58 protein-coding genes, 1 tRNA gene and 2 pseudogenes (1 of these 61 running past the window's edge) are annotated in these 55,685 nt (G+C 66.6%); 34 read left to right on the top strand and 27 right to left on the bottom strand.

What is annotated here, in order from left to right; all coding sequences use genetic code 11:
- Window positions 1–475 (top strand): annotated as a pseudogene (locus A5782_RS19075) (hypothetical protein); the annotation flags it as partial.
- Complete coding sequence (locus tag A5782_RS19080; RefSeq protein WP_066989009.1) at window positions 475–966, top strand: mammalian cell entry protein; 492 nt, start codon at window positions 475–477, stop codon at window positions 964–966. The pseudogene A5782_RS19075 and the gene A5782_RS19080, both read left to right, overlap by 1 nt.
- A 22-nt stretch (window positions 967–988) precedes the next feature.
- Here the strand turns inward: A5782_RS19080 and A5782_RS19085 are convergent, their stop codons facing one another.
- The 3 genes from A5782_RS19085 to A5782_RS26275 form a co-directional block, all read right to left on the bottom strand.
- Window positions 989–1,567 carry a hypothetical protein gene (locus A5782_RS19085; RefSeq protein WP_067103506.1) on the bottom strand — a complete coding sequence of 193 codons (579 nt, stop codon included), beginning with the start codon at window positions 1,565–1,567 and terminating at the stop codon, window positions 989–991.
- 84 nt (window positions 1,568–1,651) lie between these two features.
- Entirely contained in the window at window positions 1,652–3,133 is a 1,482-nt protein-coding gene (locus tag A5782_RS19090) for a trehalose-6-phosphate synthase (protein WP_067103508.1), read from the bottom strand.
- A complete protein-coding gene (locus tag A5782_RS26275) occupies window positions 3,134–3,298 on the bottom strand; it encodes a hypothetical protein (protein ID WP_156624026.1) in 165 nt (54 codons plus the stop codon). It lies immediately after the preceding gene.
- Between the two features lie 80 nt (window positions 3,299–3,378).
- Here A5782_RS26275 and A5782_RS19095 point away from each other — a divergent pair, with 80 nt between their 5' ends.
- The 5 genes from A5782_RS19095 to A5782_RS19115 all read left to right on the top strand — a co-directional run bounded on the left by A5782_RS19095 (window position 3,379) and on the right by A5782_RS19115 (window position 7,736).
- Complete coding sequence (locus tag A5782_RS19095; RefSeq protein WP_231986732.1) at window positions 3,379–4,146, top strand: phosphate ABC transporter ATP-binding protein; 768 nt, start codon at window positions 3,379–3,381, stop codon at window positions 4,144–4,146.
- Window positions 4,143–4,931, top strand: coding sequence for an iron export ABC transporter permease subunit FetB (gene fetB / locus A5782_RS19100; protein WP_067103834.1), 789 nt, complete (start codon window positions 4,143–4,145; stop codon window positions 4,929–4,931). The genes A5782_RS19095 and fetB overlap by 4 nt, the downstream gene beginning before the upstream one ends.
- A gap of 105 nt (window positions 4,932–5,036) precedes the next feature.
- Window positions 5,037–5,972, top strand: coding sequence for an enoyl-CoA hydratase (locus tag A5782_RS19105; RefSeq protein WP_067103510.1), 936 nt, complete (start codon window positions 5,037–5,039; stop codon window positions 5,970–5,972).
- A gap of 100 nt (window positions 5,973–6,072) precedes the next feature.
- Window positions 6,073–6,912, top strand: a complete 840-nt coding sequence (locus A5782_RS19110) for an SDR family oxidoreductase (protein ID WP_067103512.1) — start codon at window positions 6,073–6,075, stop codon at window positions 6,910–6,912.
- A 32-nt stretch (window positions 6,913–6,944) separates the two neighbouring features.
- On the top strand, window positions 6,945–7,736 hold the full coding sequence (locus tag A5782_RS19115) for an SDR family NAD(P)-dependent oxidoreductase (protein WP_067103514.1): 792 nt from the start codon (window positions 6,945–6,947) through the stop codon (window positions 7,734–7,736).
- Between the two features lie 33 nt (window positions 7,737–7,769).
- On the opposite strand, the gene A5782_RS19120 is transcribed toward A5782_RS19115, so the two are convergent.
- Together A5782_RS19120 and A5782_RS19125 are read right to left on the bottom strand one after the other, a co-directional pair.
- Window positions 7,770–9,332: an LCP family protein gene (locus A5782_RS19120; RefSeq protein ID WP_156624027.1), complete on the bottom strand. Its 1,563-nt coding sequence runs from the start codon at window positions 9,330–9,332 to the stop codon at window positions 7,770–7,772.
- A gap of 346 nt (window positions 9,333–9,678) precedes the next feature.
- Complete coding sequence (locus A5782_RS19125; protein ID WP_067103835.1) at window positions 9,679–9,906, bottom strand: hypothetical protein; 228 nt, start codon at window positions 9,904–9,906, stop codon at window positions 9,679–9,681.
- A gap of 105 nt (window positions 9,907–10,011) precedes the next feature.
- Here A5782_RS19125 and A5782_RS19130 point away from each other — a divergent pair, with 105 nt between their 5' ends.
- On the top strand, window positions 10,012–11,163 hold the full coding sequence (locus tag A5782_RS19130; protein ID WP_067103517.1) for a TDT family transporter: 1,152 nt from the start codon (window positions 10,012–10,014) through the stop codon (window positions 11,161–11,163).
- 301 nt (window positions 11,164–11,464) lie between these two features.
- Window positions 11,465–11,650 carry a hypothetical protein gene (locus A5782_RS19135; protein WP_067103520.1) on the top strand — a complete coding sequence of 62 codons (186 nt, stop codon included), beginning with the start codon at window positions 11,465–11,467 and terminating at the stop codon, window positions 11,648–11,650.
- A 14-nt stretch (window positions 11,651–11,664) separates the two neighbouring features.
- Here A5782_RS19135 and A5782_RS19140 read toward each other — a convergent pair whose 3' ends face one another.
- Window positions 11,665–13,161: an amidase gene (locus A5782_RS19140; protein WP_067103522.1), complete on the bottom strand. Its 1,497-nt coding sequence runs from the start codon at window positions 13,159–13,161 to the stop codon at window positions 11,665–11,667.
- Window positions 13,162–13,292: 131 nt separating this feature from the next.
- Here A5782_RS19140 and A5782_RS19145 point away from each other — a divergent pair, with 131 nt between their 5' ends.
- From A5782_RS19145 to A5782_RS19165, 5 genes are all read left to right on the top strand, one after another.
- Window positions 13,293–14,168: an alpha/beta fold hydrolase gene (locus A5782_RS19145; protein ID WP_197694281.1), complete on the top strand. Its 876-nt coding sequence runs from the start codon at window positions 13,293–13,295 to the stop codon at window positions 14,166–14,168.
- Window positions 14,169–14,256: 88 nt separating this feature from the next.
- Entirely contained in the window at window positions 14,257–14,925 is a 669-nt protein-coding gene (locus A5782_RS19150; RefSeq protein ID WP_067103526.1) for a S1 family peptidase, read from the top strand.
- Between the two features lie 180 nt (window positions 14,926–15,105).
- Window positions 15,106–15,582, top strand: a complete 477-nt coding sequence (locus A5782_RS19155; RefSeq protein ID WP_067103528.1) for a lipoprotein LpqH — start codon at window positions 15,106–15,108, stop codon at window positions 15,580–15,582.
- Between the two features lie 40 nt (window positions 15,583–15,622).
- Window positions 15,623–16,603 carry an MAP_0585 family protein gene (locus A5782_RS26540; protein ID WP_067103530.1) on the top strand — a complete coding sequence of 327 codons (981 nt, stop codon included), beginning with the start codon at window positions 15,623–15,625 and terminating at the stop codon, window positions 16,601–16,603.
- A gap of 119 nt (window positions 16,604–16,722) precedes the next feature.
- Window positions 16,723–16,962, top strand: coding sequence for a hypothetical protein (locus A5782_RS19165; protein ID WP_067103532.1), 240 nt, complete (start codon window positions 16,723–16,725; stop codon window positions 16,960–16,962).
- 17 nt (window positions 16,963–16,979) lie between these two features.
- Here the strand turns inward: A5782_RS19165 and A5782_RS19170 are convergent, their stop codons facing one another.
- The gene (locus A5782_RS19170; RefSeq protein ID WP_067103534.1) at window positions 16,980–17,924 is read right to left on the bottom strand and encodes a lytic transglycosylase domain-containing protein; all 945 of its coding nucleotides are present in this window, start codon (window positions 17,922–17,924) and stop codon (window positions 16,980–16,982) included.
- Window positions 17,925–18,060: 136 nt separating this feature from the next.
- Here A5782_RS19170 and A5782_RS19175 point away from each other — a divergent pair, with 136 nt between their 5' ends.
- The 3 genes from A5782_RS19175 to A5782_RS19185 all read left to right on the top strand — a co-directional run bounded on the left by A5782_RS19175 (window position 18,061) and on the right by A5782_RS19185 (window position 19,739).
- Window positions 18,061–18,849 (top strand): DUF732 domain-containing protein, encoded by a 789-nt coding sequence (locus A5782_RS19175; protein ID WP_067103537.1) that lies wholly within the window; start codon window positions 18,061–18,063, stop codon window positions 18,847–18,849.
- A 44-nt stretch (window positions 18,850–18,893) separates the two neighbouring features.
- On the top strand, window positions 18,894–19,157 hold the full coding sequence (locus tag A5782_RS19180) for a hypothetical protein (protein ID WP_067103539.1): 264 nt from the start codon (window positions 18,894–18,896) through the stop codon (window positions 19,155–19,157).
- Window positions 19,158–19,241: 84 nt separating this feature from the next.
- The gene (locus tag A5782_RS19185) at window positions 19,242–19,739 is read left to right on the top strand and encodes a DUF309 domain-containing protein (protein ID WP_067103542.1); all 498 of its coding nucleotides are present in this window, start codon (window positions 19,242–19,244) and stop codon (window positions 19,737–19,739) included.
- Window positions 19,740–19,784: 45 nt separating this feature from the next.
- On the opposite strand, the gene A5782_RS19190 is transcribed toward A5782_RS19185, so the two are convergent.
- Both A5782_RS19190 and A5782_RS19195 read right to left on the bottom strand, forming a co-directional pair.
- Window positions 19,785–19,856, bottom strand: a tRNA-Thr gene (locus A5782_RS19190).
- 28 nt (window positions 19,857–19,884) lie between these two features.
- Window positions 19,885–20,601: a hypothetical protein gene (locus A5782_RS19195; protein WP_067103544.1), complete on the bottom strand. Its 717-nt coding sequence runs from the start codon at window positions 20,599–20,601 to the stop codon at window positions 19,885–19,887.
- A gap of 157 nt (window positions 20,602–20,758) precedes the next feature.
- Between A5782_RS19195 and phoP the strand changes: the two genes are divergently transcribed.
- Window positions 20,759–21,478, top strand: coding sequence for a two-component system response regulator PhoP (phoP, locus tag A5782_RS19200; RefSeq protein WP_066864000.1), 720 nt, complete (start codon window positions 20,759–20,761; stop codon window positions 21,476–21,478).
- Window positions 21,479–21,518: 40 nt separating this feature from the next.
- Window positions 21,519–22,977: pseudogene (locus A5782_RS19205) on the top strand (sensor histidine kinase).
- Here A5782_RS19205 and A5782_RS19210 read toward each other — a convergent pair.
- The 10 genes from A5782_RS19210 to A5782_RS19255 form a co-directional block, all read right to left on the bottom strand.
- Window positions 22,949–23,353: an HIT family protein gene (locus tag A5782_RS19210; protein WP_067103837.1), complete on the bottom strand. Its 405-nt coding sequence runs from the start codon at window positions 23,351–23,353 to the stop codon at window positions 22,949–22,951. The pseudogene A5782_RS19205 and the gene A5782_RS19210 sit on opposite strands and share 29 nt — an antisense overlap.
- A 38-nt stretch (window positions 23,354–23,391) precedes the next feature.
- A complete protein-coding gene (locus A5782_RS19215; protein ID WP_067103548.1) occupies window positions 23,392–23,829 on the bottom strand; it encodes a ketosteroid isomerase family protein in 438 nt (145 codons plus the stop codon).
- A 16-nt stretch (window positions 23,830–23,845) separates the two neighbouring features.
- On the bottom strand, window positions 23,846–24,136 hold the full coding sequence (locus A5782_RS19220) for a hypothetical protein (protein ID WP_067103550.1): 291 nt from the start codon (window positions 24,134–24,136) through the stop codon (window positions 23,846–23,848).
- A 28-nt stretch (window positions 24,137–24,164) separates the two neighbouring features.
- On the bottom strand, window positions 24,165–25,292 hold the full coding sequence (locus tag A5782_RS19225; RefSeq protein ID WP_067103552.1) for an NDMA-dependent alcohol dehydrogenase: 1,128 nt from the start codon (window positions 25,290–25,292) through the stop codon (window positions 24,165–24,167).
- Window positions 25,293–25,446: 154 nt separating this feature from the next.
- Entirely contained in the window at window positions 25,447–26,001 is a 555-nt protein-coding gene (locus tag A5782_RS19230) for a hypothetical protein (protein ID WP_067103554.1), read from the bottom strand.
- Window positions 26,002–26,005: 4 nt separating this feature from the next.
- On the bottom strand, window positions 26,006–26,215 hold the full coding sequence (locus tag A5782_RS19235) for a ferredoxin (protein ID WP_067103556.1): 210 nt from the start codon (window positions 26,213–26,215) through the stop codon (window positions 26,006–26,008).
- Window positions 26,216–26,227: 12 nt separating this feature from the next.
- Entirely contained in the window at window positions 26,228–27,580 is a 1,353-nt protein-coding gene (locus A5782_RS19240; RefSeq protein ID WP_067103838.1) for a cytochrome P450, read from the bottom strand.
- Between the two features lie 55 nt (window positions 27,581–27,635).
- On the bottom strand, window positions 27,636–28,460 hold the full coding sequence (locus tag A5782_RS19245; RefSeq protein WP_067103558.1) for an SDR family oxidoreductase: 825 nt from the start codon (window positions 28,458–28,460) through the stop codon (window positions 27,636–27,638).
- Window positions 28,461–29,678 carry a cytochrome P450 gene (locus A5782_RS19250; RefSeq protein WP_067103560.1) on the bottom strand — a complete coding sequence of 406 codons (1,218 nt, stop codon included), beginning with the start codon at window positions 29,676–29,678 and terminating at the stop codon, window positions 28,461–28,463.
- Window positions 29,679–30,314 (bottom strand): TetR/AcrR family transcriptional regulator, encoded by a 636-nt coding sequence (locus A5782_RS19255; protein WP_067103562.1) that lies wholly within the window; start codon window positions 30,312–30,314, stop codon window positions 29,679–29,681.
- Between the two features lie 212 nt (window positions 30,315–30,526).
- Between A5782_RS19255 and A5782_RS19260 the strand changes: the two genes are divergently transcribed.
- The 5 genes from A5782_RS19260 to purD all read left to right on the top strand — a co-directional run bounded on the left by A5782_RS19260 (window position 30,527) and on the right by purD (window position 35,912).
- Entirely contained in the window at window positions 30,527–31,996 is a 1,470-nt protein-coding gene (locus tag A5782_RS19260) for an aldehyde dehydrogenase (RefSeq protein WP_067103564.1), read from the top strand.
- 29 nt (window positions 31,997–32,025) lie between these two features.
- Window positions 32,026–32,775, top strand: coding sequence for an SDR family oxidoreductase (locus tag A5782_RS19265; protein ID WP_067103566.1), 750 nt, complete (start codon window positions 32,026–32,028; stop codon window positions 32,773–32,775).
- A gap of 16 nt (window positions 32,776–32,791) precedes the next feature.
- The gene (locus tag A5782_RS19270) at window positions 32,792–33,649 is read left to right on the top strand and encodes an NAD(P)-dependent oxidoreductase (RefSeq protein ID WP_067103568.1); all 858 of its coding nucleotides are present in this window, start codon (window positions 32,792–32,794) and stop codon (window positions 33,647–33,649) included.
- Window positions 33,649–34,077, top strand: coding sequence for a carboxymuconolactone decarboxylase family protein (locus tag A5782_RS19275; RefSeq protein WP_067103570.1), 429 nt, complete (start codon window positions 33,649–33,651; stop codon window positions 34,075–34,077). Before A5782_RS19270 ends, A5782_RS19275 begins: the two co-directional genes overlap by 1 nt.
- 566 nt (window positions 34,078–34,643) lie before the next feature.
- Entirely contained in the window at window positions 34,644–35,912 is a 1,269-nt protein-coding gene (gene purD / locus A5782_RS19285; RefSeq protein ID WP_067103572.1) for a phosphoribosylamine--glycine ligase, read from the top strand.
- Here the strand turns inward: purD and A5782_RS19290 are convergent.
- Entirely contained in the window at window positions 35,909–37,492 is a 1,584-nt protein-coding gene (locus A5782_RS19290; protein ID WP_067103574.1) for a gamma-glutamyltransferase family protein, read from the bottom strand. The two genes, purD and A5782_RS19290, sit on opposite strands and share 4 nt — an antisense overlap.
- Window positions 37,493–37,587: 95 nt before the next feature.
- Entirely contained in the window at window positions 37,588–38,517 is a 930-nt protein-coding gene (locus A5782_RS19295; RefSeq protein ID WP_067103839.1) for an alpha/beta hydrolase-fold protein, read from the bottom strand.
- Between the two features lie 61 nt (window positions 38,518–38,578).
- Here A5782_RS19295 and A5782_RS19300 point away from each other — a divergent pair, with 61 nt between their 5' ends.
- Window positions 38,579–39,196, top strand: a complete 618-nt coding sequence (locus tag A5782_RS19300) for a TetR/AcrR family transcriptional regulator (RefSeq protein WP_067103576.1) — start codon at window positions 38,579–38,581, stop codon at window positions 39,194–39,196.
- Here A5782_RS19300 and A5782_RS19305 read toward each other — a convergent pair.
- Window positions 39,150–39,950 (bottom strand): DUF429 domain-containing protein, encoded by an 801-nt coding sequence (locus A5782_RS19305; protein WP_067103579.1) that lies wholly within the window; start codon window positions 39,948–39,950, stop codon window positions 39,150–39,152. The two genes, A5782_RS19300 and A5782_RS19305, sit on opposite strands and share 47 nt — an antisense overlap.
- Before the next feature lie 50 nt (window positions 39,951–40,000).
- Between A5782_RS19305 and purB the strand changes: the two genes are divergently transcribed.
- Complete coding sequence (gene purB / locus A5782_RS19310; protein ID WP_067103840.1) at window positions 40,001–41,419, top strand: adenylosuccinate lyase; 1,419 nt, start codon at window positions 40,001–40,003, stop codon at window positions 41,417–41,419.
- Entirely contained in the window at window positions 41,416–42,672 is a 1,257-nt protein-coding gene (locus A5782_RS19315) for a cytochrome P450 (protein WP_067103581.1), read from the top strand. The genes purB and A5782_RS19315 overlap by 4 nt, the downstream gene beginning before the upstream one ends.
- Before the next feature lie 28 nt (window positions 42,673–42,700).
- Here the strand turns inward: A5782_RS19315 and A5782_RS19320 are convergent, their stop codons facing one another.
- A complete protein-coding gene (locus tag A5782_RS19320; RefSeq protein ID WP_067103583.1) occupies window positions 42,701–43,321 on the bottom strand; it encodes a hypothetical protein in 621 nt (206 codons plus the stop codon).
- A 51-nt stretch (window positions 43,322–43,372) separates the two neighbouring features.
- On the opposite strand from A5782_RS19320, the gene A5782_RS19325 reads away from it, so the two are divergent.
- Together A5782_RS19325 and A5782_RS19330 are read left to right on the top strand one after the other, a co-directional pair.
- Window positions 43,373–44,263: a phosphoribosylaminoimidazolesuccinocarboxamide synthase gene (locus tag A5782_RS19325; protein ID WP_067103585.1), complete on the top strand. Its 891-nt coding sequence runs from the start codon at window positions 43,373–43,375 to the stop codon at window positions 44,261–44,263.
- The gene (locus A5782_RS19330) at window positions 44,260–46,383 is read left to right on the top strand and encodes a S9 family peptidase (protein WP_067103587.1); all 2,124 of its coding nucleotides are present in this window, start codon (window positions 44,260–44,262) and stop codon (window positions 46,381–46,383) included. Before A5782_RS19325 ends, A5782_RS19330 begins: the two co-directional genes overlap by 4 nt.
- A gap of 53 nt (window positions 46,384–46,436) precedes the next feature.
- Here the strand turns inward: A5782_RS19330 and A5782_RS19335 are convergent, their stop codons facing one another.
- Entirely contained in the window at window positions 46,437–48,050 is a 1,614-nt protein-coding gene (locus A5782_RS19335) for a DHA2 family efflux MFS transporter permease subunit (RefSeq protein ID WP_067103589.1), read from the bottom strand.
- A 139-nt stretch (window positions 48,051–48,189) separates the two neighbouring features.
- Entirely contained in the window at window positions 48,190–49,809 is a 1,620-nt protein-coding gene (locus A5782_RS19340; RefSeq protein ID WP_067103592.1) for a DHA2 family efflux MFS transporter permease subunit, read from the bottom strand.
- A 158-nt stretch (window positions 49,810–49,967) separates the two neighbouring features.
- On the opposite strand from A5782_RS19340, the gene A5782_RS19345 reads away from it, so the two are divergent.
- Together A5782_RS19345 and A5782_RS19350 are read left to right on the top strand one after the other, a co-directional pair.
- A complete protein-coding gene (locus A5782_RS19345; protein WP_067103594.1) occupies window positions 49,968–50,672 on the top strand; it encodes a DUF2334 domain-containing protein in 705 nt (234 codons plus the stop codon).
- A 47-nt stretch (window positions 50,673–50,719) separates the two neighbouring features.
- Window positions 50,720–52,387 (top strand): FAD-binding dehydrogenase, encoded by a 1,668-nt coding sequence (locus A5782_RS19350; RefSeq protein WP_067103596.1) that lies wholly within the window; start codon window positions 50,720–50,722, stop codon window positions 52,385–52,387.
- 54 nt (window positions 52,388–52,441) lie between these two features.
- Here the strand turns inward: A5782_RS19350 and A5782_RS19355 are convergent, their stop codons facing one another.
- A complete protein-coding gene (locus tag A5782_RS19355; RefSeq protein WP_067103599.1) occupies window positions 52,442–53,080 on the bottom strand; it encodes an MBL fold metallo-hydrolase in 639 nt (212 codons plus the stop codon).
- Between A5782_RS19355 and A5782_RS19360 the strand changes: the two genes are divergently transcribed.
- The 3 genes from A5782_RS19360 (at window position 53,057) to purQ (ending at window position 54,763) form a co-directional block, all read left to right on the top strand.
- Complete coding sequence (locus A5782_RS19360; RefSeq protein WP_197694282.1) at window positions 53,057–53,791, top strand: ATPase; 735 nt, start codon at window positions 53,057–53,059, stop codon at window positions 53,789–53,791. The genes A5782_RS19355 and A5782_RS19360 overlap by 24 nt on opposite strands.
- Window positions 53,792–53,852: 61 nt before the next feature.
- Entirely contained in the window at window positions 53,853–54,092 is a 240-nt protein-coding gene (purS, locus tag A5782_RS19365) for a phosphoribosylformylglycinamidine synthase subunit PurS (protein WP_064882339.1), read from the top strand.
- Entirely contained in the window at window positions 54,089–54,763 is a 675-nt protein-coding gene (gene purQ / locus A5782_RS19370; RefSeq protein ID WP_067103604.1) for a phosphoribosylformylglycinamidine synthase subunit PurQ, read from the top strand. The genes purS and purQ overlap by 4 nt, the downstream gene beginning before the upstream one ends.
- Here purQ and A5782_RS19375 read toward each other — a convergent pair.
- Window positions 54,730–55,685, bottom strand: partial view of a wax ester/triacylglycerol synthase family O-acyltransferase gene (locus A5782_RS19375; RefSeq protein ID WP_197694283.1) — the 3' portion only. It continues 460 nt past the right edge of the window; 956 of the gene's 1,416 nt are visible here — the last part of the coding sequence; its start codon lies off the right edge, out of view; the stop codon is at window positions 54,730–54,732. The genes purQ and A5782_RS19375 overlap by 34 nt on opposite strands.

Genomic DNA, 55,685 nt, shown 5'->3' on the forward strand with positions numbered 1-55,685 from the left:
TACGCGTCTCGTGGGCTCGGAGATGTGTATAAGAGACAGGCTGAACAAGCAGCGCCGCCACGCCACCGCGGCACAGACGCGCGATCAACGCTTCGTCGACACCGCGACGCAGACGGTGGTCAACATGTTCAGCTATAAGCAGGACAACATCGACGAGAGCGTCAACCGCTTCATCAACGGCACCAGCGGCCCGCTGCGCGGCATGCTCGGCGCCAACAACAACGCCGAGAATCTCAAGGCACTTTTCCGCTCCACCAACGCGACGTCGGAAGCCGTCGTCAACGGCGCTGCATTGGAAGGCGTTGACGCCGTTACCGATAACGCGTCTGTGCTGGTGTCGGTGCGTGTCACGGTCGCCGACATCGACGGCGTCAACAAGCCGTCGATGCCCTATCGCTTGCGCGTCATCGTGCACGAGGACGACGCGGGGAAGATGAGCGGCTACGACCTGAAATATCCCGACGGAGGTAATTGATGCGATGGCGGCGTTGGCTGCTGGTCGTCGCGGGTTACCTCTTGGCCGTGGCGTTCGTCGGGCTGTCCGCGGTGGCCGGCTGGATGTACTGGGACCGCGTGCAGACGCGCGGCGAGCAGGCCGCGCGGGCGGTGCTGCCCGGCCTGGCGGCCAAGGAGATTCCCGAGGTCTTCGCGTACGACTACCAAACGGTTGAACGGAGCCTGTCGGCGGCGTATCCGCTGTTGACCCCGGACTATCGCGCGGAGTTTCAGAAGAGCGCAAACAACCAGATCATCCCCGAGGCCAAGAAGCGCGAAGTGGTGGTCCAGGCCAATGTCGTTGGCGTGGGAGTGATGTCGGCCAAACGGGAATCGGCCTCGGTGATGGTCTTCATGAACCGCACCGTGACCGACAAGTCACGCCAGCCGCTGTATGACGGCAGCCGGTTGCGGGTGGACTTCAAGAAGATCGGCAAGCAGTGGCTGATCGCCTACATCACGCCGATCTAGCCCCACCGAAAATCGATCGACGTCAGTAGCACATGGCAATGCCGTTGCAGTACAACGGGTAACGCTGCACCGGACTGGGCGGCGGCCCGATCATCGCCAGCGAGAACGGTTGCTTCTTCATCTCCGGCTGCATGCCACACACGGGTCCGTGGATGGTGGTGTGGGTGCCGCTCATCGTCTCGTCGCTGAAAGCGAAGGTTTCGTTGGACGGCGCAGTGCCGCCGCCCGGGCAGGCCACACCATTGTCCTTCGTGACCTGGAAGGTCCACAGCATGCTGGACATTCGGGCCCGGCCGCTGAAGTTCTGCAGCTTGTCCGCAGCACTGATCCGCTCATCCGTAAAACTCACGACGTTCAGCGCGCAGTTCATCGCGAACACGATCGGATCGGAGTAGTCGTTCATATTCCGCGTGCCCGAGGGCTGATCGCATATCGCCGTAACGGTCCAGGTAACCCCGGACACGCCGGCCTCGTTGAAGGAGTAATTGCCATCCGCCGGTGGTCCGAGCGCTTTGGCCGGTTGACCGGATTGCAGCGCGATTCCCACCGCGACGGCAGTGAATATCGCGGCACCCGCGGCCATCCCGTGACGGAGCTTCATGTGATACTCCTCCCTCGCGTGCGACGCTGCACCTGAGTATCACAGCGTTTGGGCGCCAACACCATGGGTCCTTGCACCTGCGAACTACTCGGCGTCGCCGGGTCGTGCTTCGGCGAGCGCGTCAAGGAACGACCTCGCCCAGCGGTCGACGTCGTGCGCGAGGACCTGGCGGCGTAGTGACCGCATCCGGCGTCGTCCGTCTTCGACGGTCTGGTTGAGCGCGGCCTCGATCGTGTCCTTGACGCCTTCGAGGTCGTGCGGATTGACCAGATACGCGTGCCGGAGTTCGGCGGCGGCGCCGGTGAATTCGGACAGCACCAGCGCACCGCCGAGATCGCTGCGGCAGGCGACGTACTCCTTGGCGACCAGGTTCATCCCATCGCGCAGCGGGGTGACCAGCATGACGTCGGCGGCCACGAAGAACGCGATGAGTTCGTCGCGGGGGACCGGCCGGTGCAGGTAGTGCACCACCGGATGGCCGACTTCGGCGTACTCGCCGTTGATGTGGCCGACCTGACGTTCGATGTCGTTGCGCAGCTGCTGATAACTGTCCACCCGTTCGCGGCTCGGTGTCGCCAACTGGACCAGCACCGTGTCGTCGCGCTTGGCGCGGCCCTCCGCCAGCAGCTCCGAAAAGGCTTTCAGGCGAACGTCGATGCCCTTGGTGTAGTCGAGCCGGTCGACGCCGAGCAGCATCTTGCGGGGGTTGCCCAACTCGGCGCGCAGCTCCCGGGCGCGGCGCTTGATGTCGCGGTGACGGGCCGCCTGGTCCAGGGAGCTGGAGTCGATGGAGATGGGGAAGGCGCCCACCCGCACGACGCGGGACCCGAGCTCCACCTCGCCGTACCGTGACCGCACTCCCACCGCGCCGCGCGACGTGTTGGCACCGGTCAACCGCCGGGCAAGGAATAGGAAGTTTTGCGCGCCGCCGGCCAGATGGAATCCGACCAGGTCCGCGCCGAGCAGGCCCTCAACGATCTCGGTCCGCCACGGCATCTGCATGAACAGCTCGACCGGCGGGAAGGGGATGTGCAGGAAGAAGCCGATGATCAGGTCGGGCCGCAGTTCGCGCAGCATCGCCGGTACCAGCTGCAACTGGTAGTCCTGCACCCAGACCGTCGCGCCTTCTGCGGCGGCACGAGAGGTGGCTTCGGCGAAGCGGCGATTGACGTCGACGTAGCGCTCCCACCATTCGCGGTGGTAGCTCGGTTTGACGATGACGTCGTGATACAGCGGCCACAGCGTGGCGTTGGAGAAACCCTCGTAGTATTCGGCGACGTCGTCGGAGCTCAGTTTGACCGGCCGAAGCTCCAGGTCCTCCTGGACGATCGGCTCGCCCTCGTGGTCGGTGTCCTCGTCGACGACCCCAGCCCAGCCAACCCACGCCCCACGCCGGCGGCGCAGCAGCGGCTCGAGCGCCGTGACCAATCCGCCGGGGCTGCGTTTCCACGCCGTGGTGCCGTCGGGAAGCCGCTCTTGGTCCACCGGCAACCGGTTGGCGACTACGACGAAGTCGGAATTCCCGTAGTCGGCCGACTTCGAGCTTCGCCCTCCCCCTGGAGACATTTACACGTCGAGTTTCGAAGGCCCAATACCCAGCATGGACAGAAACACCCGGCACTCGTCGGCGTCGGTGGCGTACGCCGCGACGACCCGCCTGGCCTGGCTCGCAGTGCTGTCGGCCACCGGCTCGACGTCGTCGATTTCGCCAGGATCAGATTTCGTAGGCATGACTTAACTGTAGGCGACGCCGGTGACCGGTCGCAGCCCGTCTCGCCAGCTAACGGGTGCTAGCCGCATTTATGGCTGGTTTGCAGGTGTTCGCCGCGCCGCTCGCGAAGACGCGATCGGCGGTACCCGTCGTGATGCAGGATAAGCGGGTGGTTGACGAGGGCGCCGATAACGACATGGTGTTCGAGTTCCTCGATGTCGTCGTGGAACGGCAAGGGGTGCGTGCGCTGGACGGGCTGACCGCCTGCATCCCGGGTCACGGTGTGACGGCGGTGTTCGGCCCGTCGGGCTCGGGCAAATCGACCCTGCTTCGGCTGTGCAACCGGCTGGAGCTGCCGACGAGCGGGCGGGCGTCTTTCTATGGTTCGGACATCGCCGCGCTCGACCCGCTGTGGCTGCGACGCCGGGTGGGCATGTGCTTCCAGCGTCCGACGCCGTTTCCGGGCACCGTCGCCGACAACCTGCGGGCCGCCGCCCCGGACGCATCCGACGCGCGGATGCGAGACGTGCTGGCCCGGGTCGCGTTGACCGGATCGTGGTTGGACCGCGACGTGGCCGGGCTCTCGGGTGGCGAAGCGCAACGGGTGTGCCTGGCCCGCACCTTGATGGCGCAACCCCGGGTGCTGCTGCTGGATGAACCCACCTCCGCCGTCGACACCGAAGCGGCCGAAGTCATCGAGTGCGCGGTGCGTGATCTGGCCGCCGACGGCACCCCCGCCCTGTGGGTCACCCATAACTCGGCGCAGGTGAAGAGGGCCGCCGACCGGGTCCTGCGCCTGAAGTCCGGCCGCAGCCTGGGACTGGGCCCGGTCGCCTCCAGGCCCGGCGACGGATCGGTGGCGTGGTGAACGGTCAAGTCGGCTGGGTGGGCCTGGCGACGTCGCTGATCCTGGTGGCGTTCGCGGCCGGGATCTCAGTGTGGCGGCGGTTGGGTTTGGAGCGGCAACTGCTGTGGGCCGCGGCGCGCGCGCTGGTGCAGTTGCTGCTCGTGGGCGGTGCGCTGACGCTGCTGTTCGAGCCGGGCCGTTCGCTGTGGTGGTCGTGGGCGTGGGTCGCCGGGATGGTGGCCTACGCCGGAGATGTCGCCCGCCGCAGGGCACCGGAGGTGCCGCGGTTTGCGCCGCTGGCCGTTGCCGCGTTCGCCGGCGCTGCGGTGGTGACGCTGGGGGTGATCTTCGGTCTGCGAGTGTTCCCACTGCAGGGGCGCACCCTGGTGCCGGTCGCCGGGATGATGATCGGCAACTCGATGACCGCCATGGTGCTGGTGGCTCGGCGGTTGGTCGACGAGCTGCGCGACAAACGCGACGAGGTCGAAGCCCGCCTGGCACTGGGCCAGCCCTCCGGACAGGCCGCGTCCCCGTACCTGCGAATCGCCTTGCGCTCGGCGATATCTCCGCAGATCGAAACGACCAAAGCCACCGGCCTGGTATTCCTGCCGGGCGCCATGACCGGCCTCATCCTCGCCGGGGTGCCGCCGTTGCAGGCCGTGTTGGTACAGGCCGTGGTGATGTTCTTGATCCTGGGTTCGGTCGCGGCCACCACGGTGGTCGTCGCGATGGGCATCGTCCGGCTGGTGTTCACCCGCGACCATCGGCTGCTGCCGCTGGGCCGGCGGCCCGAGACCGCAGGGTGATGCGCGGCTGGTAGGGCCGGCGGCTGATCACCCCAGCGACGACCGGTTACACACTGGCCGTAATGTGTAAACGAGTCGGAGCTGACAACAAGCGAGGTGGGCGGAATGACTCTCTCCGAGCAAGCCGGCGCGCAGGCGGCCAATGCCGGCGCCGAGGAGCTGGTTACCTATGAAACTCTGGACGATGGTCTCATCGCCCGGATCTGGCTCAATCGGCCCGACGCTCACAACGCGCAGAGCCGCGGCCTGCTGGTTCAGCTCGACGAGGCGTTCCTGCGCGCCGAGGCCGACGACACCGTGCGGGTGGTGATTCTGGCCGCACGCGGCAAGAACTTCTCCGCCGGTCACGACCTCGGCTCGGAGTTGGCGCTCGCCGAGCGGGCGCCCGGAGCGGGGCAGCATCCGACGTTTCGGATCAACGGCGCCACCCGCGATCCGGTCGCAGAGAAGACCTATCTGCAGGAGTGGCATTACTTCTTCCAAAACACTTGCCGCTGGCGCGATCTGCGCAAGATCACCATCGCCCAGGTTCAAGGCAACGCCATCTCGGCCGGCCTGATGTTGATCTGGGCGTGCGATCTGATCGTCGCCGCCGACAATGCGAAGTTCAGCGACGTGGTCGGCGTCCGGATGGGCATGCCGGGCGTCGAATACTACGCTCACCCTTGGGAATTCGGCCCCCGCAAGGCCAAAGAGCTGCTGCTGACCGGTGATGCGCTGGACGCCGACGAGGCCTACCGCCTCGGCATGGTTTCCAAGGTCTTCCCTGCCGACGAATTAACGGACAAGACACTGGAATTCGCGCGCCGCATCGCTGAGCGGCCGACGATGGCCGCCATGCTGATCAAGGATTCGGTCAACGCGGCGGCTGATGCGATGGGCTTCACCGAGGCGTTGCGGCACGCGTTCCACATTCACGAATTGGGTCACGCGCACTGGGCGGCCCACAACGAGAACAGGTATCCGGTCGGCCTGCCGCCCGACGTCGAGGATTGGCGCAACGCCAAGCCGACCAAGCTTGCCCGTCGCGACATCCCGTAGCCGGGGCCCCCCTCTGGTCACATGTTCGGGGGAGTCGTCACCACCGGCAACGGCGCATGGTTCGATGACTAGAACCTGTTTCAGTTGAGAGGCGGCTTGCGTGCAGCTTTCTTTCGAAGACCGGACTTATCTGATCACCGGTGGCGGTAGCGGAATCGGCAAGGGCGTCGCCGCCGGGCTGGTCGCCGCCGGCGCCTCGGTCATGATCGTCGGCCGCAACGCCGACCGACTCGCCGGGGCCGTCAAGGAGATCGAAGCCCTGCCCGGTGGCGGCTCCATTCGCTACGAGCCCGCCGATGTCACGAGCGAGGACGAGGTGGTCCGTGCGGTCGACGCGGCCACGGCCTGGCACGGCCGGCTGCACGGCGCGGTGCATTGCGCGGGTGGCTCTCTGACCGTGGGACCGATCACCCATACCGACTCGGAGGCCTGGCGAAACACCGTAGACCTCAACGTCAACGGCACCATGTACGTGCTCAAGCATGTGGGGCGCGAGTTGGTGCGTGGTGGTGGCGGCTCGTTCATCGGGATCTCGTCGATCGCGGCCAGCAACACCCACCGCTGGTTCGGGCCCTACGGGGTCACCAAGTCGGCGATCGATCACATGATGATGCTGGCCGCCGACGAACTCGGCCCGTCATGGGTGCGGGTCAACAGCATCCGGCCCGGCCTGATCCGCACCGATCTGGTCGACGCGAGCGTGATCCAATCGCCGGAGATCAGCGGCGACTACGCCCTTTGCACTCCGCTGCCGCGAGTCGGCGAGGTTGAAGACGTCGCCAACCTGGCGATGTTCCTACTCAGCGACGCGGCCGCCTGGATCACCGGCCAGTGCATCAACGTCGACGGTGGACACATTTTGCGCCGCGGTCCGGATTACTCCTCGATGATGGTGCAGATGTACGGCGCCGACGCGCTGCGCGGAGTGGTGACACCCTGACCCGTCGCCACGCCTAGGGAACCGGAGATGCAATGAAGCGACTCGAGGGCAAGCGGATCCTGGTGACGGGCGCCGCGTCGGGTATCGGCCAGGCCACCGCGCTGCGCTTGCTGGAGGAGGGTGCCGCCGTCGTGGCCTCCGACGTCGCGGCCGACGGCTTGGACAACACCAGGGCGCGGGCAAAAGAGGCCGGCACCGCCGACCGGCTCACCACCGTGCCGATGGATGTCGGCAGCGAGGATTCGGTGAGCGACGGGGTATGCCTGGCCGTCGAGCAACTGGGCGGGCTTGACTCGCTGGTGAATGCCGCCGGCATCCTGCGGGCCGCGCACACCCACGAGACCAGCCTCGAACTCTGGAACCAGATCGTCGGCGTGAACCTGACCGGGACCTTCCTGGTGGTCCGGGAAGCGCTACCGTCCCTGCTGGCGAATTCGCGCAGCGCGATCGTGAACTTCAGTTCCACGTCGGCCTCGTTCGCCCATCCCTATATGGCCGCCTACGCCGCGAGCAAGGGCGGGATCCAGGCCTTCACGCACTCGCTGGCGCTCGAATACGCACGCGACGGCCTGCGCGCGGTGTGCGTGGCGCCGGGCAGCATCAAGTCCGGGATCACCGACGCCACCGGCGGGTACATTCCCAAAGACGCTGACTGGTCGCTGTTTTCGAGGCTGATGCCGGTGCTACCGACCACGGTCGAATCCAGCGGCACCGGGATGGCCGATCCCACCGCCGTCGCGGGTGTGATCGCCATGCTGGTATCAGACGACGGGGCGTTCATCACCGGCACCGAAATCCGCATCGACGGCGGCACGCATGCTTGACGGCGGCGACCCGCTGCGCCCGGCTTCGCCGCGCTAGTTAACGCACGGCACGCCGCCGCCATCGATCGGCTTTCCCTGATCGGGCGTCGGATAGGTCGTGGTCGTGCCGTTGTAGTAGTAGCTCTTCGCCTTGGTCGACGTCGTGCTCGAGCTGGTGCTCGTCGTGTCGTCCATCTGAGTCTCGTCGTTTGTGGGCATCGTGAAATTGGTATCCACGGTCACCCGGATGTGTCCGGACTGCACGCTGGGGCTGGGTTGCTTAGGCGCGTCCACGCCGAGCAGGTTGGCCAGATTTTGCGCATCGGTCTGCGCACCGGCGCCGTATTCCACCGTGGTGGTCGTCGGGTCGCCGGATTCGCGATCGCGGACCTGGCCCGGGGTGTAGCCCTTCTTTTTCAGCGCGCGCGATACCTCGGTGGCCAGACCGCTCATGCTGCCGGAGTTCACCACGTCGACGACGGTGGACGGATCTGGCTTCACGGCGGTGGTGGTCGTCGCGGTCGTCGGGATGTCGGCGCCAATCGCCGCCGCCACCTCGGCCTTGATCGCCGCTGGGTCGACGATGTTGACGTCTTGTCCGTCGATGTTGTCGTAGCGCACCACCGGCAGCGTCCGGAATTCGACGTTGCCGCCGGCCAGCCCGCCGAGCCGTTGGATCATGTCGTCGTTCCAGCCCGCCGAGAGCACCACGTCTTTGCGGGCCACCGCCATCAGGTTCTTGAGCTTGTCGATGTTGCTGAAGGTGCCCGCGGCCTGCAGCTCCTGCATGACCGACGAGATGAACGCCTGCTGCCGGTGCGTGCGGTCCAGATCCCCGTTCTCCAGGCCGTGACGCTGCCGGACAAACGACAGCGCCTCGGACGCGTCCAGCCGCTGCCGCCCGGCCGGGAAGTCGGCCCCGGAATACGAATCGTAGACGGGGTGATTCAGGCACACGTCAACGCCGCCGAGGGTCTGCGCCAGATCGAAGAACCCGGCCAGATTGACCTCGGCGAAGTAGTCGATGGGAACACCTGTCAGGCTTCGCACCGCGCGCAGCGTCGCCGCCCGGCCGGCTTCGCGCCCCTTGGTCTCGAGTTCTTTCTGAGTGGCGCTGCCCTGGTTGGCCAGCTTTTGGGCGACGTACTGTTTCGTCAGCCCGTATGCCTCTTTGATCTTGATGTGGTTGTATCCCGGGACCCCGGTGAAGGGCACCCAGTCGTCGCGCGGGATCGAGAAAGCGACGACTTTGTTGTCGGCGCTGACGTGCACCAGGATCATCGTGTTGGTGTTGTAGCCACCGTCGTCGGAATCGCCGGCGTGCAGATGCTTGAGGATCGAATTGGGCAGGTCGTTGCCGTCCTGATCTTTGCGCGAGTCCAGCCCGATCAGCAGGATGTTCATGTTGTCGCCGCTGGACCTGGGATCGTCGGGCTGCAGCGCGTTCGACACCGTGATGCCGCCCAGCGCACCGTGCGCCACGTAATATCCCGCCCCGGTCAGACCCACGGCCGCCACGGAGACTAGCGCGCCCAGGGTGCGGGTCAGCCCTTTGCGGAGACGTGAGGGTTGACGGACGGCTCGATGACGGCGATGGGCGCCGCCCGAGCGGGCCATCACAAACCTCTGCCCACGCCCAGCACATCACCGGGCACCGCAACGGTGCTTTGCGGCGATGTCGCTTCAAGCATGGTGACAAGTATGCGTTAGCTTGCTATGAAGCCCCCAATCGAGAGCACCCGTCACACGGTCGGCGGGAGCACGTTCGTCGGGACGGGCGGGCGCGATTCGTGCTTCCCATCCTCGCTCTACCAGCATGTTTTGCCCTGTTGTGGCCGCCATGGTCTCGGGCATGTCTCGAGCCGGCCACGTGGTCGCCCGGATCGAGCCGAAGATGTTACCGAGCGGATACCGCCCAGCGGGCGCGGTCGCATCGACATGGCCAGCAAACCGCCGCCACCCGCTAGCGGGCTTTGACCAGGTCCTCACCCGAGGAGTAAAAGAGTGTCAGGTTGGCGCCGGTGACGATTTCAGCGAGGTAGACGCCGACCGGTTCGACCTCGTAGTAGTAATGGATATTGCCGTCGGTATCCAGCGTCGACGCGCACGAAAAGCCCGGCGCACCGCATCGCTGCTTGATGGGCACCGCGAGGACGGCAAAGAGCACGACGACGGCAACACCGACGATCATCGGGATCCTGTTGACCGCCGACCCCGGTTGCGCCGGATTGACCACGGTTGGAGTGTATGCGGCTGATCCAGCGGTAGGCCCGCGCGGCCAGTAGGTTCTTCAGCTGTGGCCACCGCAGACCCGCACGACGCAGCCCCGGCGCACACCCGGGTCGAGGTACTCGGCAACATCGGACCCAACTGGTTCGCCTCGGTGATGGGCACCGGGATCGTCGCGATCGCCGGCGCCACCCTGCCCGTCCACGTCGCGGGGCTGCGGGCCTTCGCGCAAGTGGTCTGGGTGGTCGCGGCCGCGCTGCTGGTGGCGCTGATCGTGGTGGTCGGCGGCCACTGGTTCCGCCATCCGACCGTGGCGCGCACCCACGCGCGCAATCCGCAGATGGCCCACTTCTACGGCGCCGCCCCCATGGCGCTGATGACGGTCGGCGCGGGGGCCGTGCTGGTCGGCAGGGACCTGCTCGGGGAGCGCATCGCGGTCGATGTCGACTGGGTGCTGTGGATCGGCGGCACTCTCGGCGGGCTGTTCACCGCCGTCAGCATTCCGTTCCTCATGTTCACCCAGCACGCCGTCGAGCCCGACGCGGCGTTCGGTGGATGGTTGATGCCGGTCGTTCCCCCCATGGTGACCGCGGCGACGGGCGCGCTGCTGCTACCTCATATGGCGGCGGGCACGGGTCGAGCGACCATGCTGTACGGCTGCTACGCGATGTTCGGGTTGTCGTTGGTGGCTTCGCTGAACATCATCGCAATGATCTGGAGCCGCCTGACCCTATTCGGCACCTCGGGCTCCGCGCGGGTGCCGACGTTGTGGATCGTGTTGGGTCCGCTCGGCCAATCCATCACGGCCGCAGGGATTTTGGGGGCCAATGCGGCATTGGCCGTCGACGCGGAGCTGGCCGAGGACCTGAACGCCTTCGCGATCCTCTACGGCGTCCCGGTGTGGGGTTTCGCGGTGTTGTGGATCGCGCTGGCGACCGCGTTGACGGTTCGCACGCTGCGGCGGGGAATGCCATTCGCGTTGACGTGGTGGAGCCTGACCTTTCCGGTCGGAACCTTCGTCACGGGGACCTCTCAACTCGCCGGGCACACCCATCTGCCTGCGTTCAAAGTGGCGGCGGGTGTCGCCTACGCGGGTCTGCTGTTCACCTGGTTGCTGGTGACCGTTCGGACCGCGCGGGGCAGCCTGCGCGGCAACCTGCTCATGGTGGCGCCCAGCACCGCGCCGATCAAGGCTCACAAGGACCCGGCTCGTCGCTAGGGGCGTCGCCGAGGTCGGTCCGGTATCGCCGCGGGCGTTTGGGTGCCCCGGTACGGCGGGTACGCGGCCATGAGCCGAGCAAAGGACTGAGCATGATCGATACCCGCCTCAGGCCGTTTTCGGCGGAGCGGCCGGAAAATTCGGAGCCCCCGCAGGGTACTCCCGGCGAGACGCCGGAGCGGCTCACGCCGGCGGAGACGCCCGAACGGCTCACGCCGGCAGAACCGCCCGAGCGCTTGACGCCATCGGAATCACCCGAGCGTCAGGCGCCGGAATAACGAAACAGGATTGGAGAGCAGACATGCGCGCCGAGGAAGGCGACGAATCCGTCAAGGATTACGCGAGCGAGGGACGAGAAGCCTTGGGCCGTATCAAGGGTTCGCAGCACGCGGGCGGTCGCCTCGGCGACATCGCCCGACGCTTCGCCGGCTTGTGGCGGGGCCAGCGGGGCCAGCGGGGCCCCGAAGACGCGGGACCTGGCGCCTGAGACGCGTCGAAGGGCTAATCCGGTGCCGCGACTGGTGCCGGATGCCGGTGGGCCCACGGCCGCGCCTCTTCGAGTTGCGCGGCCAACTGCAGCAGATCGCCGTCTGAGCCGAGCTTCCCGACGAATTGCACACCCAGGGGAAGTCCGGCGTCCGTCCAATGCAGGGGCACACTGATCGCGGGGCGGCCGGTGAGATTGGCGAGTTGCGTATAGGGCACCCAGCCCAAACTCTCCTGAATGAGGTCGTCGAGAATTCCGCTGAGCCCCATGAGTTTTCCGGCCCGGACCTTGCTGACCAGCCGGGCCACTCGCTGCAGTACGGCCGACGTTGTCGTGGCGCCGACCGCAAGGGGAGGAGCGGCCAGGGTGGGGGTCAAAAAGAAGTCGTAGCTGTCGTGAAACGCCGCCAGGGATTGGATGTAATCGTTCCTGTTTTCCAGCGCGGACATGACCGGCAACACACCGCCGGACCGGCCGAGTTCGGCGATGGCCAAGGTATCGGCCTCAAAGTCGTTGTCGTGGGCACCAATTCGTTTCCTGATGTCGGCGACTTGCTGGTGCAGCTGGGCGAACCAGATGGTCAGAAAGTCACGCCCCAGCGCGGCGTCGTCGTAGGGCGGTGCGACCTCCTCGACCCGATGACCCAGCTCGTCAAGGAGTGCCGCGGCCGCTTCGACCGCGGCGACGGCCTCGCGGTCCGGCCGCGCGTTGATGGCCGAGCGTGCCGAGTATCCGATCTTCAGGGTTTGCGGCCGATGCTTGATTTGTTCACCAAAGAGATTGTCGGGCAACGCTACTCGGTAGGCGGCGCCAGGGTCAGGTCCGACGATCGCGTCGAGTAGCGCCGCGCTGTCGCGCACGGTGCGTGACACCACTCCCTGCGTCGCCATGCCCAACAACAGTTCACCGGTCTGCGGGCCGTAGGGCGCCAATCCCCGACTGGGTTTGAGCCCCACCAGCCCGTTGCAGGCGGCGGGGATGCGGATCGATCCACCGCCGTCGTTGGCGCCCGCGGCGGGAACGATGCCCGCCGCCACCGCCGCCCCGGACCCGCCCGACGAGCCGCCGGGCGTGTGCCCGGTGTTCCAGGGATTACGGGCCGGGCCCCAGTAATCGGGTTCGGTCACGCCTTTGGCCCCGAACTCCGGGGTATTGGTCTTGCCGAAGATCACCAGGCCCGCGTCGAGGAAACGCTGTGTGACCAGCGCGTGCCGGTCAGCCACGTCATGAGCGAGCGAGCGGGATCCGCACGAGGTCGCAAAGCCACGGTATTCCTGGCCGAGGTCTTTGAGCAGGAACGGCACACCGGCGAACGGCCCGCTCAGGGTTGGGTCGGCGGCTTGCCGGTCGGCGACGCCGTCGAGGCGGCAGACGATGGCGTTCAGTCGTGGATTCACCGCATCCGCTCGTTGCCGCGCCAACGCGAGAAGCTCCGCAGGGGTGACCTGCTTGCGCGCGACCAACTCGGCGAGGGCGGTCGCATCCAGCGACATGTACTCGTCAAGATGCATGCGTTCTCCTTCGCTCCGGTCCGGTTCCGCGCGGCGCCGGCAACGCTTGGCACCCTCCGAATTGACGCCGCCGCATGCCGTTGACGTTAAGCCAACGCGAGCTTTTCGTGGGTGCGCCTTAGTATCACCTGATGCCCACGGCAGCTGAACCGTTTACGATCCAGGGCCCCGGCGGGGTGCAGATCGTCGCTGACCGCCTCGGGGATCCGCACGCGCGCGCCGTGGTGTTCTTGCACGGCGGCGGACAGACCCGCCGGTCCTGGGGTAAGGCGGCCGCCGCTGTCGCCGCCCGTGGCTGGCAGGCCGTCACCGTCGACCTGCGCGGCCATGGCGAATCGGATTGGTCCGGCGACGGCGACTATCGCGTCGTCAGTTTCGCCGCCGACGTCCAAGAAGTGCTCCGCACGCTGCCCCCGCAGCCGGTTCTTGTCGGTGCCTCCCTGGGCGGTTTCACGTCGATGCTGCTCGCCGGAGAGCTGTCGCCGGGCATCGCCAGTGCGGTCGTGTTGGTGGACATCGTGCCCAACATGGACCAGTCCGGGGCGAACCGGATACATGCCTTCATGGCCGACCGGGTCGAGTCGGGTTTCAGCTCACTCGACGAAGTCGCCGATGCGATCGCCGAATACAACCCGCACCGGCCGCGGCCAACCGATCTGGAAGGACTGACCACCAACCTGCGTCGCCGCGGTGATCGCTGGTACTGGCATTGGGATCCGCAATTCATCAGCGGCACTGCGGCTTTCCCTCCTTTCGAGGTCACCGACCCCGATCGGATGCACGCCGCCGTCGAGGCGATCCTGCGCAGCGGGGTGCCCATCCTGCTGATCCGCGGCCAGATGAGCGACCTGGTCAGCCAGGAGCGCGCCGACGAATTCCTCGCACGTTTCCCACAGGTCGAATTCACCGACGTCCGCGGTGCGGGGCACATGGTGGCCGGCGACCGCAAGGACATCTTTGCCGGCGCTGTGCTGGACTTCCTTGCCCGGCATGTCGACGCCGAGTGAACCACGTGCACGGAACAGATTGGTCGCCACCTCATTTCGGGTGGGCAGCGCTGCTACTATCTGCCGGGCGCAAGCGGAGGGGGACGGCGTGACCATAGCGTGGTTGCGGGGATTGGGGCTCTTAGCGGCCGTGACGGTGGCCGCGACGACGGTGGCGAAAACCGCTGTGGCAGCGCCACCCCCGGCTCTGCCGTCGCCGCCGCCGGCGCCGGGCATTGGAGTCGATCACGAATCCGGCAGGTGCACAGCTGGATTCGCAGCGCAGGGTTCCGACGGCAGTTATTACCTGATGACCAGCGGGCACTGCGACGCGCACGACGGCACCGAGTGGACGTACGGCAACGATGCTCCCCTGGGCAGGATCTCCGCCAGCGAGCATGAGGGCGATAAGAGAGACGCCGCGATCATCCGTCTGGAGCCCAGTGTCGGCATGCCCGTGGGTGACGTCGGCGGCAGGTACCAGGTTCGGGATGTGTTGAGCCGCCAGCAGATTCAGGTCGGTATGCCGTTCTGCAAGGTCGGCGCGGTGACTGGTGAGACGTGTGGCGCCATCAAAGGCATCAATGGTGACGTCGTCGAAGCCAGTGTGTTCAGTCTGGACGGCGACAGCGGCAGTCCCGGTTTCGTGATGAACCCGGACGGCACCGTCAGCGCGGTCGGCCTGTTGATGTCATCGCCCGATGGTGACGACTACACGACCTACTTCATGCTCATCAATCCGCTGCTGGGCAAGTGGGGGCTTCGCGTTCTTCCGTGAGACGCGCACACGGGCTGGTGACCAGGCCCGCGGCACGTAACGTAGCGTTTGCAAACCTGGGGTACCGGGTACCAGGTGGACCGGCCGTAACGCGTCGGCCCGCAGGGGCAGGTAGTCCACCTGTGTTGACGCGGCCAACGTGAAGAGGCAGCGGAACCAGCGACACGAAGGGAAGCAGTAGTGAAGCGTGGGATCGTGGTCGGCGTAGCCGGCGTGGCCCTGGTGGTCGCCGCCAGCGCCGGATGTTCGAGCAACAAATCCAATACCGGGTCGTCCGGCTCGTCGTCCTCCGCGGCGCCAGCAGCAGCGGGCCCGGTGCTCATCGTCGACGGTCAGAACCAGAACATCAGCGGGCAGGTCACCTGCACCGCGGCGGGTGACAACACCAACATCGGCATCGGTGACCCGACCGCCGGACTCGGCGCCGTGGTCAGCAACGGCAACCCGCCGCTGGTGCACTCCGTCGGATTGGGCACCGTCAACGGCGTCGCGCTCGGTTTCTCCGACGCCGCGCCCAACCAGAGCGGCAGTGCCGGGGCCGCGGTGAAGGGCAAAGACTGGGCGATCAAGGGCACCGCCACCGGTACCGACATGAGCAACCCGCAGCAACCGCAGCAGGTCACCAAGCCATTCGAGTTGGACGTCACCTGCCCGTAGTGCAGGCCGATAACTCCCAAGAGGGGACACAGCTATGTCTATGAAACGTGTCGTCAGCGCTGCCGCGTTGGCTGCCGGCCTGAGTATCTCGGCGGCGACGCTGAACGCCGGGTCGGCCTACTCCGCTCCACTGGATCCGCCGCCCCCGTGCCCGAATTGCCACGGCGGTGGTGGCGGCGGCGGGGGCAACCCCGGCGGCCCGGGCGTACAGGCGGGCGGCGGCGTCCAGGTGGGCGGTGGCCAGAACCCGCAGAACCCCCCGCCGACCCACGACGCCCCGAGCACCCAGAGCCAGCCACCGGCCACCCAGAGCCAGCCGCCGGCCAGCCAGCCCCAGAGTCAGCCGCCGGCCAGCCAGCCCCAGAGTCAACCGCCGGCCAGCCAGACCCAGAGTCAACCGCCGGCCAGCCAGACCCAGAGTCAGCCGCCGGCCACCCAAAGCACACAGCCTCAGTGGTCACGGGGCAGCGAGCCGCAAACCACCCAGCCCGGGGTGCAAACGACGCCGCCGAGTGCGCAAACCACCGCGCCCGCGGGTGGACAGACCACCCAGCCGGGTGAGCACGGCCAAAACCCGCCGCCGAACGACAACCGGCAGCGGTATGCGGACATGCATCCGCCGGCCACGCAGCCGCCGCACCCGCCGTACATTCCGCGCCACGACGTGGTCACTGCCAACGCGCAGATCGGTGGTCCCGCCGGTCCGGATGTCCAATTCAGCATCCCCGGTCGCGGGGCGCCGCCGCCGCCGCGCGAGCACGGCTACGGCTGGAACGACGGCCGCGCTCCCGGCCACCCGCCGCCACACTGGGAGGGCCCGCCGCCTCGGGGCGGCTGGGACGGTCCGCCGCCCCCGGGAGGCTGGAACCGGCCGTGGGACGGACCGCCGCGTGACGTCGCGGTGGCACGGGCCGACTTCGGACCCTTCAACTACAACACCTTTACCGTCATCCCGGTCTTCAACTGGCAGTACGGCGGTTGGGGTTACTGGTTCTTCGGTGTCTGGGTGCCCCTGTACTGATCCAGTACTGGTCACCTGAACCGTCAGCGGGCGCAGCCGTAACTCGGTGTGCCCGCTGACGCGTCTTCCGGGCTTGTGTGGACCCGGCGGCAAGAGCTCCGGCATGGCAGGCTCCGGGAATGGACGTGAGAGAGAACGTTCGCCGGGCCATCGACGTCATGACGGCTTGGTCGTCCGACAGCGGGCCCGAATTCACCTGGAGCCGGCTTGTCGAGAACGTGGTCGACGAGCCGGACGGCGACATCATGCTGCTGATGGGCTTCGTCAATCTCGCCGGCGAGCTGGGGATCAGACTCGAGCGGGCCACCGGCCAGGATGTGCGCTCACACCTGCAGGACATTGCCCGCAAGTACGTCTGACCGCTAAGCGACCGCGCCTACTGCGGGTGGGCCGCCACGTAGTCGGCGGCCGGGATCGGTGAGGACGCGTCGTAGCCGATGGGCAGCAGCACGTCGCCGGCCGTTGTGAGGCAGTAGACGTCCCACCGGTAGTACGCGGCGAACGTCGCGGGATCGGCGGCGATCAGCGCCGCGTATTGGTCGACCGCGCGGACGTATTCGCTGGCGTGGTTGTACCCGTAGATGGCGTGATCACGATCGTTGGCGAAGCCATTGGCGGCCAGGTAGCGCCCCGCCGCCAAGATGCTGTCGTGGGGTGAGTGGATGTCGCCGCCCTGGCCGTAGCCGGCGAACGTCGAGGGCAGGAACTGCATGGGCCCCTGGGCGCCGGCGGTGCTCGCGCCGACGATGCTGCCGAAGCGCGTTTCGATGAAGTTGATCGCGGCCAGGTAGTTCCAGCTGACGCCGGATTCCGACTCGGCCTGGTGGTAGTAGTTCATCAGCTCGCCGGCCGGTGCCGGCGGCTCGATGCGCCAGGCGGGCAGGGTTTCTCGCACCGGTGTCAGGGCAGTGAGTTGCCGGCGGGCGTCGACGTTGCGGTCGTAGACATCGACCAGCTCCGGTGGGATGCGCGGGCGCGTGGCGGCGTCCCATTCGGGATGGCGCCCGATGGCGCGGTAGGCCGCCTGCTCACGATGCGCCGCCGCCGTCAGCGCCGGGTCCGGTGTCCCCGGATCGCGCAGAGCGCGTTCGTCGGCCACCAGGTCGTCGGCCAGTTGTGCGGGATCCGACGCCAGGCGAGGTTGCGCACCGCCGGGCGTACCGGCGTCGGCGGGCACCATCCGCGCCGGCGGCGCGTCCGCCCGCGCCGTTGTGGTCGGGCCGGTCGCGGCCGGGTGCGATGCCGAACAGCCGACGAGCGCGAACATGATCGCGCCGAGTACCAGCGGCGCGGCACGCCGACGACTGCTCACGGTGATCATTGCTCGAATCCCACGGCTCCGGCTGGTCGGTTCACAGTGAGTCTTTCGCATCGGACCGCACGAATTCAATGCGGTGACGGTGCTCTGTTCGCCGGGGGAGTTGTGACAATGGCGTGCGACTCTCAAACTGGTTGATATGCGCGACCGCGAGCAGATCGACTCTGAATTGCGGCTCGTCGCGCTGCGGCGCCGGGCGATCCGTGAGCAGGGCGGTCAGTTGTCGTCCCGAGAGGCCGACGAACTGCTCGACGAAATCTTGGCCCATGGCGCAGGGTCATCTAAGGTCGACGCGTTTGATGCCTGGGAAACCGGGGTCGATGCCGCCACCGGGTCGCGCGCCGGCAAAATCCGCGCCATCGTGTCTCGGCGACGCAAGGTTGCCGCGCTGCGCCGCTTGGGTCTTTTCGCGGCGTTACCGCTATCCCTGGTAGCCGTCGTCTCCGCGGTGGTGGTGATGTTCGCGCTCCACCGCCAGGATTCGTCGGCACAGCCGGAGGACACGCCGCCGTCGTCCGCGCCCTCAAAACCTGTTGCGCCGAAGGCGTCCGGTCCGGCGATCGGCGTGGTTGACGCGGCGTTCATCGCCGCGTTGAAGCAGGAAGGCGTGCCGGTTCCCAGCCAGGAATACGTGATGAGCCAAGGGCACGCGGTCTGCGACTTCCTGGCGCACCAACGGAACTTCGGGGATGCGGCCGCTTTCGTGCAGCGAACGTCGATATGGGACGCCAAGCAAAGCACCGCGGTCACCGCGGGCGCCATCGTCTCGTACTGCCCTCAGTCTCGACCCGCAGGCCCGGACCCGATGCAGCCGGATTATCAGAAATCGTTGTCCGACCTGCAGGACATCGAACGAAACCTGCAAGGCATCCAGGGGAAGCTGCAAGACATTCAAGGTGGTCTGGACACCGTCCCGGGCCGCCCGTAACGGGTTATCGCGACGCTGGGACTTCAGGCCTAAACTTTTTCGCCATGGCACCCGAACCAGAGGCAATCCCCGACTTCTCGCCGTTCCACAAGATGAGAGAGATCGAGCTCGACCCTGAATCCGTCGTGGGCAAGGAGCTGCGCGACCGGTTCGCCCACCTCGACCAGTCCTTTACCGGAAAGAACCCTCTCTGGGCCGCCGTCGTGAAACTCATCGGCCTCACTGCTATGTGCGCGAAGGGCGTCATCGACCTCGAGAAAGAGGTGATCGAGCTGAGGCGCGAAGTGAGAGCCCGCCGCGCCACATGATCATTGACAGCCGAGCCGCCGCGCTGGCCGGTTGCCTCGAAGATCACGCCTAGTGGCCGGGGTTCGCCCTGCGATGATGGATGGATGGCCGAGCGCGATCGCGACGAGTCCGGCAGACCCCGAAGCAGGCGCCCACGCGACTCACTCGGGCGCCCGCTTCCGACAGGCAGTGAAGGTGTCGCACGTATCCCGGACGACTTGGAGCTGCCGCCGGTCGAAACCCTCGCCTACGCGCAGGATCTGCTAGACCGAGGACTGGCCTTTAACGCCCACGAGGTGCTCGAGGCCGCATGGAAGAACGGGCCGGACGAAGAGCGCACGCTGTGGCAAGGGCTGGCTCAGCTCGCGGTCGGCATCACCCATGTCCAACGCGGCAACGTCCAAGGCGCAATCACGCTGCTTCGTCGTGCGGCGGGCCGCCTTTCGCACGGTGAGGTGCCGGCGCCGTACGCCATCGACACCCAGGGTTTGGCCAATTTCGCTGATGCGCTGATCGACTACCTTGCCGATGGCGCCGAGATCACAGCGGAGTGCCTGCGACCTCGTCTGCTTGTGTCCGACCCGACGAGCCAGCATCGCTGATCCGGCCCGGTCGACACTTCACCCGGACTAGAACCGGACGTTGTGAGCCCCCTGTCAGGATTGAACTGACGACCGCTCGCTTACAAGGCGAGTGCTCTACCACTGAGCTAAGGAGGCGGGGTAAAACCGGACCCAGCCTAATCGGTCACTGATCGCTGTCGATCACGCGTGCTGAGGGCACCGCCCGCGACGAGGGACGCCGCCGTCCCGGGAACGGGATCCGGTCGGCGATGTTGCTCAGCGGGTTGACCACCATGGTGAGCGCGATGACGGCATCCTGCAGGGTGGCGATGGCGGGCTCGAGCGCCTCCATCCCGGGTGTGAGCCGGGCCAAGGTGTCGGCGACGTCGGCGAGTTGGTCCAGCGGTCCGTTCTTTGCCGTCAACTTGTCGACGAGCCCGCCCTCGCTCAGCAGCCGGTCGGCCAGCCCGTCCTCGGCCAGCAGCCGCTCGATCAGACCCTCCTCGGCGACCAGCTGATCGGCCAGCCCGCCTGGTTGCAGCGTGCGGTGCAGGGCGCCGCCCTCGGCGGTCAGCCGGTCAAGCAGGCCACCCTCCGAGGTCAGCAGGTCGACCACTCCGCCCGGGCGCAGCAACCGGTCGATCGGACCGTCGGGGGCCACCGCCCGACCCAGCGGGGCGTCGTCGTCGAGCAACCTGGCGAGCCGATTGGCCCGGACGATCGCGTCGTCGATCCCCAGCATGGACGTCATCGCGTTGGCGCCGCCGGCCCCGCCGTCACCCAGAGCTCGCTTCGCCACGCCAACGGCCGCGCTCGCGACGCCCAAACTCGCATCCGCGGCGGCCAGTCCCACCCGGGCGGGCGCCGTCGCAGCCGACACGATGTTTTTGGCGAGGTTCATTCCACGAGTCTATTCGCGACGCGGCCGGTAAACCCCTATACGTCCCAAGGCAATGCGACGATACCTGGCAGAATACGATCAGACGGTTGGCACTGACCTTCCAGGAAGCACACAAACTTTGCATAGCAAACGTTCAGGCAAGGGGCATAAGCATCTCATGACATCGGCAACCCCTAATGACACGAAACCCGAGGCTCGCGTCCTCGTGGTCGACGACGAAGCCAACATCGTCGAACTGCTCTCGGTGAGTCTGAAGTTCCAGGGGTTCGAGGTCTATACGGCAACAAACGGAGCCCAAGCGCTGGACCGGGCGCGCGAGGCGCGACCCGACGCGGTGATCCTCGACGTGATGATGCCGGGCATGGACGGGTTCGGGGTGCTGCGGCGGCTGCGCGCCGACGGCATCGATGCTCCCGCACTGTTCTTGACCGCCCGGGATTCCCTGCAGGACAAGATCGCCGGCCTGACGCTGGGCGGCGACGACTACGTGACGAAGCCGTTCAGCCTGGAAGAGGTCGTAGCCCGGTTGCGGGTCATCCTTCGCCGCGCCGGCAAGGGCGGGGCCGAACCACGCAGCGCACGCCTGTCTTTCGCCGACATCGAGCTCGACGAAGAAACCCATGAAGTGTGGAAGGCCGGTCAACCGGTATCGCTGTCGCCAACCGAATTCACCCTGCTGCGTTACTTTGTGATCAACGCGGGCACGGTGTTGAGCAAACCGAAGATCCTCGACCACGTGTGGCGCTACGACTTCGGAGGTGACGTCAATGTCGTCGAGTCCTACGTGTCGTACCTGCGTCGCAAGATCGACACCGGCGAAAAGCGGCTGCTGCACACCCTGCGCGGAGTGGGGTATGTATTGCGGGAACCCCGTTGAGCCGGCCCACGGCCGGCGGCGGTAGCGAAGAAGTAGGTAGATGGTCACCAAGTCTCGACGTGGATTGCCCCTCCGGATAGGGCTCGTCGCCGCCACGCTGGTGCTGGTCGCCTGCGGCCTCGCCGTTTCCGGCATCGCGGTGACGTCGATCCTGCGGCACAGCCTGGTCAGCCGCATCGACTCCACCCTGCTCGACGCGTCCCGCGGCTGGGCGCAGAACCCACGGCGGCAGTCGCCGCCGCCCTACGAGGGTCCCGACCCGGGCCGGCCCCCGTCGAAGTTCTACGTCCGCGGCGTCAGCATCGATGGCACCCCGTTCACCGCCATCAACGACCGCAACGCCGAACCGGCGTTACCGGCCAACAACGACGTCGGGCCCAACCCGACGACGCTGCCCTCGGTGAACGGCTCGGACATTCAATGGCGCGCCGTCTCGGTGCACGGTCCGCACGGGATGACCACGGTCGCGATCGACCTGTCCGACGTCCAGCACACGCTCACCTCGCTGGTCTGGTTGCAGATGGGCATCGGGGTGGCGGTGCTGGCCGTGGTCGGAATCGCCAGCTTCGCGGTGGTGCAGCGCAGCCTGCGGCCGCTGGTCGAGGTCGAGCGGACGGCCGCGGCGATCGCGTCTGGACAGCTGGATCGCCGTGTCCCAGAACGTGATCCGCGGACCGAGGTGGGCCGGCTGTCGCTCGCGCTCAATGGGATGCTCGCGCAGATTCAGCAAGCGCTGGCGTCTTCGGAGTCCTCCGCCGAGAAGGCCCGCGGCTCCGAGGACCGGATGAGGCGGTTCATCACCGACGCCAGCCACGAACTGCGCACCCCGCTGACGACCATCCGCGGTTTCGCGGAACTGTATCGCCAGGGCGCCGCCCGCGACGTCGCGATGCTGTTGTCGCGGATCGAAAGCGAGGCCTCCCGGATGGGCCTGCTGGTCGACGACTTGTTGTTGCTGGCCCGCCTCGATGTGCAACGACCGCTCGAACACCATCGGGTGGACCTGCTCGCGCTGGCCAGCGATGCGGTGCATGACGGGCAGGCGATAGACCCCAAGCGCACCATCACCATGGAGGTGCTCGACGGTCCCGGCACCCCGGAGGTGCTCGGTGATGAAGCACGGATCCGGCAGGTGTTGAGCAACCTGGTCGCCAACGCGTTGCAGCACACCCCGGAAAGTGCCGACGTCACCGTGCGGGTCGGCACCGACGGCGACGACGCCGTGCTCGAAGTGGCGGACCAGGGTCCCGGGATGAACCAGGAGGACGCGTCGCGCGTGTTCGAGCGGTTCTATCGGACCGACTCGTCGCGGGCACGGGCCAGCGGCGGTACCGGACTGGGGCTATCCATCGTCGACTCGTTGGTGCGCGCGCATGGCGGCGTCGTGAGCGTGACCACCGCGCCCGGCGAAGGCTGCCGCTTCCGGGTGACGCTGCCGCGCATCAGTGACGTGCCCGCGCACGAGCCGGCTCACGCCAACTGAGCCAGCGCCGCCTTGATCTTGGCCTGGGCCTCGTCCAGCGATTCCGCCGACGGGTTGCGGTCGACGTTGGCGAAGCCGAAGTCGCTGAGGCTGCGAGTGGGGAAGACGTGCACGTGCAGATGCGGAACCTCCAGCCCCGCGATGATCAGGCCGGACCGTTCGGTTCTGAACGCCTTGCACACAGCCTTGCCGATCAACTGGCTGACGGCCATGACCTGGGCGAAGGCCGCGCCGTCGACGTCGTGCCAATTGTCGATCTCGGCGCGCGGCACCACGAGGGTGTGTCCCTGCGTCATCGGCTCAATCGTCAGGAACGCGACGACGTCGTCGTCCTCGTAGACGAAACGGCCGGGAAGTTCTCGGTTGATGATCTTGGTGAAGATCGACGCCATGGGCCCCAGCATAGGTTCGACGCTCGGACGGCCCCGCGTCAGTCCTCCTTGCCGAACTGCATCATGTCCAGGTTCCAGTAGCCGCGCATGTTGGTGATCAGTCCCGCGTCGTTGACCTGGTAGGTGAACACGCCACGCACCGTGCTGGTGAAGCCGCCTTCGAACTTGCTGTTGAGCACCAAAATGTGGGCGATCTCGTCGGGCGAACTCGACGGGAAGGTCTCCTCGCAGGAGATGGAGAGCTGGTTGGCGGCGATGTTGGTGTCGAAGAACGCGCCGACGGCCTCCTTGCCGCGCACCCCGGTGCCGTCGGGGTTGGTGACGGACTTGCCGATCGGATCCTCGATGACGACGTCGTCGGACATCAGCGCCAGCCAGCCCTCCCGGTCGTGCGCCTGCACGCACCGCCACGATGACTGCGACGCGGCCAGGGCCGGGGATGCCTGGGATTCTTGAGCCTGTGCGGTTTCGGCCATTTCTGTTCTCCTGTCACTAGATTGCGCACGCCGCGCGCGCCTTCCTCGGTGGATTGCGGATCAGGCCCAGTCCGGTGCAGTCGCCCGCGGCGTGCACTTCGGTACCTGGCAGGGCATCGACGAGGCCGAACAGGGTGGTGTCGGGCTCGAACGCGCCGCGAAGTCGTCGCCGGCGTTGCGGCGGCAGCCCGTCGGGCGTGCCGTACCTCGTCTTTATTGGAGTCTTTATTGGAGACACCAGCAGGCGGTTGCGCACCCTCATGGCGCCGATTCGTCCCGGCGCCATGAGGTGGCCGAAGCCGGTCATCGAAGAGACGCGGCCGATGACCGGTGGTTTACCGGTCGGCGTCGGTGAACCGGATGACGCCGCGAATGTTCTTGCCGTCCAGCATGTCCTGGTAGCCGTCGTTGATCTGCTCCAGCTTGTACTGGCGGGTGATCATGTCGTCCAGGTTCAGCTTGCCGGCCTTGTACATCGACAACAGCTGCGGGATGTCGTACTGCGGGTTGCCGCCACCGAAGATGGTGCCCTGCAGGTTCTTTTGCATCAGGGTCAGCATCGCCAGGTTCAGGGTGACGTTGGTGTCCAGCAGGCTGCCGATGGCGGTCAGCACGCAGGTGCCGCCCTTTTGGGTGAGGTTCAGGTAGTTGTCGACGTCGGCGCCCTGCAGCTCGCCCACGGTGACGACGACCTTGTGGGCCATCAGGCCATAGGTGACCTCGGCCATGCCCGCCATCGCGGCGAAGATGTCGGGGTAGACGTGGGTGGCGCCGAACTTCAGCGCCTGGTCGCGCTTCCACTCGACCGGGTCGATCGCGAAGATGTAGCGGGCTCCGGCGTTGACGGCCCCCTGTAGCGCAGCCATGCCGACCCCGCCGACGCCGACGATGGCGACGTCTTGGCCCGGGCGGATGTCAGCGGTGCGGACCGCCGAACCGTAGCCGGTGGTGACGCCGCAGCCGACCAGCGCGGCGACCTCGAACGGGACCGATGGATCGATCTTCACCACCGAGCTTCGGTGCACGACCATGTAGGGGGAGAACGTTCCCAGCAGTGTCATGGGGAAGACGTTCTGGCCGCGGGCCTGGATGCGGAAGGTGCCGTCGGATACCGCGGCACCGCCCAGCAGGCCGGCGCCCAGATCGCACAGGTTGCGCAGGCCGGCCTGACACGTCGGACACGTCCCGCAGGACGGAATGAACGACAGCACGACGTGGTCTCCGGGGGCGATGTCCTCCACGCCGGGGCCGACCTCGGTGACGATGCCCGCGCCCTCGTGGCCACCGAGCACCGGGAATCCGGCCATCGGGATACCGCCCGTGACCAGGTGATGGTCGGAGTGGCACATGCCCGCCGCTTCCATCTGGATCTTGACCTCATGCGCTTGCGGGTCGCCGATCTCGATTTCCTCGATAGACCAGGGCTGGTTGAACTCCCAGATCAGTGCGCCTTTTGTCTTCATGAACAACCTCCATTAGCAAGCTCTGACCCAAAGTTCGGCAAGGCGGCCGGTCAGGGCCCCGACGGCATGTTTAGAACGTGTTCTTGTTCGCCCATCCATTATGACCTGCGTCACCGGAGTGTAGACAAGCGGGGACCACCAACCGGTGGGGGGATCACCAAATCGGGACGGGTGCCTCGCCGAGCGGGTAGTAGCCCGGTAACTTCTCGCCGGCGATGCTGCGCTCGATCCGCTTCTGCATGCCGGCGGACAGATCGCCGGATTCGATCAGGTTCGCGAACATCTTCGCGACGTGACCGAAGTCGAAGAAGTCACGCTGCCACTCGATGAGCTGGTCGCTGTTGAGGCGGAACCAGCTGCCGCCGATGCCGTAGATCTCGTCCCGGGTGCCGTCGGTCTTGTTGACGATCTGCTTCCAGAACCCGACGATCTCGCCCTGCTTCTCGTCGATGAGCACTTTCTGGTATTCGTACACCCAGTTCTCCAGGCCCTCCATCTCCAGGCCGAGCGCGATGTCGCGGATCTCGTCGATCCCGACGCACATCACGTCCTCCTTGGGGCCGATGTTCCAGCCGTAGGTGGCGTCCTGGGTGTAGAAGTCCCCCAACGGCCGCCAGTCGCCGGCCTTTTCGCAGTCCTTGTTCGCCTGCAGCCAGCGGTCGACCCATGCCTCGAGTTGCTCACGGGAGTGTGACGCCTTTGATGTCATTGGGTCAATCTTCTTTCTCTTTGATGGAAAGCGCTTGTGTGGGGCACATATCGACCGCGCGTTCGACTTCATCGCGGGCGTCTTCGGGCGGTTCGGGGTCGACGATCTCGACCTTGCCCCGCTTGGGCACCCGGAAGTAGTCCGGCGCCTCCAGTTCGCACATGGCGTGGCCCTGACACAAATCCAGATCGGCTTCGATTCTGAATCCGCCCATTGGACTTACTCCTTACGCATTGCGCTTGCGGTAGCGGACCTTCGCCGGCCGGGCAAGCTGCACGACCATCTTGGAGTGGTCGTTGTGATAGCTGTCCGCCGGCTGGGCCATCTCAAATTCGTACTCGCGCAACAGGACCGAGAAGATCGCCTTGATCTGCATCTGGGCGAAGGCGGCGCCGACGCAGCGGTGCCGTCCCGCGCCGAACGGAATCCAGGTCCACCGGTTGACGATGTCGGCCTGCTCGGGCTTGTTGTAGCGGTCGGGCTTGAACGCATCCGGGTCGGGAAAATCCTCGGCTATCCGGTTCGAGATCGCCGGGGACGCCGCGACGAAGTCACCGTCGTGAATGGGAAAGCCCTCGACCTCGAACTCGCCCTTGGCAACCCGCATCAGGATGATCAGCGGCGGGTGCAGCCGCAGCGTCTCCTTGACCACGTTGTCCAGCTTTGGAATGGACCGCAGGGCATGGAAACTCACCTCCTGGCCGTCGGCGTAGAGCTCCTCGAGCTCGGCCCGCACCTCGGCGTACTCCTCGGGGTGGCGGATCAACTCGATCAGCGTCCACGCCGAGGTCCCCGAACTGGTGTGGTGCCCCGCGAACATCAGCGAGATGAACATCCCGGTGACCTCGTCGGCGGAGAAACGGGGCTGGCCCTCTTCGTCTTTGATGGAGACCAGCACGTCGAGCATGTCGCGGTCGGCCTTGTCTTTCGGCGGGTTAGCCAGCCGCTGGTCCATGATTTCCTGCACCAGCGCAACAAGTTTGACGCGGGCCTCGTCGCGTCTTTTGAAGCTTTCGATCGGCAGGTAGGGATCGACGTAACACAGCGGGTCGGTGCCGCGCTCCAGCTCGTGGTAGTACTCGGCGAACCGGTGGTCGAGTTGCTCGCGGAACTTCAGCCCGATCAGGCAGGCCGTCGAGGTGTAGATGGTCAGCTCGGCGAAGAAGTCGAGCAGCTCGATCTCGCCTTCCTCACCCCAGTTGGCGATCATCTTCTTGACTTCGCCCTCGATGGTGGCCGCGTGGCCCTTCATCTGCTCGCCGCGCAGCGCCGAGTTGTGCAGCATCTCCTTGCGCCGCTCGGGGCTGGCGTCGAACACCACGCCCTTGCCGAAGATCGGCGTCATGAACGGATAAGCCTCGGCCTGGTCCAGGTCTTCGTCGGCGGAGCGGAAGAAGAATTCGTTGGCACCGGCGCCGGACAGCAGGATGACGTGCTTGTCCACCAGCTGGAACCAGCCCACGTCGCCGCATTCCTCGCGGACGCGCTTCATCAAACCGATTGGGTCGGTGCGGAATTCCTCGAGGTGGCCGTGCTCTTCTTCGCCACCGGAAACCCGGGGCACGATGGCGGTGGTCATATTGCCCACTCCTCACCAGCGCGCGTCCCGCGCGCCGCATCGTCGATTCGCGAAGTCATGACGGCATCCCCTCTTCGCCGAGTGCGAGTTTCTGGCGATCTTTGTTGTCGGTCAACGGGGCTTCGGGCTGAAGCTCCATGTTCGCGATGAAGCCACCGCGCGGTGTCTCCGCGACGAAGGTGATGGCTCGTGCCAGGTCGGCCGCGCGCAGGAAGTAGTCATGGCGGGCCTGGCCCCATTTGGCCCAGTCCTCGAGTGCGGGGCCGATCTTGTCGGCCGGCAGGCTCCAGCCCATCGACGTCTTCGTCGGCCCGGGATGCACGATCGAGGCCCGCACGCCGGTGCCCTCGAGCTCCATCTGGAAGTTGGTGACCATCGCAACCAGCGCGGCCTTGGCCGCCCCGTAGGCACCCATGTGCGGCCGTTGGCGCAGGGCCACGTCGGAACCGACGAAGATCAGGTCGCCGCGCTGCCGGTCGAGCATGCCGGGCAGCACCGCCCCGGCCAGGCGGTTGGCGCCGACCAGGTGGATCTGCAGCTGCGACTCGAACTCGTCGGTGGTGATCTCGGCGAGCTTGCCGAAGTAGGTGTCGCCCGCGCCGGCCACCAGTACCTCGATATCGCCGAGCGCGTCGACCGACTGTGCAACAAAGGATTTCACCGAGTTCGGGTCGGTGACGTCCAGGTGGAATCCGACCGCCTCGCCGCCTTCGGCGTTGATCTTGCCGACGATGTCGTCGAGCTTCTCGACCCGGCGGGCGCCCAGCGCGACCGGGAAACCGTGCGCCGCGAGTTCGATGGCGGTTGCCTCTCCGATGCCGGAGGAAGCGCCGGCCACGATGGCGGGCCGGCGGTCGGGCAGGGGCTCAAAGCGGGGCATTCAGCGGACCTCCACGCTCATGGGTAGGTGAGCGAATCCGCGGACATTGCTCGAGTGGACTCGGACGGCGTTGGCCTCGTCCACCTCGTAGCCGCGGATTCGCTTGAACAACTCGGTGAGCGCAACCCGGGCTTCCATCCGCGCCAGATGCGCGCCCAGGCAGAAGTGTGCGCCGCTACCGAAACTCAATAGTTTGGGCCCTATTTCGCGCCCGATCAGGTAGTCGTCAGGGTTGTCGAAGACGCGCTCGTCGCGATGCCCCGACCCGGGCAACAGCAGCAGGACATCGCCCTCGGGAATGGTGGTGTCGTAGAGGGTGAACTCGCCGGAGACGGTGCGGGCCAGGATCTGGCTGGAGGTGTCGTAGCGCAGCGTCTCCTCGACCCACAACGGCACCCGCGAGAGATCCTCGTAGACCGGTGTCAGTTGATCCGGGTTCTTGTGACCCCAAAATGCCGCATTGGCAAGCAGTTTGGTAGTGGTCTCGTTTCCGGCGATCACCATCAGGAACATGAAGCCGAGCACTTCGTCGTCGGTGAGCCGGTCGCCGTCGATCTCGGCCTCCAACAGCGCCGAAGTCAGATCGTCGGTCAGCTTCTCGCGGCGCTCGGCCACCATCCCCTGGTAGTAAACGATCAGGTTCAGGGAGGCCTCGACAGCCTCCGGTGGCACGTCGGTGACCCCCTCCGCGCGGTGCATCACGCCGTCGGCCCAGGCCCGGACCTGATCCCGATCCGGCTCGGGGACGCCCATCAGCTCGGAGATGACGTCCATGGGCAGCTTGCCGGCGAACTCCTCGACGTAGTCGACCGCACCGTCCTTGGCCTTGGCCAGCATGGTGTCGAGATGCTGCGTCGCGATCTCGGTGACCCGGGGCTCGAGTTCCCGAATCCGGCGCGGCGTGAAGCCTTTTGACACCAGCGTCCGCAGCCGCAGATGAGCGGGATCGTCCATCGCCAGAAACGACATCGTCTTGCTGGCGTGCGGGCCACGCGACGCCGGGTCCAGCGAGACGCCGTACTTGTTGGAAAGCGTTGTGCTGTTGCGGAATCCCTGCAACACGTCCTGATGGCGCGACAACGCCCAGAACTTCAGCTCGTCATTGCGATAGAGCGGGGCCTCGTCGCGCAGCCGCTGATAGTACGGGTACGGATCTTCGTGGAAGTCGTAGTCGTAGGGATCGAGGACCAGCTCGTGGTCGCCCACATGGACGGTCATTTAGGTTCTTGTCTCCTGGTTCGTCTCGCCGGGGCCGGGCAAGATCAGACTCACTACATAGGCCAATTGGTCGGCGATCTGGTGATAGGTGAACTGGCCACTGGCCGCCTGTACCAATGCGCCGAAGAACATCATTTCGAGCGCGGTCACCGTGTTCGGGTCGGCCCCAGGCCCGATGGCGGTGGCGATGCGGCGATGGATCTCGGCGCCGATGCGGTCGCGCACCGCGCCCACCGCGGGATCCGTGCCACCGCCGAGCAATGCCGTCGTGCATGCGGCGCCGACCTCGGGTTCATCGGCGACCACCAGGGCCAGGTGATGCAGCACCCGTTCCACCCGGGTGGTCATCGGGTCGTTGACGTCGGTGAAATAGGGGACCTGCCGCACCAGGTCCAGGTAGACCTCGGCGATCAGATGATTCTTCGACGAGAAGTAGGTGTAGGCGGTGGCCGGTGCGACCTTGGCGCGGGCTGCCACCGCGCGCACCGTCAGATCGGCATAGGACTTCTCGCGCAGCGTTTCGATGCCGGCCGCGAGCACCTTGCGGAAGGTCTCCTCCTGGCGACGGTTGCGGGGCGGCTGACCGGTCTGGCGGTCGCCATCGGATGTCACCGTCACCAGTGCGTCGCTGGACACATGTCCAAGCTATCGGATCCGATCGCCGCGAAGCAAGCCCGACCCATGAACATACTGGTTAATCAATGATTTTCACCGCAGTGGGAGCGGCATTCGAGATCGGCCCTTGCACCGCCGACGACCTGGCGGCTAAGGTTCGATCGGGCAATATCGGACAACTGTCCACTAGATTGACGTGTGCCGGGTTGGCCGCGCACAGACGGGAGCGGGACATGGCCTTGTTGGCCGACGGCGTGAGTGAACTCTTCATCGACGGCAAGCTGTCGGCCGGCAGCGCCGGCAACTTTGCCACGGTGAATCCGGCGACCGAGGAAGTGCTGGGCCTCGCCGCCAACGCCGACGCCACCGACATGGACCGCGCCATCGCGGCCGCGCGGCGCGCCTTCGACGAGACCGACTGGTCCCGCAACACCGAACTGCGGGTGCGTTGCATCCGGCAGCTGCGCGATGCGATGCGTGACCACATCGAAGAACTGCGCGACATCACGATCGCCGAGGTCGGCGCCCCGCGGATGCTCACCTCGGCCGCCCAATTGGAGGGCCCGGTCGGTGATCTGAGCTTCGCGGCCGACACCGCCGAGTCCTACGAGTGGAATCAGGACCTCGGTCAGGCATCGCCGATGGGCATCCCGACCCGGCGCACCATCGCGCGGGAAGCCGTGGGCGTCGTCGGCGCCATCACGCCGTGGAACTTCCCGCACCAGATCAACCTGGCCAAACTGGGGCCGGCTCTGGCCGCCGGCAACACGGTGGTGCTCAAGCCAGCACCGGACACACCCTGGTGTGCCGCGGTGCTCGGCGAAATCATCGCCGAACACACCGAGTTCCCGCCCGGTGTCGTCAACATCATCACGTCCGACGACCACCGGGTGGGGGCGCTGCTCTCGAAAGACCCTCGGGTGGACATGGTTTCGTTCACCGGCTCGACGGTGACCGGCCGCGCCGTCATGGGCGATGCCGCCGCGACCATCAAGCGGGTGTTCCTGGAGCTGGGCGGCAAGTCGGCGTTCGTCGTTCTCGACGATGCCGACCTGCGGGGGGCGTGCTCGATGTCGGCGTTCACCGCGGCCATGCACGCCGGGCAGGGGTGCGCCATCACGACCCGGCTGGTGGTGCCGCGGGCCCGCTACGACGAGGCCGTCGCCATCGCCGCGGGCACCATGGGCTCGATCAAACCTGGCGACCCCAATGACTCCGGAACCGTGTGCGGGCCAGTGATTTCCGCTCGGCAACGGGAGCGGGTACAAAGCTACCTCGATCTGGCGATCGCCGAGGGCGGGACGTTCGCCTGCGGCGGCGGGCGCCCGGCGGACAAGGACGTCGGGTTCTTCATCGAACCGACCGTGATCGCCGGCCTGACCAACGACGCCCGGCCCGCCCGTGAGGAGATCTTCGGGCCGGTGCTCACCGTGATCGCCTACGACGGTGAAGACGACGCGCTGCGCATCGCCAATGACTCGCCATATGGCTTGTCGGGCACCGTGTTCGGTGCCGACCCGGAACGTGCCGCCAACTTCGCGTCGCGGATGCGGGTGGGGACCGTCAACGTCAACGGCGGTGTCTGGTACTCCGCCGACGCGCCGTTCGGCGGATACAAGCAATCCGGCAACGGACGCGAAATGGGCCTGGCCGGCTTCGAGGAATACCTGGAAGTCAAAACCATTGCCACCGCTGTGCAGTGACCGTGCCACTAGGCGACCGAGAGGAAAACATGCGATTCGAGAATAAAGTCGGCATCGTCACCGGTTCCGGTGGCGGCATCGGGCAGGCGTACGCCGAGGCGCTGGCCCGCGAGGGCGCGGCGGTGGTGGTCGCCGACATCAACGCCGAGGCCGCCGAGGCGGTGGCCAAGCAGATCGTTGCCGACGGCGGTACGGCGCTCAGCATTCCGGTCGACGTGTCCGACCCCGCGTCGGCCAAGGCAATGGCCGATCGCACGCTGGCCGAATTCGGCGGCATCGACTACCTGGTCAACAACGCCGCGATCTTTGGCGGCATGAAGCTGGACTTCCTGCTCACCATCGACCCGGAGTACTACAAGAAGTTCATGAGCGTGAACCTCGACGGGGCGCTGTGGTGCACCCGGGCGGTGTACAAGAAGATGGCCAAGCGCGGCGGCGGGGCGATCGTCAACCAGTCGTCCACCGCCGCCTGGCTTTACGCGAACTATTACGGCCTGGCCAAGGTCGGGCTCAACGGTCTGACCCAACAGCTCTCCCGCGAACTCGGCGGCCAGAAGATCCGGATCAACGCGATCGCCCCCGGCCCCATCGACACCGAGGCCAATCGGACCACCACGCCGGCGGAGATGGTCGCCGACATCGTCAAGGGCCTGCCGCTGTCGCGGATGGGCACGCCCGAGGATCTGGTCGGCATGTGTCTGTTCCTACTCTCCGACGAGGCGTCGTGGATCACCGGGCAGATCTTCAATGTCGACGGTGGACAGATAATTCGGTCGTGACGGGAGGAAATGTCATATGACTGACCAGCTGAAGCTCGGCTATATCGGTTTGGGCAACATGGGCGCGCCGATGGCCACGAAGATGACCGAATGGCCGGGCGGGGTAACGGTTTACGACATCCGGACCGAGGCGATGACCCCGCTGGTCGAAAAGGGCGCCGGCCTGGCCGACAGTGTCGCCGATGTCGCCGCCGCCGACATCATCCACATCACCGTGCTCAACGACGCCCAGGTGCGCGAGGTGGTCGGCGAGCTGGCGGCCAACGCGAAGCCCGGCACCGTCATCGCGATCCACTCGACCATCAGCGACACCACGGCGGTCGAACTCGCGGCAGAGCTCAAGCAGCGGGGCATCCACATCGTCGATGCCCCGGTCAGCGGCGGCGCGGCTGCCGCCGCGAAAGGCGAACTCGCCACCATGGTGGGCGCCGAGCGGGAGGTCTACGAGCGGATCAAGCCGGCATTCAAGCACTGGGCATCGGTGGTGATCCACGCCGGTGAGCCCGGTGCGGGCACCCGAATGAAGTTGGCGCGCAACATGCTGACCTTCACCTCGTACGCCGCGGCGTGTGAGGCCATGAAGCTGGCCGAGGCGGCCGGCCTGGATCTGCAGGCCCTGGGCCGGGTGGTGCGTCACACCGACGCGCTCACCGGCGGCCCGGGGGCGATCATGGTGCGCGAAAACATGAAAGACCTTGAGGCGGACGACTTCTTGTACCAGCCGTTCTTGCACACTCGCGGCCTGGGGGAGAAGGACCTGAGCCTGGCATTGGCCCTGGGCGAGGCGGTGTCGGTCGATTTGCCGCTTGCCCGGTTGGCCTACCAGCGGTTGGCCGCGGGTCTCGGGGTACCACACACGGAGGAAGAGGCGTAATGGACGAACAGCGCAGCAAGGGCCTCGCGAAGATGAACGAGGTTTATGGCTGGGAGATGCCCAACATCGAAGGCGACGCGTACTTCGACCTGACCGTCGACCACCTGTTCGGCAGCATCTGGACGCGACCGGGATTGTCGATGCGCGACAAGCGCATCATGACGTTGACGGCGGTGACCGCGATCGGAAATCGCGACCTGGCCGAGATCCAGATCAACGCCGCACTTCTCAACAGCGAGCTCACCGAGACCGAGCTGAAGGAGATGGCCGTCTTCCTCACCCACTATCTGGGCTTCCCGCTGGGTTCTGCGCTCAACGGCGCGGTCGACGCCGTCGTGGCCAAACGCAAGAAGGCCGCGGCAAAGGGCTCAGGAGAGGACAAGAAGGGCAACGTCGACGCTGCTTTGAAGATGCACTCGGGCGACTGACCCGCCAATCTCAGTACGGCTGAACACCTTCGGGCATCACGTACTCGGAGATCGGCGCGGAGACCCCGTTGATCGTCGTTCCGCCGTTGATGATGCCCGGCGCCATTTCCAGCATGTTGTGCGGAAATCCGAACTTCGGCTTGGTCAGCGCGTCGAGCCGCGCCAGCTCATCGGCGCCCAGGTGTACGTCGACGGCCCGGACGTTGTCGTCGAGCTGGGAGAGCCTGCGCGCCCCGATGGGATGCGAGAACCCCTACCCGGCCGAGTTGGCCGCGACGTTGAGCATGCCCAAGGCGATGGTGACTCTTTACCTGAAACGGCTCGAGGCCGCGGGGTTGTGCGGCGCGAGATCGACCCGTCCGATTTGCGGCGCCACCGGCTCGGCTCACCCCGCCCGGGCGTCAGGCTGCCAGGAACGGCTTGACACTGCTCTCCGACGAGTTCGACAAGCGCCTCGGACGCCTCACCGCCGCGCAGCGAAATGACCTCAAGGGGCTGCTCGAGAAAATCCTCTGAAGCCGGGGACTGTGGGCGTGAGCCGTTTGACCGGGCTAGTCTGACGTGTCGTGCGCGTCCTGGTGATTGGTTCCGGTGCCCGTGAACATGCGTTGCTGTTGGCGCTGCGCAAAGACCCGCAGGTCACGGGGCTGGCGATCGCTCCGGGCAACGCCGGCACCGCTCGGCTGGCCGACCAGCACGACGTCGACATCACCTCGGCGGACGATGTGGTCACGCTTTCGCGGGAGGTCCGCGCCGACTTGGTGGTGATCGGTCCCGAGGTGCCGCTGGTCCTTGGGGTGGCCGACGCGGTGCGGTCCGCAGGCATCGTCTGCTTCGGCCCCAGCAAGGACGCCGCTCGCATCGAAGGTTCCAAGGCTTTCGCCAAGGAGGTCATGGCCGCGGCCGGGGTGCGCACCGCAACCAGTGAAATCGTCGACACCCCCGCGCATTTAGATGCCGCGCTGGACCGGTTCGGCCCGACGGCGGGGGACCCGGCCTGGGTGGTGAAGGACGATCGCCTGGCCGCGGGCAAGGGCGTCGTGGTGACCACGGATCGCGCTGTCGCACGTGCGCACGCCGCCGGGCTGCTCGAGGCGGGGCACCCGGTGCTGTTGGAGTCCTACCTGGACGGCCCGGAGGTGTCGCTGTTCTGCGTCGTAGACGGCGAAACCGTGGTGCCGCTGCTGCCGGCGCAGGACTTCAAGCGTGTCGGCGACGGCGACAGCGGGCCCAATACCGGCGGCATGGGTGCCTATGCGCCCGTCCCCTGGCTTCCCGACGAGGTGTATCGCGATGTGGTCAGCAACATCGTCGAACCCGTTGCGGCCGAGATGGTCGCGCGCGGCAGCTCGTTCAGCGGATTGCTGTATGCCGGGCTCGCTATCACCGCGAACGGACCCGCGGTGGTCGAATTCAATTGTCGCTTCGGCGATCCCGAAACACAGGCGGTGCTGGCGCTGCTGGAATCGCCGCTCGGTCAGCTGTTGTACGCGGCGGGCAGTGGCGCATTGGCGGACTTCGGCGAGCTGCGCTGGCACGACGGTGCGGCCGTGACGGTGGTGGTGGCGGCGGAGAGCTATCCCGGCCGCCCCCGCGTGGGAGACGTCATCGTCGGCTCGGAAGCCGACGGGGTATTGCACGCCGGAACGGCGCGGCGTGACGACGGCGAAATCGTCTCGTCGGGTGGTCGAGTGCTGTCGGTGGTGGGCACCGGCGCCGACCTGACGGCCGCGCGTACCAAAGCCTACGAAGTCGTTCATTCAATTCGACTGCCGGGCAGCCATTTCCGCAGCGACATCGCCCAGTTGGCGGCCGACGGGAAGATCCGCGTCTAGAAGGCGGCGGCCTGACCGTCGCGGCGGGGATCGCTGGCCGCGAAATAACCGCCCTCGAGGCGCCAGATGGCCTGGCAGCTGCCGAATTGGTTGTAGTCGTCGACGGCAACGAGGTCGTGTCCGCGCCGGCGCAACTCGTCCAGAGTGGATTCTGGAAAGCCCTTTTCGCAGCTGACCTGCATACCTTCCACCCACCGGAACCGCGGGCCGTCACACGCCGCCTGCGGGTTCTGACCGTGATCGGCGATGCGCACCATCACCTGCACGTGGCCCTGGGGCTGCATCATTCCGCCCATGACCCCGAAGCTCATGACCGGGGCCCCGTCTTTGGTCACAAACCCCGGGATGATGGTGTGATAGGGGCGCTTATTCGGTCCGACCTGGTTCGGGTGCCGGTGTGCTGCAACGAAATTCGCACCACGGTTTTGCAACGAGATCCCGGTGCCGGGTACCACCACGCCCGAACCGAACCCCATGTAGTTCGACTGGATCATCGACACCATCATCCCCGCGGCGTCGGCGGCGGTCAGATAGACGGTCCCGCCCGCCGGGGCCCCCGCGGATGCCGGCTTGGCTCGCGCGCGGTCGATCAGTGCCGCGCGCTGCTTCAGGTATTCGTTGTCCAGCAGGCGTTCCGGCCCCAGCGACATGTGCTCGATGTCGGCGACATAGGCCTGGGCATCGGCGAACGCCAGCTTTACCGCTTCGATCTGCAAGTGCACGCTGTCAGCGGAATCGGCCGGCAGCGAAGAGATGTCGAAGTGTTCCAGGATGCCCAGGGCGATCAGCGCGACGATGCCCTGACCGTTGGGCGGGATCTCGTGCACGGTGTATCCGCGGTAGCCGCCGTCGACCGTGCCCACCCAGTCGGCACGGTGAGCGGCCAGGTCACTGGCCCGCATGGCGCCCTGGTTGCCCAGCGCGTGCGCCTCGAGTCGGGCGGCCAGTTCGCCACGATAAAACGCCTCGCCGTTGGTCGTGGCGATCGTTTCGAGCGTGGCCGCATGATTGGGCAGGCTGAATCGCTCGCCGGGTCTCGGCGCTCGCCCGCCGGGCATAAACGCCTCGGCAAAACCCGGCTGGCTTTTGAATAGTGGAACTTGCGCCGCCCATTGCTCTGCGACCGTCGGCGAAACCAGAAAGCCGTTGCGACCGTAGGATATTGCTGGCTCGAAGAGCCGTTCGAACGGCAGCTTGCCGAACTTGGCGTGCAGTGCGGTCCACGCCGACACGGCGCCGGGCACGGTCACCGAATTCCAGCCGAGGGCCGGAACGGCCTTGCCGCCAAAGTATTCCGGCGTCCAGGCTGCTGGCGAGCGGCCCGAGGCGTTCAGCCCGTGCACGTGCTTCCCATCCCACACGATGGCGAAGGCGTCCGAACCGATGCCGTTGGATACCGGCTCCACGATCGTCAGCGTGATGGCCGTGGCGATGGCCGCGTCGACCGCGCTCCCGCCCTGCGCGAGCATCCGCAGGCCGGCCTGGGCGGCAAGCGGTTGCGATGTGCACACGACGTTTTCCGCCAAGATGGGCTTGCGTGGCCAGGCGTACGGAAAGGTCCAGCCGAAAGGTGCGGTCACCTTCGCGAGCGTAACGCTACGGTGACTTTCGGCGGGAAATCTCGCGATGGCGTTACGCTCGCGAACCGGCGGCGCACCATCTCGCGGGCCGGGGCTCATGCCGTCAGCAGCGGCGCCATCCAGGTCAGCTCGGCGGGCAACTGCGAGCTCCAGAACGCCCCGTCATGCCCACCGGGCGAGAACCCGCCGGCCGGTGGATGGGGCAGTTGGGCGATGAACTGCTTTGTCGCGGCATAAAACGGATCGCTGTCGCCGCAATCGATTCGGATCGGGATCGAGGCCAGGGCGGGCATGCCGAACACCGAGTTTGCCGCGAAATCATCCGGCCCGTCGAAGGCTCCCGGCGCCGCCGCGCCCGAGGACATCCACAACGCCGGGCTCACCGCGCAGATCGCCGCGGTGCGGCCCGGTCCCAGCCGGCCGCCCAGCAGCAATGCCCCGTAGCCGCCCATCGACCAGCCCAGGAAGGCCACTCGTGAGGTGTCCAAATTCTGATTGCCCAGCATCGGGATGAGCTCGTCGAGCACCATGGCGCCGCTGTCCTCACCGGAAGACCGCTTGTGCCAATAGCTGCCGCCCCCGTCGACGGCGACCACCGCGAACGGCGGCAGTCCGGCGTCGACGGCCTGTGCCAGACCCTGTTCGACGCCCCCGGCCATCACGGTGGACGCGTCACTGCCCTTGCCGTGCAGCGCGATCACCGGTCGCAGCGGCTTCGTCTGGCCCGGCGGACGCGCGATGGCCCAGTTGGTGGTCGCACCGCCGCGCGCGGCGGAGGCGAACGAACCGGTCACCATGGTGGGCGCGGGCGCCGCCGGAGGAGCCGGATCGCGGGGTGGGCTGGGCGCCGGCGCCAACGGCATCTGGGTGCCGCCCCTGGAAACGGGCGCGGACACCGGCATGGCGTGAGATGTCCGAGGCTGTAACAAAATGTCGAATCCGTAGGCGCCAACCGCCCCGAGAGCCGCGCTGGCGCCGAGGCCGAGCAGGGCGCGTCGGCTCAGGTCGGGCATGCGGACCATTATGCCCTGGCCGTTTGGCCGAAATGGCAATGCAGTACCACTTTGGCTGGCACGATGGCTACTCGTGACTGCAGCGGTTACTCCAAAAGGAGAACGTCGGCGGTATGCGCTCGTCAGCGCTGCCGCCGAGCTGCTGGCCGAGGGCGGGTTCGAAGCGGTGCGCCACCGGGCGGTCGCGCGGCGGGCCGGATTGCCGTTGGCGTCCACCACTTATTACTTCTCCTCCCTCGACGATCTGATCGCACGCGCCGTCGAACACATCGCGATGATCGAGGTGGCGCAGCTGCGGTCGCGGGTCAGCGCCTTGTCGCGCCGCCGCCGGGGGCCGGAGACCATCGCCGAGGTGTTGGCCGATCTGCTCGTGGGTGACGTGTCCGGCCCGGGTCTCACCGAACAGCTGATCTCGCGCTACGAGCGCCACGTCGCGTGCACCCGCCTGCCCGCGCTGCGCGAGACCATGCGTCGCAGCCTGCGCCAGCGCGCCGAGGCCGTGGCCGAGGCCCTCGAGCGTTCGGGCCGCTCGGTGCACATCGAGCTGGTATGCACGTTGATCTGCGCGGTCGATGGTTCGGTGGTCTCCGCCTTGGTGGAGGGCCGCGATCCGCGCGCGGCGGCCCAGGGTGCGGTGGTCGATCTCATCGAGGTGCTCGCGCCCATCGATCAGCGGCCTGTGCAGATCTGACCGACCGCTCCGCGCGGATCGGGTCCGCCGGCAGCGACGGCGTCACGATGTACCCGGTGTCGAGGTCGCCGTAGATCGTCACATCCGCGGGGCGGCGCTGCGCGTACAACGCCACATAGGCGCAGACCACGGCGTCGACCGGATCCTCCGCGCGGCGAAGCTCGCTTTTGCGTTGCGCGGCCGCAACGGCGCGGCCCAGCGCGATCCAGCCGTCGTGCCCGCCAACGCGTAGCGGTACCGGGGCATGCGCCAGCCGCTCGACGCCGTCCATCAGCAGCAACAGCTCGGATTTGAGCCGGTCGACGGTGCGTCCGGGCTTTGCCTTGTATTTCAGCGTGCGCTCCAGGCGGAACAGCGCGACGGTCGCCGCGTGCGGGTAGACCTCTATCGCGCGTCGGGCGGCCGGCGACCGAGGATCCGGATCCAGGCCCAGCGCCGCGGCCAGTCGGCCCGCGCGCGGGCCGTTGGCGAATTCGGGTTTTCCGGTGTTGCAAGGGTGGGCACCGGCCTCGTACCTGCGGAAATCACGGTTGAGCGCGGTCTCGGCGGGACGCTGGCCGGTCGGGTTGTTCACCACCAGCGGCGCATCGAAGGCGACGACGCAATCGCCCTGCAGGTAGGGGTTCAACGCGGCCAGGATCTCGTCATCGTCGCGAACCGCGCACACGCTCACCAGAACGCCGCCGGAGTCGACGACGGCGAGGCCGGTCGGGTTGCGACCCGCCCAGGCGAGGTCGACGCCGGCGAAGTACATCCGCATAGGCTATGACCGCCGACCGTAAGCTGTGTGTTCGTGAGGACCAAGTGAGCATTCCGAATGTGCTGGCCGCTCGGTACGCCAGTGCGGAGATGGTCGCGATCTGGTCACCGGGGGCCAAGGTCGTCGCCGAGCGCCGGCTGTGGCTGGCGGTGCTGCGCGCGCAGGAGGAACTGGGCGTGCCGGTGCCTTCCGCGGCGATCGCCGACTACGAGCGAGTGATCGAGGACGTCGACCTGGCGTCGATCGCGGACCGCGAGCGGGTGCTGCGTCACGACGTCAAGGCGCGCATCGAGGAATTCAATGCGCTGGCCGGTCACGAGCACGTGCACAAGGGCATGACGAGTCGTGACCTGACCGAGAACGTGGAGCAGCTGCAGATCCGGCGCTCGCTGGAACTGGTTTTCGCGCACGGCGTGGCGGTTACGGCGCGGCTCGCCGAGCGGGCCGTGGCCTACCGCGACCTGGTGATGGCCGGTCGCAGCCACAACGTCGCAGCGCAGGCCACCACGTTGGGCAAGAGGTTCGCCTCGGCGGCGCAGGAGACGCTGATCGCGTTGAGTCGACTGCGGGAGCTGATCGACCGGTACCCGCTGCGCGGCATCAAGGGGCCGATGGGCACCTCCCAGGACATGCTCGACCTGCTGGACGGCGACGCGACCAAGCTCGCCGAGCTCGAGCGGCGCGTCGCCGAATTCCTGGGATTCGCAACGGTATTGACCAGTGTCGGACAGGTGTATCCGCGTTCGCTGGACCACGACGTGCTCTCGGCGCTGGTGCAGCTGGGCGCCGGACCGTCGTCGCTGGCCCACACGATCCGGCTGATGGCCGGGCACGAACTGGTCACCGAGGGATTCGCCCCGGGGCAGGTCGGCTCCTCGGCGATGCCGCACAAGATGAACACCCGCAGCTGCGAACGGGTCAACGGGCTGCAGGTGGTGCTGCGCGGTTATGCGTCGATGGCCGCCGAACTGGCGGGTGCGCAGTGGAACGAGGGTGACGTGTTCTGCTCGGTGGTGCGCCGAGTGGCGTTGCCGGACAGCTTCTTTGCCGTCGACGGGCAGATCGAGACGTTCCTGACGGTGCTCGACGAGTTCGGCGCCTATCCGGCGGTGATCAGTCGTGAGCTCGACCGCTACCTGCCGTTCCTGGCCACCACCAAGGTGTTGATCGCCGCGGTGCGCGCCGGCGTGGGCCGCGAGACCGCGCATCACGTGATCCGCGAACATGCGGTGGCAACCGCGCTGGCCATGCGCGAACACGGAGCCGAGCCCGACCTGCTGGACCGCCTGGCCGCCGACGAGCGGCTGCCGCTGGACCGGGCGGCGCTGGACGCCGCGCTGGCCGACAGGAAGGCGTTCACCGGCGCCGCGGGTGACCAAGTGGACGAGGTGGCGGCGCAGGTGGATGCGCTGGTGAGCCGCTACCCGGACGCGGCCAAGTACGCCCCGGGGGCGATCCTGTGACGCTGGCCGGCGCGCTCTCGGAGATCGACTTCACCGATCTGGACAACTTCGCCAACGGATTTCCACACGACCTGTTCGCCGTCCATCGTAGGGAGGCGCCGGTGTACTGGCACGCACCGACCGACAACACCCCGGACGGTGAAGGCTTCTGGTCGGTGGCCACCTACGCGGAAACCCTTGAGGTGCTCAAGGATCCGGCGACGTATTCATCGGTCACCGGTGGCACCCGGCCGTATGGCGGAACGCTGTTGCAGGACCTGGCGATCGCCGGTCAGGTGCTCAACATGATGGACGACCCGCGGCATTCGCAGGTTCGGCGACTGGTCAGCTCCGGGCTGACGCCGCGGATGATCTCCTCTGTCGAGGACGACCTGCGGATCAGGGCGCGCCGCCTGCTGGACGACGTGGTGCCCGGCGAGCCATTCGACTTTTTGGTCGACATCGCCACCGAGCTACCGATGCAGATGATCTGCATCCTGCTGGGAGTTCCTGAATCCGAACGACATTGGCTGTTTGAGGCCATCGAGCCACAGTTCGACTTCGGTGGTTCGCGCAAGGCAGCCCTGTCGCAGCTCTCGGTGGAAGAGGCCGGCTCGCGGATGTATGAGTACGGTCAGCAGTTGATCGCGTCTAAGCGTGAAAACCCGACCGATGACATGTTGTCGGTCGTGGCCAACGCGATGCTCGACGACTCTGACGGCGATGACGGATCGGCCCTTACCGACCTGGAGCTGTACCTGTTCTTCAGCCTGTTGTTCAGCGCCGGTGCGGAGACCACGCGCAACGCGGTCGCGGGCGGCCTGCTGGCGCTGGCCGACCACCCGGACCAATTGCATTCGCTGCGGCGCGATCTCGACGTGCTGCCCACGGCCGTCGAGGAGATGGTGCGGTGGACGTCGCCGTCGCCCTCCAAGCGGCGCACCGCCACCCGCGACGTCACGCTCGGCGGGCAGTCGATCGAGGCCGGGCAGAAAATACAGATCTGGGAGGGCTCGGCGAATCGTGACGCCGGCGTATTCGAGAACGCCGACGAATTTGACATCACCCGAAAGCCCAACCCGCATCTGGGATTCGGTCAGGGCGTGCACTACTGCCTGGGTGCCAATCTGGCCCGGCTGGAGCTGCGGGTGCTGTTCGAAGAGCTGCTCTCTCGGTTCGGCGGGGTGCGGGTCGTCCGGCCGGTCGAGTGGGCCCGCAGCAATCGGCATACCGGCATTCGGCACCTCGTCGTGGAGCTACGCGAAGATCAGTGACGATCCGATTCGCCCGCGGGCCTTGCTGCTAGATCCCGCGAATCGCGATACCGGCCGACCGTAATTCGAGCGCGACCAACGCCCCGATGGTGACGGGATCCTCACGGCGCCAGCCGCCGACCGGGTCCGCGCTGACGGCGATCAATTTCTTGGGCGGCCGGTTCGTCAGCGCGCGCAACGCAAGCAGTTGCGCACCGGCCGGTGTGGCGGCCAGTGCGGTCACCGTCAACTTGCGCCGGAAGAAGCGAAGCCGCAGAAAAAACCACGGCAGCACCGCGAGGAGGATCGGGACCGCGACGACGGCCATCGCGAGCAGTACTGCGAGCCAGCTCGCCGCGCTGTCCAGGTCGTGGCCCGCCCCAGCGATGTCCAGCGCGGCGTGGCTGGCGGAGTTGAGCGGCTTGCTGACCGTGTCGCCCACCACCGGAATGTGCTGGGCTCCATGGCCGGCGGACGCGAGGTTGCCGGCAATGCCGTTCGCGCCGCTCTCGACCTGCCGCCCGGCGTCGGCGATGGTGGCGATGGCGTCGTAGACGGCCAGCCCAACGAGCAGCCAGAGCACCGTCCACACGACGACGGCGAGGTCGCTGAACAGCTGGACGGCCAGCCTGCCGGGCCTGGTGGAGTAGGGCAGAAACCGCAATGTCATAGCCCGATCCCAGCACAAAGCCCGTTTGCAGGGGCCCGATAGGCTGACCGGATGCCCGCATTGTCCGACTATCAGCATCTGGCCAGCGGCAAGGTCCGTGAGCTGTATCGCGTCGACGACGACCACCTGCTGCTGGTCGCCACCGACCGGATCTCGGCGTACGACTTCGTCCTGGACAGCACCATCCCGGACAAGGGCCGCATCCTGACCGCAATGAGCGTCTTCTTCTTCGGCCTGGTCGACGCCCCCAACCATCTGGCCGGGCCGCCCGACGATCCACGCATCCCCGACGAGGTCCTGGGCCGCGCGCTGGTGGTGCGTCAGCTGGAAATGCTTCCGGTGGAATGCGTGGCCCGCGGTTACCTGACCGGCTCGGGACTGCTGGACTACCAGGCGACGGGAACGGTCTGCGGCATCACGTTGCCGCCGGGATTGGTCGAAGCCAGCAGGTTCGCCGAACCGCTGTTCACCCCCGCGACGAAAGCCGCATTGGGCGACCACGACGAGAACATCTCCTTCGCGCGGGTGATCGAGATGGTTGGTCCCGTGCCGGCCAACCAGTTACGCGACCGCACATTACAGATCTACGTTCAGGCCGCCGATCACGCGCTCCGGAAGGGAATCATCATCGCGGACACCAAGTTCGAATTCGGCACCGACCGTGACGGCAACCTGCTGCTGGCCGACGAAATCTTCACCCCGGATTCGTCGCGCTACTGGCCGGCCGACGAGTACCAGGTTGGCGTGGTCCAGAACAGCTTCGACAAACAGTTCGTCCGCAACTGGCTGACCGGTCCCGAGTCCGGCTGGGACCGCCACGGCTCCCAACCTCCGCCGCCGCTGCCGGACCACATCATCGAGGCCACCCGCGGCCGTTATATCGATGCCTACGAACGTATTTCCGGCTTGAGCTTCGATGACTGGATCGGTCCCGGCGCATGACCGAAACGCATCTGGACGGCTCGGTACCCCCGGTCGCCAAGCGGGTGGAGAGCCGGCGCGAACATCACGGTGACGTCTTCATCGACCCGTATGAGTGGCTGCGGGAAAAGGCCAACCCCGAGGTCATCGCCCACCTCGAGGCGGAAAACGCCTACGTCGATCACATGACCGCCCAGCTCGAGCCGTTGCGGCAGCAGATTTTCGCCGAGATCAAGGCGCGCACCAAGGAGACGGATCTATCGGTACCGACCCGGCAGGGCCAGTGGTGGTACTACGCACGCACCTATGAAGGCAAGCAATACCGCGTCCAATGCCGTTGTCCGATAGGAGGATCCGACGACTGGGACCCGCCGACACTGGACGAGGACACCGAAATCCCGGGGGAGCAGATCCTGCTCGATTCCAATGCCGAGGCCGAGGGCCACGAATTCTTCTCCCTGGGCGCCGCGACGGTGAGCCTGGATGGAAACCTGCTGGCCTACTCGGTCGACACGCTGGGCGATGAGCGTTACACGTTGCGGTTCAAGGACTTACGCACCGGCGAACTGTACCCCGACGAGATCGCCGACATCGGCGCGGGTGCGACCTGGGCCGCCGACAACCGCACGGTGTACTACCTGACCCTGGATGCTGCCCACCGTCCCGACAAGGTGTGGCGGTATCGGGTGGGCTCCGGTGCACAGCCGGAGCTGGTTTATCACGAAGCCGACGAAAAGTATTGGCTTGGTGTGGGCCTCACGCGCAGCGAGGCCTACGTTTTCATCGCCTCGGGATCCTCGATCACCTCGGAGTATCGCTACGCAGACGCGGCCGATCCGCAGGCACGGTTCACCGTCGTGCTGCCCCGCCGCGAGGGTGTCGAATATGCGGTCGAGCACGCGGTCATCGGGGGCCAGGACCGGTTCTTGATTCTGCACAACGACGGCGCGGTCAACTTCACCCTCACCGAGGCGCCGGTCAGCGATCCGGCACAGCAGCGCACCCTGATCCCGCACCGCGACGATGTGCGGCTCGACGCGGTGGACGCTTTCGCCGGCCACCTCGTCGTCAGCTATCGGCGGGAGGCGCTGCCCCGGTTGCAGTTGTGGCCCGTCAACGCCGACGGCACTTATGCGCAGCCCGAAGAGATTTCATTCGACTCCGAGCTGATGTCGTCCGGTCCCGCCGGTAACCCCAACTGGGATGCACCCAAGCTGCGGATCAGGGCCGGCTCCCTGGTCATTCCGGCGCGCGTCTACGACATCGACCTGGCCACCGGTGAACGCATCCTGCTGCGCGAGCAACCGGTACTCGGCGATTATCGGCCCGACGACTATGTGGAACGGCGTGACTGGGCGGTTGCCGACGACGGCACCCGGATCCCGGTGTCTATCGTGCACCGCGCCGATCTCGAATTCCCGGCACCCGCACTGATTTACGGCTACGGCGCCTACGAGCTGTGCACCGACCCCAGCTTTTCCATTGCCCGGTTATCGCTACTGGACCGTGGCATGGTGTTCGCGATCGCCCATGTCCGTGGCGGTGGCGAGATGGGCCGGCTGTGGTACGAGCACGGCAAGCTCTTGCAAAAGAAGAACACGTTCACCGACTTCGTGGCCGTCGCAAGGCATTTGGTGGACTCCGAAATGACCCGGCCGGGTCAGCTGGTCGCGTTGGGGGGTAGTGCCGGCGGTCTGCTGATGGGGGCGGTGGCCAACCTGGCGCCGGAGCTCTTCGCCGGAATTCTCGCGCAGGTCCCGTTCGTCGACCCGCTGACCACCATCTTGGATCCCTCCTTGCCGTTGACCGTCACCGAGTGGGACGAATGGGGAAACCCCTTGGCGGACAAAGAGGTTTATTCCTACATGAAGTCCTATTCGCCTTATGAGAATGTCGAGACCAAGCATTATCCGGCGATTCTCGCCATGACGTCGCTGAACGATACGAGGGTCTACTACGTGGAGCCGGCCAAGTGGGTTGCGGCGCTGCGGCACGCCAACGGTGACGGCAGCCCCGTTCTGTTGAAGACCCAGATGAACGCCGGACACGGTGGGGTCAGTGGCCGCTATAAGGCATGGGAGGAAGCGGCCTTCCAATACGCATGGCTGTTAGCTGCCGCCGGCGCCCGCTCGTCGGTGTAGCCACTCCGCCGGCCGAGGGCCCGCGCCGCCGCCACTTCGCGAGGTGATCTTGCTTATTCGTCGGCCGGCAGGGCGGGCGGCTTCTTCGGCAAAAAGGATGCCGGGATGATGGTGAAGGCGACCAGCGCGGCGGCCAGCACGAACACCGCCGTATAGGCGTGCGCCAAGTGGTGAGACACGTGGCTGGCCAGATCGGGAGCAGGCTGGTGCCGCGGGACGGCTGACGGATCGACCGGCAGATCCCGCTTACCGACGCCCGGGCGCTCCCCGCTCATCTCGTTCGCCGCCATCAGGGCCTCGTTGCGATTGAATTGGTTGGTCAGGATCACCGCCATGAGCGCTGCCCCAATGGACCCGCCGACCTGTTGGTTGACGCTGATCAGCGTCGTCCCGCGGGCGACCTGATGCGGGGCCAGCGCCTGCATGAGCGCGGCCGAGAGCGGTGTGGTGGTGAGGCCGATACCCAGGCCCATGATCGCGAGCCCGGTCACCAAGACCGGTGAGTACGCGGCCTGCCGGGCGACTCCGTAGGTGAAGACGCCCAGACCCACAGCCATGAGGGGCAGGCCGATGAGCACGATGTTTCCGGGGCCGCGTTTGTCCATGAAGGCGCCGCCCAGCGGCATGGTCAGTACCGCACCGATCCCGATCGGCAGCATGTGCAGACCCGACTGCATCGGCGTCTCGTGGCCGACGATTTGAAAGAAACTCGGCACCAGCAGCCCGATGCCCACCGAAGCGGCCCCGAACACCAGCAGCGTCAGATTCACCTGGGTGACCACCGGATTGCGGAACAGCCGCAGGTCAATGAGGGGGTGATCGGTCCGATAGCAGGCATGCAGGATGAACGCGGCGATCAGACCCAGTCCGACGAGCGCCGGCACCAACACGTAGCGGTCGGCTATCGTGTGCCGCCCCGGGATGGAACACACCCCGCACAAAAAGATCGCCACGCCGGGGGAGAGCAGCAGCGCGCCGGTGATGTCGAGGGCCTCCGTCGGGGCCGACCGATCTTTCGGGAACATGATCGCTGCGAATGCGAGCGCCGTCAGCCCGATCGGCAGGTTGATCAGGAAGATCCACTTCCAGCCATACGCGCCGATCAGCCAGCCGCCCAGGATGGGCCCACCGATGGGGCCGAGAAGGATCGGGATTCCGCCCACCGCCATCAGGCGACCGACACGCTTGGGTCCCGCTTCGCGCGTCAAGATGACGAAGCTGAGCGGCAATAGCATGCCGCCGCCGATGCCCTGGACCACTCGAAACAAGATGAGCAGCAATATGTTCGGTGCCATCGCGCACAGCAGCGATCCCAGCGTGAAAATCAGGACCGAACCTATGAAGAGGCGTTTGGTGCCGAACCGGTCCGCTGCCCATCCGGTAATCGGGATCACGGTCGCGAACGCGAGCATGTAGCCGGCGATCGTCCACGAGACGACGGCCTGGGTGGACCCGAATTGCGCGATGAAGGTGCGTTGCGCGACGGCGACGACGGTGCTGTCCAGCACCGCCATGATGCAGGCCAGACCACACACTCCGGCGATCCGGAACAGCGCTGCGTCCAGCTTGTCGGGGTACTCATCGGGGCGCAGCGACGGTCCCGAGGCTGCGGGCAACGGGACGCTGAAGGCTGCGGAACGGGTCTTCTGCATGGCGCCGCTGAGCATATCCGCAGGGTTGCCCCGGCTGAAGCCCTTTTACTCGTATTCGCCTGTCGCACGCTTGTAATTCGCGCTGCGCAGATTATGTTCCGGACTGCGGTTAAAGCAATAAACGGCTGGTCGCGGTCCTACCAGGGCGAATATGTTATTCGCCGGCGGTTTCGCTCGCCGGTTTTTTGGGCAGAAACCACGCCGGAATGAAGGTGCAAACCACCAGCACGATGGCAATCACGAATACCGCCGTATAAGCGTGTGAAAGATCGTGCGACACATTGCTCCAAAAGCCAGGGACAAGCGACTGGCGGGGGATTGCGGACTGCTCGACCGGCACCCCGTCAATGACCGACTTCTGATGCAAAGCGGCAAGCTTGTTTGCTGCGACGATGTCTGGGCTCCTGATGAACTGATTCGTCAGGACCATCGACATCAGCGCCGTTCCCATCGAGCCGCCGACCTGGTGGCTGACGCTCATGAGGGTCGTTCCCCGGGCGATCTCATGGGGCGCCAGGGCCTGCACCGACGCGACCGACAGCGGCATCATGGTGCAGCCCATGCCCAGGCCCATGATCGCCAGCCCGACCAGCAGCGTGGGTAGATAGTGGGCCTGGGTGGCCACCCCGAAGGCGAAGGCGCTCAGGCCGGCGGTAATCAGCGCAATCCCGACCAGCACGATCTTGCCCGGTCCCTGCCTGTCCACCAGCGGACCGGTCAGCCGCATGGTCAGCATGGCGCCCAGCCCCTGAGGGATCATGTGCACGCCGGCCTGCATCGGCGTCTGGTGCAGCACCTGCTGGAAATAGCTCGGCAGCAGCAGGCCCGCACCGAAAAATGCGCCCGCGAAGACCAGCATCGTCACGTTGGCGTGGGTGAGCACGGGATTGCGGAACAGCCGCAGATCTATCAGGGGATGATCGGCGTGATGCCACGCGTGCAGGACGAAGCCCGCGATCAACGCCAGTCCGATCATCGCGGGTATCACCACATGGCGGTCAGCCACCGTGCCCCGGCCCGGGATGGAGGACACGGCGAACAGGAACATCGCCAGGCCCGGCGAGAGCAGCAGCACGCCGACGGCGTCGAAGGTTTCGGAGCGGGCCGGGTGATCCCGGGGGAACACGATGGCGGCGAGGGCGATGGTGAGAAATCCGATCGGCACATTGATCAAAAAGATCCACCGCCAGCTCGAGGTGTCGATCAGCCAGCCGCCCAGGATCGGCCCGCCGATCGGGGCGAGCAGCATCGGGATGCTCAGGATCGACATCAGGCGCCCGAGCCGCCCCGGGCCCGCTTCACGGGTCAAGATCATGAATCCCAGCGGCAACAACATGCCACCGCCGGCTCCCTGCACCATCCGAAAGACAATGAGCTGCACGACGTTTGACGCAATTGCGCACAGCAGTGAGCCCAGGATGAAGGCCGCCACCGAACCGATGAACAGGCGTTTGGTGCCGAACCGGTCGGCTGCCCACCCGGTTATCGGGATCACCGTCGCCAAGGCCAGCGTGTAGCCGGTCATCGTCCAGGCCACGACGGCCTGCGAGGACGCGAACTGATCGATGAAGGTGCGTTGGGCGACGCTGACGACCGTGACATCCAGGATGGCCATCACCGTGGCCAAGATGCACACGCCGGAGATCCGCAACAGCGCGGCGTCGAGCTTGTCGGGATATTCCCGTTCCTCGACGCCCGGCTGCCCGGTGGGGGCGTGGGGCAGCGGCGTTTTGGCCGCTGCGTACGAGGCCTCATCCATGGCGTTGCTTAGCATATCGAACTGATCGCATCGACTGACGCTCGCGGCCGTTCTGGTCTGCAAAGGTTCGACGGGGCGGCTGAAATCAGTTATCGCGCCAGCGCGCGTGCATATACGCTTGCTGTCTGCGTGTCCTTCACCATTCCGACACTTGAGATCGGCAAACTGCTGGTGTGTCTGGAAAATTGATCGTCTCGGTCTCGGGGATTGGTGAACGCACCCTGCCCGACGTCGAGGCTTTCTGCGCGCAAATGGATGCCCGCAAAGTACCGGTGTCGTTACTGGTGGCTCCCCGCCTGTCCGGTGATTACCGGCTCGACCATGACCCGGGAACCGTCGAATGGCTGACCACCCGTCGCGCCGGCGGTGACGCCATCGTGCTGCACGGCTACGACGACGCGGCCACGAAGAAGCGACGCGGCGAATTCGCCATCTTGCGGGCCCACGAGGCCAACCTGCGATTGACGGCCGCCGACCGGGTGCTCGAGCACCTCGGGCTGCGTACCCGGCTGTTCGCCGCGCCCGGCTGGGTGGTGTCACCCGGTGTTGTCAAAGCGTTGCCGGACAACGGATTCCGGTTGCTGGCCGATCTGCATGGGATCACCGACCTGGTCCGCCACACCACTGTCCGCGCACGAGTCCTCGGCATCGGTGAAGGCTTCCTCACCGAGCCATGGTGGTGCCGGATGGTGGTGTTGTCCGCCGAGCGAATCGCCCGGCGCGGCGGTGTCGTGCGGGTTGCGGTCGCGGCTCGGCATCTCCGTAAATCCGGGCCGCTACAGGCCATGGTGGACGCGGTCGACCTGGCGCTGATGCACGACTGCACCCCCTGCGTATACCGCTGGGATCAGGCTAAGGCCGTGCTCGACGCCGCCTGACGAAGCGACTGTCTGACCTGCTCGTCGGGGCACTACCCTGGTCCGACATGAGCGATTCTTCAGTTGCGGGGTTCGACGCCGACGCCATCGTCGTCGGAGCGGGACTGGCCGGCCTGGTCGCCGCCTGCGAACTGGTGGATCGCGGCCTGCGGGTGCTGATCGTCGACCAGGAGAACAGCGCAAACCTGGGCGGGCAGGCCTTCTGGTCCTTCGGCGGTCTGTTCTTCGTCGACAGCCCCGAGCAGCGCCGGTTGGGTATCCGCGACAGCCATGAACTGGCGTTGCAGGACTGGCTCGGTACGGCGGCCTTCGACCGTCCAGAGGACTACTGGCCCCGCCAGTGGGCGCACGCCTACGTCGATTTCGCCGCGGGGGAGAAACGCAGTTGGTTACGTTCGCGGGGCCTCAAGCTTTTCCCGCTGGTGGGCTGGGCGGAGCGCGGCGGGTATGACGCACAGGGGCACGGCAATTCGGTTCCCCGCTTCCATATCACCTGGGGTACCGGGCCCGCGCTGGTCGAGATTTTCGCCCGTCAATTGCGGGACCGCTCCTCGGTGAGGTTTGCGCACCGCCATCAGGTCGACGAGTTGATCGTCGAGGGCGAGGCGGTGACCGGCGTGCGGGGCACCGTGCTGGAGCCCTCGGCCACGCCGAGGGGGGTCGCGTCATCACGAGAGCCCTTAGGGCAGTTCGAGTTTCGTGCCGACGCCGTGATCGTGACGAGTGGTGGCATCGGGGCCAACCACGAGTTGGTGCGAAAGAATTGGCCCAAACGCATGGGCCGCGTCCCCGAGCAACTGCTGAGCGGGGTGCCGGCCCATGTCGACGGCCGGATGATCGGCATCACGCAGCGGGCCGGCGCGCGGGTGATCAACCCCGACCGGATGTGGCACTACGTCGAGGGCATCACCAACTACGACCCGATCTGGCCGTTGCACGGCATTCGCATCATCCCCGGGCCGTCGTCCCTGTGGATCGATGCGAGCGGCAAACGGTTGCCGGTGCCCCTCTATCCCGGCTTCGACACGCTGGGGACCTTGGAGTACATCACCAAATCGGGGTTCGACTACACCTGGTTCGTGTTGAACGCCAAGATCATTGAGAAGGAGTTCGCACTCTCCGGGCAGGAGCAGAATCCCGATCTGACCGGACAGAGCATCCGCGAGCTGTTGCGAAACCGGGCGCGATCCGGGCCGCCGGGGCCCGTGCAGGCGTTTGTCGATCGGGGTGTTGACTTCGTCAGCGCAAACTCGTTGCGCGACTTGGTGTCCGCGATGAACAAGCTGCCCGACGTGCAGCCGCTGGACTATGCCACGGTGGAGGCCGAGGTCACCGCCCGGGACCGGGAGGTCGCCAACAAGTTCAGCAAGGACGGTCAGATCACGGCGATCCGCGGTGCCCGCAACTATCTGGGCGACCGGCTGGGCCGGGTCGTGGCGCCGCACCGGCTGACCGACCCGAAGGCGGGGCCGATGATCGCGGTCAAGCTGCATATCCTGACCAGAAAAACGTTGGGCGGCATCGAAACCGACCTTGCCTCACGGGTGCTGAAGGCCGACGGCACGCCCATCACCGGTCTGTACGCGGCCGGCGAGGTCGCCGGATTCGGTGGCGGCGGCGTGCACGGCTACCGCGCGCTGGAGGGCACGTTTTTGGGCGGCTGCATCTTCTCGGGCCGCGCCGCCGTCCGCGGCGCCGCCGACGACATCACCTAGCCGGGGCGCGGGGTAACCCGTCCGCTTCCGAACGTCACGCCGGCGTGACCGCCGCTAGAACGTGACGGCGTCTTCTTCGGGAAGCACCTGGAAGTCGGTGCTGGTCATCTCGGTGAGCCGTCCGTAGTAGATGCCACGGGCGTCTGGGGCGATGATTCCCTGGTGAATGGGAACGGCGCGCTCCGGAGCCACCGCACGCAGGTAATCGACCGCCTCGGACACCTTCATCCACGGCGCGGCCGCCGGCGTGGCCAAGACGTCCACCGGCTCACCGGGCACGAACAGCGCGTCACCGGGATGCATCAACCGGGCACGATGGTCCCCGTCGCCCACCAGAAACGAAATGTTCTCGATCACAGGGATTTCCGGGTGGATGACCGCATGCTTTCCGCCGACGGCGCGCACCGTCAGTTCACCGATTTGCAGCTCGTCGCCGACATGGACCTCCCGGCAGGGCGCGCCCAGCTGCGCGGTGGTCTGCGGGTCGGCGTACAGCACCGCATCCGGGTTACCCTCGAGCAATGCGGGCAGCCGTTTGGCGTCGACATGGTCGGGATGCTGATGGGTGATCAAGATGGCGGTCAGGCCGGTGATTCCCTCGAAGCCGTGCGCGAAGGTACCGGGATCAAAGAGCACGCGGGTGTGGTCGAATTCGGCAAGTAGGCACGAATGGCCGAAATGCGTCAGTTGCATATCTACGATTGTGCCTTGATGGGCAAGCTGCCGATGCGCGTGATCCTGGCCACGATGCTGGTCGCCGGCAATTTCGCAATTGCTCTGGTGGTCGTCATTCCTGCGCATGCCGACCCGGAGACTTGCCCGGGGCTGTGCGACCGGATACCGAACACCGCGTGGATCGATCAGCATGCCGTGCCGCTGGACGCGTTGTATCACTGGCCCGCGCTGGCCGGCCAGGCGGTGCAGACGACCGGTTCGGCGCCCGGCCCCCGTTTTCGGTTCGAGGAGCTGTGCGCCACGCCGCCGATACCGCAGGACCCTCGCGACGCCGCCGTCGCGGCTCGCTCGACGGTTCAGCATCCCGACGGGCAGTGGCAACTGCAGGCCCAGGTCCTGCACTGGCGCGGTGACACGGCCCACGGCGGCACGATCGCGGCCACGGCGTTCGGCAACGCCGTCGCCGCGCTGCGGGCATGCCAGCAGCGCGCACCGACGGAATCACCGTCGCTGACCAGTGACGAAACCAACCGAATGGCCGCCGTGATCAGCGGCCCGGTGGTGATGCACTCCTACCTGTTCGCCCACCCCGCCAGCAGCACGATCAGCGAGGTCACGCTGTGGTCAACAGCACCGCCGCAGGCGTCCTGGCCGGCGATGGCGGACGATCCGGTGCTCAATGCCATGAGCGCGCCGCTGTGCGAGGCCTACATTGCCTCGTGCCCGTAACCGTCAGCTGCGCTTTCGCCGGTAGAGTTGGCGCCGAAACGCCAACTGAGGAGGAGCGCCGGTGGCCCGGGTGATCGTGAGCGTGATGCCCAAAGCGGAGATTCTCGACCCGCAAGGTCAGGCGATTGTCGGCGCGCTGGGTCGCCTCGGACATCCGGGGATCTCAGAAGTGCGGCAAGGCAAGCGTTTTGAGCTCGAAGTGGACGACAGCGTCGACGATTCGGCGCTCGCCGAGATAGCGGAATCGCTGCTGGCGAACACCGTGATCGAAGACTGGACCATCAGCCGGGAGACACCGTGACGGCACGCATCGGGATCATCACGTTTCCCGGCACGCTCGACGACGTGGATGCCGCTCGCGCGGCGCGCCGCGTCGGAGCCGAGCCCGTCAGCCTGTGGCATGCCGACGCCGATCTCAAAAGCGTCGACGCGGTGGTGGTGCCCGGCGGTTTCTCCTACGGCGATTACCTGCGGGCCGGTGCGATCGCGAGGTTCGCCCCGGTGATGACCGAGGTGGTGGAGGCTGCACGGCACGGCATGCCGGTGTTGGGCATTTGCAACGGTTTTCAGGTGCTCTGCGAGGCAGGCCTGTTGCCCGGGGCCCTGACTCGTAACGTGGGTCTGCACTTCATCTGTCGCGACGTGTGGCTGCGGGTGGCCTCGACCTCGACGGCTTGGACGTCGCGCTTCGAGCCCGACGCCGACCTGCTGGTCCCGCTGAAGTCCGGTGAGGGGCGGTACGTGGCGCCCGCCGACGTGATCGAGGAGCTCGAGGGCGAGGGGCGGGTGGTCTTCCGGTACCACGAGAACGCCAACGGCTCGCTGCACGACATCGCCGGGGTCAGCTCCGCCGACGGCCGCGTCGTGGGTCTGATGCCGCATCCCGAGCACGCCATCGAAGCGCTGACGGGGCCTTCCGATGACGGGCTGGGCCTGTTCTATTCGGTGCTGGACGGAGTGCTCGCCGGCTGAGCGGAAATGCCTGCGGCTTCGCGTAATTCGGCAAAGGACGCGCTGATGGCATCCGTTGCCTCATGCGGATCGTTGAATGTCCGGTCGTCGGTGAGCACCGCGACGCCGAGTCGGTCCACGTAACTCCACACGGTGATGTTGACGGGGGCGCCGGGAGAAAGCACTCCGGTGGAGTAGATCTCGCTGACGGCGGCGCCGCCGAAGTGGCCCCGCTCGCGCGGGCCCACCACGCTGGACACCGCGACGTTCATCAGCTTGTTCGGCGCGTCGCGCAGGCCCAGCCACCGAAACGCGGCGGGGGCCAAGGCGGTCGGCAGATAGCCCATCATCTTCCCGTAGAGCTCTGGGCCGAGGACTTCGTGGTCTTCCTTGGCGATCTTGGTGGCCAGGGCCACCAGGCGGGCCCGTTCCATGGGGTCGTCGATGTGGACCGGCAGCGAGATCATCAGACCGCTGAGCTCGTTGCCGGTGATCCGGTCCGACTTGTCGGTGGCCGTTGGCACCGACGCGATGATCGGGCGTTCGGCCGCGCCGTCATAAGCCAGCAGGAGAGTTCGCAACCCGCCGGTTGCCATCGTCAGCACCACATCGTTCACCGTGATGCCCAACGCTTTTGCCGTCGCCTTGACGTCCGGTAGCGGTAACGACGTGCTGGCGAACCGGCGCCGCGGCGAGACGACATGGTTGAGGAAGGTCGGCGGTGCGTCGAACGCGTCGGCCAGGTCGGGGTGATCGCCGCGCTCGCGAGACCGGCGTCGCACCCGCATCATCCCGACGGCCGCGTCCTTGAGGAGTCCGGGCAGTTCGCCGATCTGACGGACGTGGTCGCGCGCCGCCGCGCGCAGCAGGTCGGCGTTGGACGCGGTGATGCCGGCTTCGTCGTTGTCACGCTCGTCGGTGCGCCCCTCGCGCAGATCCATCG

It is taken from the genome of Mycobacterium sp. 852002-40037_SCH5390672, from assembly GCF_001665875.1.
Taxonomy (GTDB): domain Bacteria; phylum Actinomycetota; class Actinomycetes; order Mycobacteriales; family Mycobacteriaceae; genus Mycobacterium.

Excerpts from the sequence above, each read along its gene's own strand:
- A5782_RS19080 (WP_066989009.1), top strand. The coding sequence starts at position 475 with ATGCGATGGCGGCGTTGGCTGCTGGTCGTCGCGGGTTACCTCTTGGCC.
- A5782_RS19085 (WP_067103506.1), bottom strand. The coding sequence starts at position 1,567 with ATGAAGCTCCGTCACGGGATGGCCGCGGGTGCCGCGATATTCACTGCC.
- A5782_RS19090 (WP_067103508.1), bottom strand. The coding sequence starts at position 3,133 with ATGTCTCCAGGGGGAGGGCGAAGCTCGAAGTCGGCCGACTACGGGAAT.
- A5782_RS26275 (WP_156624026.1), bottom strand. The coding sequence starts at position 3,298 with ATGCCTACGAAATCTGATCCTGGCGAAATCGACGACGTCGAGCCGGTG.
- A5782_RS19105 (WP_067103510.1), top strand. The coding sequence starts at position 5,037 with ATGACTCTCTCCGAGCAAGCCGGCGCGCAGGCGGCCAATGCCGGCGCC.
- A5782_RS19115 (WP_067103514.1), top strand. The coding sequence starts at position 6,945 with ATGAAGCGACTCGAGGGCAAGCGGATCCTGGTGACGGGCGCCGCGTCG.
- A5782_RS19120 (WP_156624027.1), bottom strand. The coding sequence starts at position 9,332 with ATGGCCCGCTCGGGCGGCGCCCATCGCCGTCATCGAGCCGTCCGTCAA.
- A5782_RS19125 (WP_067103835.1), bottom strand. The coding sequence starts at position 9,906 with ATGATCGTCGGTGTTGCCGTCGTCGTGCTCTTTGCCGTCCTCGCGGTG.
- A5782_RS19135 (WP_067103520.1), top strand. The coding sequence starts at position 11,465 with ATGCGCGCCGAGGAAGGCGACGAATCCGTCAAGGATTACGCGAGCGAG.
- A5782_RS19140 (WP_067103522.1), bottom strand. The coding sequence starts at position 13,161 with ATGCATCTTGACGAGTACATGTCGCTGGATGCGACCGCCCTCGCCGAG.
- A5782_RS19145 (WP_197694281.1), top strand. The coding sequence starts at position 13,293 with ATGCCCACGGCAGCTGAACCGTTTACGATCCAGGGCCCCGGCGGGGTG.
- A5782_RS26540 (WP_067103530.1), top strand. The coding sequence starts at position 15,623 with ATGAAACGTGTCGTCAGCGCTGCCGCGTTGGCTGCCGGCCTGAGTATC.
- A5782_RS19165 (WP_067103532.1), top strand. The coding sequence starts at position 16,723 with ATGGACGTGAGAGAGAACGTTCGCCGGGCCATCGACGTCATGACGGCT.
- A5782_RS19170 (WP_067103534.1), bottom strand. The coding sequence starts at position 17,924 with ATGATCACCGTGAGCAGTCGTCGGCGTGCCGCGCCGCTGGTACTCGGC.
- A5782_RS19175 (WP_067103537.1), top strand. The coding sequence starts at position 18,061 with ATGCGCGACCGCGAGCAGATCGACTCTGAATTGCGGCTCGTCGCGCTG.
- A5782_RS19180 (WP_067103539.1), top strand. The coding sequence starts at position 18,894 with ATGGCACCCGAACCAGAGGCAATCCCCGACTTCTCGCCGTTCCACAAG.
- A5782_RS19185 (WP_067103542.1), top strand. The coding sequence starts at position 19,242 with ATGGCCGAGCGCGATCGCGACGAGTCCGGCAGACCCCGAAGCAGGCGC.
- A5782_RS19195 (WP_067103544.1), bottom strand. The coding sequence starts at position 20,601 with ATGAACCTCGCCAAAAACATCGTGTCGGCTGCGACGGCGCCCGCCCGG.
- phoP (WP_066864000.1), top strand. The coding sequence starts at position 20,759 with ATGACATCGGCAACCCCTAATGACACGAAACCCGAGGCTCGCGTCCTC.
- A5782_RS19210 (WP_067103837.1), bottom strand. The coding sequence starts at position 23,353 with ATGGCGTCGATCTTCACCAAGATCATCAACCGAGAACTTCCCGGCCGT.
- A5782_RS19215 (WP_067103548.1), bottom strand. The coding sequence starts at position 23,829 with ATGGCCGAAACCGCACAGGCTCAAGAATCCCAGGCATCCCCGGCCCTG.
- A5782_RS19220 (WP_067103550.1), bottom strand. The coding sequence starts at position 24,136 with ATGACCGGCTTCGGCCACCTCATGGCGCCGGGACGAATCGGCGCCATG.
- A5782_RS19225 (WP_067103552.1), bottom strand. The coding sequence starts at position 25,292 with ATGAAGACAAAAGGCGCACTGATCTGGGAGTTCAACCAGCCCTGGTCT.
- A5782_RS19230 (WP_067103554.1), bottom strand. The coding sequence starts at position 26,001 with ATGACATCAAAGGCGTCACACTCCCGTGAGCAACTCGAGGCATGGGTC.
- A5782_RS19235 (WP_067103556.1), bottom strand. The coding sequence starts at position 26,215 with ATGGGCGGATTCAGAATCGAAGCCGATCTGGATTTGTGTCAGGGCCAC.
- A5782_RS19240 (WP_067103838.1), bottom strand. The coding sequence starts at position 27,580 with ATGACCACCGCCATCGTGCCCCGGGTTTCCGGTGGCGAAGAAGAGCAC.
- A5782_RS19245 (WP_067103558.1), bottom strand. The coding sequence starts at position 28,460 with ATGCCCCGCTTTGAGCCCCTGCCCGACCGCCGGCCCGCCATCGTGGCC.
- A5782_RS19250 (WP_067103560.1), bottom strand. The coding sequence starts at position 29,678 with ATGACCGTCCATGTGGGCGACCACGAGCTGGTCCTCGATCCCTACGAC.
- A5782_RS19260 (WP_067103564.1), top strand. The coding sequence starts at position 30,527 with ATGGCCTTGTTGGCCGACGGCGTGAGTGAACTCTTCATCGACGGCAAG.
- A5782_RS19265 (WP_067103566.1), top strand. The coding sequence starts at position 32,026 with ATGCGATTCGAGAATAAAGTCGGCATCGTCACCGGTTCCGGTGGCGGC.
- A5782_RS19270 (WP_067103568.1), top strand. The coding sequence starts at position 32,792 with ATGACTGACCAGCTGAAGCTCGGCTATATCGGTTTGGGCAACATGGGC.
- A5782_RS19275 (WP_067103570.1), top strand. The coding sequence starts at position 33,649 with ATGGACGAACAGCGCAGCAAGGGCCTCGCGAAGATGAACGAGGTTTAT.
- A5782_RS19305 (WP_067103579.1), bottom strand. The coding sequence starts at position 39,950 with ATGTACTTCGCCGGCGTCGACCTCGCCTGGGCGGGTCGCAACCCGACC.
- A5782_RS19320 (WP_067103583.1), bottom strand. The coding sequence starts at position 43,321 with ATGACATTGCGGTTTCTGCCCTACTCCACCAGGCCCGGCAGGCTGGCC.
- A5782_RS19325 (WP_067103585.1), top strand. The coding sequence starts at position 43,373 with ATGCCCGCATTGTCCGACTATCAGCATCTGGCCAGCGGCAAGGTCCGT.
- A5782_RS19330 (WP_067103587.1), top strand. The coding sequence starts at position 44,260 with ATGACCGAAACGCATCTGGACGGCTCGGTACCCCCGGTCGCCAAGCGG.
- A5782_RS19335 (WP_067103589.1), bottom strand. The coding sequence starts at position 48,050 with ATGCTCAGCGGCGCCATGCAGAAGACCCGTTCCGCAGCCTTCAGCGTC.
- A5782_RS19340 (WP_067103592.1), bottom strand. The coding sequence starts at position 49,809 with ATGCTAAGCAACGCCATGGATGAGGCCTCGTACGCAGCGGCCAAAACG.
- A5782_RS19350 (WP_067103596.1), top strand. The coding sequence starts at position 50,720 with ATGAGCGATTCTTCAGTTGCGGGGTTCGACGCCGACGCCATCGTCGTC.
- A5782_RS19360 (WP_197694282.1), top strand. The coding sequence starts at position 53,057 with ATGGCCGAAATGCGTCAGTTGCATATCTACGATTGTGCCTTGATGGGC.
- A5782_RS19355 (WP_067103599.1), bottom strand. The coding sequence starts at position 53,080 with ATGCAACTGACGCATTTCGGCCATTCGTGCCTACTTGCCGAATTCGAC.